This window comes from Desulfotomaculum sp. 1211_IL3151 (assembly GCF_036763075.1).
Classification (GTDB): Bacteria; Bacillota; Desulfotomaculia; order Desulfotomaculales; family Desulfotomaculaceae; genus Desulfotomaculum.
The window spans coordinates 57,672-115,342 of the sequence record NZ_JBAIYV010000058.1; the positions used below are offsets into that span (position 1 = coordinate 57,672).

60 protein-coding genes, 2 tRNA genes, 1 pseudogene and 2 riboswitches (2 of these 65 cut by a window edge) are annotated in these 57,671 nt (G+C 42.0%); of the genes and pseudogenes, 11 read left to right on the forward strand and 52 right to left on the reverse strand.

From position 1 onward, the window contains the following. The 3 genes in view from hemA to V6C11_RS16285 are tightly spaced (at most 10 nt apart) and all read right to left on the reverse strand, a layout consistent with a single transcriptional unit that may run on beyond the window. A protein-coding gene (gene hemA / locus V6C11_RS16275; protein WP_333532248.1) for a glutamyl-tRNA reductase crosses the window boundary here: on the reverse strand, nucleotides 1–761 show its 5' portion. It extends 628 nt beyond the left edge of the window; only the first 761 of its 1,389 coding nucleotides appear in the window; it begins with the start codon at nucleotides 759–761; the stop codon falls past the left edge of the window. Next, on the reverse strand, nucleotides 736–1,377 hold the full coding sequence (locus V6C11_RS16280) for a precorrin-2 dehydrogenase/sirohydrochlorin ferrochelatase family protein (RefSeq protein ID WP_333532249.1): 642 nt from the start codon (nucleotides 1,375–1,377) through the stop codon (nucleotides 736–738). The genes hemA and V6C11_RS16280 overlap by 26 nt, the downstream gene beginning before the upstream one ends. 10 nt (nucleotides 1,378–1,387) lie before the next feature. Continuing rightward, the gene (locus V6C11_RS16285; protein WP_333532250.1) at nucleotides 1,388–2,350 is read right to left on the reverse strand and encodes a polyprenyl synthetase family protein; all 963 of its coding nucleotides are present in this window, start codon (nucleotides 2,348–2,350) and stop codon (nucleotides 1,388–1,390) included. Nucleotides 2,351–2,707: 357 nt separating this feature from the next. Here V6C11_RS16285 and V6C11_RS16290 point away from each other — a divergent pair, with 357 nt between their 5' ends. Beyond that, nucleotides 2,708–3,133: a hypothetical protein gene (locus V6C11_RS16290; RefSeq protein WP_333532251.1), complete on the forward strand. Its 426-nt coding sequence runs from the start codon at nucleotides 2,708–2,710 to the stop codon at nucleotides 3,131–3,133. A 65-nt stretch (nucleotides 3,134–3,198) separates the two neighbouring features. Here the strand turns inward: V6C11_RS16290 and V6C11_RS16295 are convergent. Beyond that, nucleotides 3,199–3,296 (reverse strand) — tRNA-Sec (locus tag V6C11_RS16295). A gap of 209 nt (nucleotides 3,297–3,505) precedes the next feature. On the opposite strand from V6C11_RS16295, the gene V6C11_RS16300 reads away from it, so the two are divergent. Beyond that, nucleotides 3,506–3,973: a hypothetical protein gene (locus tag V6C11_RS16300; RefSeq protein ID WP_333532252.1), complete on the forward strand. Its 468-nt coding sequence runs from the start codon at nucleotides 3,506–3,508 to the stop codon at nucleotides 3,971–3,973. On the opposite strand, the gene V6C11_RS16305 is transcribed toward V6C11_RS16300, so the two are convergent. The 6 genes from V6C11_RS16305 to V6C11_RS16330 form a co-directional block, all read right to left on the reverse strand. Then, nucleotides 3,941–4,198, reverse strand: a complete 258-nt coding sequence (locus tag V6C11_RS16305; RefSeq protein ID WP_333532253.1) for a TfoX/Sxy family protein — start codon at nucleotides 4,196–4,198, stop codon at nucleotides 3,941–3,943. The genes V6C11_RS16300 and V6C11_RS16305 overlap by 33 nt on opposite strands. 152 nt (nucleotides 4,199–4,350) lie before the next feature. After that, entirely contained in the window at nucleotides 4,351–4,812 is a 462-nt protein-coding gene (locus V6C11_RS16310; RefSeq protein WP_333532330.1) for a GNAT family N-acetyltransferase, read from the reverse strand. 60 nt (nucleotides 4,813–4,872) lie between these two features. Next, complete coding sequence (locus V6C11_RS16315) at nucleotides 4,873–5,280, reverse strand: hypothetical protein (protein ID WP_333532254.1); 408 nt, start codon at nucleotides 5,278–5,280, stop codon at nucleotides 4,873–4,875. 164 nt (nucleotides 5,281–5,444) lie between these two features. After that, on the reverse strand, nucleotides 5,445–5,612 hold the full coding sequence (locus V6C11_RS16320; RefSeq protein WP_333532255.1) for a hypothetical protein: 168 nt from the start codon (nucleotides 5,610–5,612) through the stop codon (nucleotides 5,445–5,447). Between the two features lie 158 nt (nucleotides 5,613–5,770). Beyond that, nucleotides 5,771–6,529, reverse strand: a complete 759-nt coding sequence (locus V6C11_RS16325; RefSeq protein WP_333532256.1) for a transposase — start codon at nucleotides 6,527–6,529, stop codon at nucleotides 5,771–5,773. Nucleotides 6,530–7,108: 579 nt separating this feature from the next. Then, entirely contained in the window at nucleotides 7,109–7,546 is a 438-nt protein-coding gene (locus V6C11_RS16330) for a DUF6144 family protein (RefSeq protein ID WP_333532257.1), read from the reverse strand. Nucleotides 7,547–8,404: 858 nt separating this feature from the next. Here V6C11_RS16330 and V6C11_RS16335 point away from each other — a divergent pair. Continuing rightward, nucleotides 8,405–9,031 carry a flavodoxin family protein gene (locus V6C11_RS16335; protein WP_333532258.1) on the forward strand — a complete coding sequence of 209 codons (627 nt, stop codon included), beginning with the start codon at nucleotides 8,405–8,407 and terminating at the stop codon, nucleotides 9,029–9,031. Nucleotides 9,032–9,089: 58 nt separating this feature from the next. Here V6C11_RS16335 and V6C11_RS16340 read toward each other — a convergent pair whose 3' ends face one another. Next, nucleotides 9,090–10,346: an MFS transporter gene (locus V6C11_RS16340; RefSeq protein ID WP_333532259.1), complete on the reverse strand. Its 1,257-nt coding sequence runs from the start codon at nucleotides 10,344–10,346 to the stop codon at nucleotides 9,090–9,092. A 602-nt stretch (nucleotides 10,347–10,948) separates the two neighbouring features. Between V6C11_RS16340 and V6C11_RS16345 the strand changes: the two genes are divergently transcribed. Next, a complete protein-coding gene (locus V6C11_RS16345) occupies nucleotides 10,949–11,293 on the forward strand; it encodes a hypothetical protein (protein WP_333532260.1) in 345 nt (114 codons plus the stop codon). Nucleotides 11,294–11,877: 584 nt separating this feature from the next. On the opposite strand, the pseudogene V6C11_RS16350 reads toward V6C11_RS16345, so the two are convergent. The 4 genes and pseudogenes from V6C11_RS16350 to V6C11_RS16365 all read right to left on the reverse strand — a co-directional run. Then, nucleotides 11,878–12,637, reverse strand: a pseudogene (locus V6C11_RS16350) (methyl-accepting chemotaxis protein); the annotation flags it as partial. 458 nt (nucleotides 12,638–13,095) lie between these two features. Next, on the reverse strand, nucleotides 13,096–13,269 hold the full coding sequence (locus V6C11_RS16355) for a hypothetical protein (RefSeq protein ID WP_333532262.1): 174 nt from the start codon (nucleotides 13,267–13,269) through the stop codon (nucleotides 13,096–13,098). Nucleotides 13,270–13,276: 7 nt separating this feature from the next. Further along, a complete protein-coding gene (locus V6C11_RS16360) occupies nucleotides 13,277–13,930 on the reverse strand; it encodes a YkgJ family cysteine cluster protein (protein WP_333532263.1) in 654 nt (217 codons plus the stop codon). A 59-nt stretch (nucleotides 13,931–13,989) separates the two neighbouring features. After that, nucleotides 13,990–14,064: transfer RNA gene (locus V6C11_RS16365), tRNA-Gly, on the reverse strand. A 149-nt stretch (nucleotides 14,065–14,213) separates the two neighbouring features. Between V6C11_RS16365 and V6C11_RS16370 the strand changes: the two genes are divergently transcribed. Continuing rightward, entirely contained in the window at nucleotides 14,214–14,651 is a 438-nt protein-coding gene (locus V6C11_RS16370) for a universal stress protein (protein WP_333532264.1), read from the forward strand. A gap of 34 nt (nucleotides 14,652–14,685) precedes the next feature. On the opposite strand, the gene V6C11_RS16375 is transcribed toward V6C11_RS16370, so the two are convergent. The 6 genes from V6C11_RS16375 to V6C11_RS16400 form a co-directional block, all read right to left on the reverse strand. Further along, nucleotides 14,686–15,585 carry an S-layer homology domain-containing protein gene (locus V6C11_RS16375; protein WP_333532265.1) on the reverse strand — a complete coding sequence of 300 codons (900 nt, stop codon included), beginning with the start codon at nucleotides 15,583–15,585 and terminating at the stop codon, nucleotides 14,686–14,688. Between the two features lie 206 nt (nucleotides 15,586–15,791). Next, on the reverse strand, nucleotides 15,792–16,361 hold the full coding sequence (locus V6C11_RS16380) for a xanthine phosphoribosyltransferase (protein WP_333532266.1): 570 nt from the start codon (nucleotides 16,359–16,361) through the stop codon (nucleotides 15,792–15,794). Between the two features lie 20 nt (nucleotides 16,362–16,381). Continuing rightward, entirely contained in the window at nucleotides 16,382–17,314 is a 933-nt protein-coding gene (locus V6C11_RS16385) for an ABC transporter permease (protein ID WP_333532267.1), read from the reverse strand. 3 nt (nucleotides 17,315–17,317) lie between these two features. Then, nucleotides 17,318–18,412, reverse strand: coding sequence for an ABC transporter permease (locus tag V6C11_RS16390; protein WP_333532268.1), 1,095 nt, complete (start codon nucleotides 18,410–18,412; stop codon nucleotides 17,318–17,320). Next, a complete protein-coding gene (locus V6C11_RS16395; RefSeq protein ID WP_333532269.1) occupies nucleotides 18,409–19,938 on the reverse strand; it encodes an ABC transporter ATP-binding protein in 1,530 nt (509 codons plus the stop codon). Before V6C11_RS16395 ends, V6C11_RS16390 begins: the two co-directional genes overlap by 4 nt. Before the next feature lie 71 nt (nucleotides 19,939–20,009). Further along, on the reverse strand, nucleotides 20,010–21,113 hold the full coding sequence (locus V6C11_RS16400; protein ID WP_442886087.1) for a BMP family ABC transporter substrate-binding protein: 1,104 nt from the start codon (nucleotides 21,111–21,113) through the stop codon (nucleotides 20,010–20,012). 270 nt (nucleotides 21,114–21,383) lie between these two features. Here V6C11_RS16400 and V6C11_RS16405 point away from each other — a divergent pair, with 270 nt between their 5' ends. Next, complete coding sequence (locus V6C11_RS16405) at nucleotides 21,384–21,581, forward strand: cold shock domain-containing protein (RefSeq protein ID WP_333532271.1); 198 nt, start codon at nucleotides 21,384–21,386, stop codon at nucleotides 21,579–21,581. A gap of 140 nt (nucleotides 21,582–21,721) precedes the next feature. Beyond that, nucleotides 21,722–21,821: riboswitch (purine riboswitch) on the reverse strand. 405 nt (nucleotides 21,822–22,226) lie between these two features. Here the strand turns inward: V6C11_RS16405 and V6C11_RS16410 are convergent. From V6C11_RS16410 to metF, 10 genes are all read right to left on the reverse strand, one after another. After that, nucleotides 22,227–23,009: a metallophosphoesterase gene (locus V6C11_RS16410; RefSeq protein ID WP_333532331.1), complete on the reverse strand. Its 783-nt coding sequence runs from the start codon at nucleotides 23,007–23,009 to the stop codon at nucleotides 22,227–22,229. 56 nt (nucleotides 23,010–23,065) lie between these two features. Then, entirely contained in the window at nucleotides 23,066–23,278 is a 213-nt protein-coding gene (locus V6C11_RS16415) for a hypothetical protein (protein WP_333532272.1), read from the reverse strand. Nucleotides 23,279–23,336: 58 nt separating this feature from the next. Then, complete coding sequence (locus tag V6C11_RS16420; protein ID WP_333532273.1) at nucleotides 23,337–23,621, reverse strand: hypothetical protein; 285 nt, start codon at nucleotides 23,619–23,621, stop codon at nucleotides 23,337–23,339. A 71-nt stretch (nucleotides 23,622–23,692) separates the two neighbouring features. Next, entirely contained in the window at nucleotides 23,693–24,196 is a 504-nt protein-coding gene (locus V6C11_RS16425) for a nucleoside recognition domain-containing protein (RefSeq protein ID WP_333532274.1), read from the reverse strand. 38 nt (nucleotides 24,197–24,234) lie between these two features. Beyond that, nucleotides 24,235–24,645 carry a nucleoside recognition domain-containing protein gene (locus V6C11_RS16430; protein WP_333532275.1) on the reverse strand — a complete coding sequence of 137 codons (411 nt, stop codon included), beginning with the start codon at nucleotides 24,643–24,645 and terminating at the stop codon, nucleotides 24,235–24,237. Nucleotides 24,646–24,788: 143 nt separating this feature from the next. Then, nucleotides 24,789–26,696: a selenocysteine-specific translation elongation factor gene (gene selB, locus V6C11_RS16435; protein ID WP_333532276.1), complete on the reverse strand. Its 1,908-nt coding sequence runs from the start codon at nucleotides 26,694–26,696 to the stop codon at nucleotides 24,789–24,791. Then, nucleotides 26,693–28,120 carry an L-seryl-tRNA(Sec) selenium transferase gene (gene selA, locus V6C11_RS16440; RefSeq protein WP_333532277.1) on the reverse strand — a complete coding sequence of 476 codons (1,428 nt, stop codon included), beginning with the start codon at nucleotides 28,118–28,120 and terminating at the stop codon, nucleotides 26,693–26,695. The genes selB and selA overlap by 4 nt, the downstream gene beginning before the upstream one ends. Before the next feature lie 108 nt (nucleotides 28,121–28,228). After that, nucleotides 28,229–28,930: a FadR/GntR family transcriptional regulator gene (locus tag V6C11_RS16445; protein ID WP_333532278.1), complete on the reverse strand. Its 702-nt coding sequence runs from the start codon at nucleotides 28,928–28,930 to the stop codon at nucleotides 28,229–28,231. Between the two features lie 150 nt (nucleotides 28,931–29,080). Next, entirely contained in the window at nucleotides 29,081–29,908 is an 828-nt protein-coding gene (locus tag V6C11_RS16450) for a nitrilase family protein (RefSeq protein WP_333532279.1), read from the reverse strand. Nucleotides 29,909–29,985: 77 nt separating this feature from the next. Continuing rightward, nucleotides 29,986–30,852 (reverse strand): methylenetetrahydrofolate reductase [NAD(P)H], encoded by an 867-nt coding sequence (gene metF, locus V6C11_RS16455; protein WP_333532280.1) that lies wholly within the window; start codon nucleotides 30,850–30,852, stop codon nucleotides 29,986–29,988. Nucleotides 30,853–31,041: 189 nt separating this feature from the next. Here metF and V6C11_RS16460 point away from each other — a divergent pair, with 189 nt between their 5' ends. Beyond that, on the forward strand, nucleotides 31,042–31,533 hold the full coding sequence (locus V6C11_RS16460) for a rubrerythrin family protein (protein ID WP_333532281.1): 492 nt from the start codon (nucleotides 31,042–31,044) through the stop codon (nucleotides 31,531–31,533). Nucleotides 31,534–31,573: 40 nt separating this feature from the next. Here V6C11_RS16460 and V6C11_RS16465 read toward each other — a convergent pair whose 3' ends face one another. The 8 genes from V6C11_RS16465 to V6C11_RS16500 form a co-directional block, all read right to left on the reverse strand. After that, nucleotides 31,574–32,413: a menaquinone biosynthetic enzyme MqnA/MqnD family protein gene (locus V6C11_RS16465; RefSeq protein ID WP_333532282.1), complete on the reverse strand. Its 840-nt coding sequence runs from the start codon at nucleotides 32,411–32,413 to the stop codon at nucleotides 31,574–31,576. A gap of 185 nt (nucleotides 32,414–32,598) precedes the next feature. After that, nucleotides 32,599–33,357 (reverse strand): hypothetical protein, encoded by a 759-nt coding sequence (locus V6C11_RS16470; protein ID WP_333532283.1) that lies wholly within the window; start codon nucleotides 33,355–33,357, stop codon nucleotides 32,599–32,601. Between the two features lie 171 nt (nucleotides 33,358–33,528). Then, nucleotides 33,529–33,912: an adenosylmethionine decarboxylase gene (gene speD / locus V6C11_RS16475; protein ID WP_333532284.1), complete on the reverse strand. Its 384-nt coding sequence runs from the start codon at nucleotides 33,910–33,912 to the stop codon at nucleotides 33,529–33,531. A gap of 262 nt (nucleotides 33,913–34,174) precedes the next feature. Then, nucleotides 34,175–36,403, reverse strand: a complete 2,229-nt coding sequence (locus V6C11_RS16480; protein ID WP_333532285.1) for a hypothetical protein — start codon at nucleotides 36,401–36,403, stop codon at nucleotides 34,175–34,177. A gap of 33 nt (nucleotides 36,404–36,436) precedes the next feature. Beyond that, nucleotides 36,437–37,588 (reverse strand): glycosyltransferase family 4 protein, encoded by a 1,152-nt coding sequence (locus V6C11_RS16485; protein WP_333532286.1) that lies wholly within the window; start codon nucleotides 37,586–37,588, stop codon nucleotides 36,437–36,439. A gap of 253 nt (nucleotides 37,589–37,841) precedes the next feature. Next, nucleotides 37,842–38,030 carry a ferredoxin gene (locus V6C11_RS16490; RefSeq protein ID WP_333532287.1) on the reverse strand — a complete coding sequence of 63 codons (189 nt, stop codon included), beginning with the start codon at nucleotides 38,028–38,030 and terminating at the stop codon, nucleotides 37,842–37,844. Nucleotides 38,031–38,104: 74 nt separating this feature from the next. Further along, nucleotides 38,105–38,500: an ATP-binding protein gene (locus V6C11_RS16495; RefSeq protein ID WP_333532288.1), complete on the reverse strand. Its 396-nt coding sequence runs from the start codon at nucleotides 38,498–38,500 to the stop codon at nucleotides 38,105–38,107. A 99-nt stretch (nucleotides 38,501–38,599) separates the two neighbouring features. After that, the gene (locus V6C11_RS16500) at nucleotides 38,600–38,815 is read right to left on the reverse strand and encodes a hypothetical protein (protein WP_333532289.1); all 216 of its coding nucleotides are present in this window, start codon (nucleotides 38,813–38,815) and stop codon (nucleotides 38,600–38,602) included. 593 nt (nucleotides 38,816–39,408) lie between these two features. Here V6C11_RS16500 and V6C11_RS16505 point away from each other — a divergent pair. Next, nucleotides 39,409–41,073, forward strand: coding sequence for an L-lactate permease (locus tag V6C11_RS16505; protein ID WP_333532290.1), 1,665 nt, complete (start codon nucleotides 39,409–39,411; stop codon nucleotides 41,071–41,073). Between the two features lie 18 nt (nucleotides 41,074–41,091). Here the strand turns inward: V6C11_RS16505 and V6C11_RS16510 are convergent, their stop codons facing one another. From V6C11_RS16510 to ychF, 5 genes are all read right to left on the reverse strand, one after another. Beyond that, entirely contained in the window at nucleotides 41,092–42,738 is a 1,647-nt protein-coding gene (locus V6C11_RS16510; protein ID WP_333532291.1) for an ASKHA domain-containing protein, read from the reverse strand. Between the two features lie 19 nt (nucleotides 42,739–42,757). After that, nucleotides 42,758–45,157, reverse strand: a complete 2,400-nt coding sequence (locus V6C11_RS16515; protein WP_333532292.1) for a homocysteine S-methyltransferase family protein — start codon at nucleotides 45,155–45,157, stop codon at nucleotides 42,758–42,760. Continuing rightward, on the reverse strand, nucleotides 45,147–45,833 hold the full coding sequence (locus V6C11_RS16520) for a Vitamin B12 dependent methionine synthase activation subunit (protein ID WP_333532293.1): 687 nt from the start codon (nucleotides 45,831–45,833) through the stop codon (nucleotides 45,147–45,149). Before V6C11_RS16520 ends, V6C11_RS16515 begins: the two co-directional genes overlap by 11 nt. Before the next feature lie 74 nt (nucleotides 45,834–45,907). Next, nucleotides 45,908–46,015: riboswitch (SAM riboswitch) on the reverse strand. Nucleotides 46,016–46,076: 61 nt separating this feature from the next. Then, a complete protein-coding gene (locus tag V6C11_RS16525; protein WP_333532294.1) occupies nucleotides 46,077–47,333 on the reverse strand; it encodes an NAD(P)/FAD-dependent oxidoreductase in 1,257 nt (418 codons plus the stop codon). Nucleotides 47,334–47,509: 176 nt separating this feature from the next. Continuing rightward, nucleotides 47,510–48,610 (reverse strand): redox-regulated ATPase YchF, encoded by a 1,101-nt coding sequence (gene ychF, locus V6C11_RS16530; RefSeq protein WP_333532295.1) that lies wholly within the window; start codon nucleotides 48,608–48,610, stop codon nucleotides 47,510–47,512. 129 nt (nucleotides 48,611–48,739) lie between these two features. On the opposite strand from ychF, the gene V6C11_RS16535 reads away from it, so the two are divergent. Next, complete coding sequence (locus V6C11_RS16535; protein WP_333532296.1) at nucleotides 48,740–50,047, forward strand: sodium-dependent transporter; 1,308 nt, start codon at nucleotides 48,740–48,742, stop codon at nucleotides 50,045–50,047. A 119-nt stretch (nucleotides 50,048–50,166) separates the two neighbouring features. On the opposite strand, the gene rbr is transcribed toward V6C11_RS16535, so the two are convergent. The 8 genes from rbr to V6C11_RS16575 all read right to left on the reverse strand — a co-directional run bounded on the left by rbr (nucleotide 50,167) and on the right by V6C11_RS16575 (nucleotide 56,976). Further along, on the reverse strand, nucleotides 50,167–50,700 hold the full coding sequence (rbr, locus tag V6C11_RS16540) for a rubrerythrin (protein ID WP_333532297.1): 534 nt from the start codon (nucleotides 50,698–50,700) through the stop codon (nucleotides 50,167–50,169). Nucleotides 50,701–50,969: 269 nt separating this feature from the next. Beyond that, nucleotides 50,970–51,131 (reverse strand): hypothetical protein, encoded by a 162-nt coding sequence (locus tag V6C11_RS16545; RefSeq protein WP_333532298.1) that lies wholly within the window; start codon nucleotides 51,129–51,131, stop codon nucleotides 50,970–50,972. A 139-nt stretch (nucleotides 51,132–51,270) separates the two neighbouring features. Further along, nucleotides 51,271–51,630 (reverse strand): arsenate reductase family protein, encoded by a 360-nt coding sequence (locus tag V6C11_RS16550; protein ID WP_333532299.1) that lies wholly within the window; start codon nucleotides 51,628–51,630, stop codon nucleotides 51,271–51,273. Between the two features lie 37 nt (nucleotides 51,631–51,667). Further along, nucleotides 51,668–53,206, reverse strand: coding sequence for a glycine betaine uptake BCCT transporter (locus tag V6C11_RS16555; protein WP_333532300.1), 1,539 nt, complete (start codon nucleotides 53,204–53,206; stop codon nucleotides 51,668–51,670). Between the two features lie 130 nt (nucleotides 53,207–53,336). Beyond that, nucleotides 53,337–54,530, reverse strand: a complete 1,194-nt coding sequence (locus tag V6C11_RS16560) for a M24 family metallopeptidase (RefSeq protein ID WP_333532301.1) — start codon at nucleotides 54,528–54,530, stop codon at nucleotides 53,337–53,339. 241 nt (nucleotides 54,531–54,771) lie between these two features. Further along, the gene (locus V6C11_RS16565; protein ID WP_333532302.1) at nucleotides 54,772–55,971 is read right to left on the reverse strand and encodes a DEAD/DEAH box helicase; all 1,200 of its coding nucleotides are present in this window, start codon (nucleotides 55,969–55,971) and stop codon (nucleotides 54,772–54,774) included. 123 nt (nucleotides 55,972–56,094) lie between these two features. Further along, complete coding sequence (locus V6C11_RS16570) at nucleotides 56,095–56,556, reverse strand: chemotaxis protein CheX (protein WP_333532303.1); 462 nt, start codon at nucleotides 56,554–56,556, stop codon at nucleotides 56,095–56,097. Further along, nucleotides 56,557–56,976 (reverse strand): bacteriohemerythrin, encoded by a 420-nt coding sequence (locus V6C11_RS16575; RefSeq protein ID WP_333532304.1) that lies wholly within the window; start codon nucleotides 56,974–56,976, stop codon nucleotides 56,557–56,559. 224 nt (nucleotides 56,977–57,200) lie between these two features. Here V6C11_RS16575 and V6C11_RS16580 point away from each other — a divergent pair, with 224 nt between their 5' ends. Further along, nucleotides 57,201–57,368: a hypothetical protein gene (locus V6C11_RS16580; RefSeq protein ID WP_333532305.1), complete on the forward strand. Its 168-nt coding sequence runs from the start codon at nucleotides 57,201–57,203 to the stop codon at nucleotides 57,366–57,368. 145 nt (nucleotides 57,369–57,513) lie between these two features. Beyond that, nucleotides 57,514–57,671, forward strand: the beginning of a protein-coding gene (locus V6C11_RS16585; protein WP_333532306.1) for an MFS transporter. It continues 1,243 nt past the right edge of the window; the window shows 158 of its 1,401 coding nt (coding positions 1–158); it begins with the start codon at nucleotides 57,514–57,516; the stop codon falls past the right edge of the window.

Consider the following 57,671-nt stretch of genomic DNA (forward strand, 5'->3'; position numbering starts at 1 on the left):
TGCTGGGCAGCTGTACTGGATATAACAATATCTGCTTGATTCATATATTGAAATAAGCGGTCAAATTTTACAGCCGTGCCGTTAAACTTTTCCGCCAATTGAACGGCTCTGTCATAGGACCGATTGGAAACAATAACACTGGAAACGCCATTGGCCACCAGGTTTACCGCCGTTAATTCACTCATTTCCCCGGCACCCACCACCAACACGGAACGACCATCCAAAGCACCTAGACCTTGCTTGGCCAGTTCTACCGCAGCGTAGGGGATGGATACTGGGTTTTGGTCGATGCCTGTTTCTGTCCTGACTCTTTTTCCTGTGGTGATGGCCTGCTGAAAAAGAGTGTTCAGAACAACATTGGTGGTTTTAGCTTCCAGAGCCAGCTCGTAAGCTTTTTTCACCTGCCCCAATATTTGAGTTTCACCCAAAATCATGGAATCTAAGCCGGAGACTACTCGGAATAAGTGTCTTATGGCATCATACAGAGTATGGCAAAAGGTGAAATTTTTTATCTCAGAAATGTCCAGGCCAGATTTCTCAGATAAAAAAGACCACACAGAACTCATCCCAGCATCCAATTCCATGGGTGCTATATAGATTTCTGTTCTATTGCAGGTTGAAACAATGGCACAACCATCCATGCCTGAATAGGACATTAGCTTTTTTAAAGAATCCTTCATACCCCATTCTGGAAAGGCAAGTTTTTCTCTCACATGAAGGGGGGCCGTGCGGTGGTTAACTCCGATAACCGCAATAAGCATGCCTGATGCGCTCCTTTACCTGGTCGTACTTTTTTCCCCTTAGTAATTCCAATATATCTGAATCTACAAGTTCCTTAAAAATCTTTTGCCGCAGCTTTATATCTTCTATGTCTTGAAGTACTTGTTGTCGTACTTCAATAAGTATGTCCATGAATTCTTCGTACTCTGGTCCAAAGCTCTGTTCTAATTTTCGTTTTACCCGAGCAGCTAGCAAAGGACTGGCACCACTGGTTGAAACAGCGATGGCAAACTTACCTCTTCTCACTACGGAAGGTATAAAAAAATTGCTTTGCTGGGGATTGTCCGCCACATTAACAATCAATTGCTTTTCCCGGCAGTCCCTAATAATGTTGTTATTGACCTCGGAAAAATTGGTGGCGGCAAAAACCAGAAAAATCCCTTCAAGATCGATCGTCTGATAAACCCTTTGCCGCAGTTCCAAGCGACCTTCGAGATACCACTCCATTATTTTGGGTGTAACCTCTGGACTAACCACCCTAACCCTAGCCCCGCAAGCCAATAGCGAAGAGATTTTTCTTTCTGCCACTGAGCCGCCCCCCACAACCAGGCAGAGGCGATTCTGTAAATTTAAAAAAACTGGATATAAATCAGTCATTTATGCTTATTTAAAACCTCCGTATACCGATAAAATCAGCAATATGATAAAAGGTTTCTTTAACTGGTTTATTAGGAAGACTGGTTAAGTTTTGCTTAGCCTTCTCAATATACCTCTTTGTGGCGTTAAAGGCAAAATCTATGCCTCCGGATTCCTTAATAATACCGATGGCTTCATTTACCTGCTCATCTGTTTTCTCCGTAATTTCTATCAGTTGGCGCAAACGTTCCCTTTTAGCACCCTTTTCCAGGGCATAGATTACCGGCATGGTCAAAATGCCCTGGCGCAAATCGCCGCCAATGGGCTTGCCAAGAATCTTCTGGTCTGCCATCATATCTAGGATATCATCTGTAATTTGAAAAGCCATTCCAAGATAATGCCCATATCTTCTGAGGCTTTTATGCTCCTCCTCCGGAGCCCCCACTGCCACTGCCCCCAGTTGACAACTTGCTGCAATCAACAAGGCCGTCTTTCGCTTAATTCGATAAAAATAATCCCGCCAACTCTGATTAATACTATAGCTTGTTGAGATTTGATGGATCTCCCCTTCACACATCATAACACTGGTATCGGCAAGCACCCTCGCGATCAATGGGTTCTCGTACTGAGAAATCAGTATCAAGGACTTTGCAAACAGATAATCCCCGGTGTGCATGGAAATACGATTGCCCCAATTGGCCTTAACCGTAGGGTTACCCCGCCTTGTCATGGAATCATCCACCACATCATCGTGAACCAAACTAGCCATATGAATAAGCTCCAATGCCACGGCCAGGGGTAAAAGCTCCTTAATATCATTACTATAAAATTTTCCGGCCAAAAGTGCAAAAGCCGGACGCAAACGTTTTCCTCCGGCATTCAATAAGTGCATGGATGTTTGAGTTAAAAGCGGATCACGGGACTGAACGATGGCTTTTATTTCATGCTCAACAACCTGTAGATCTTTCCTAACTTGGCTAAAGAAATCGAGCATATATTATCTGTCACCTACTTGCAAAACTAATCTTTCCACCATAACTGGTACTTATTCGACAATAGTTAAATAATTCCTTCCATAACAAACAACGCCAATAAGGTTTAAAAAGCTTTTAAGATCATTTTACCATATATGTAACCTATTATCCAAAACATAGCATTATTCGACTCAAAATACCTGCATCGATCATAAATTAATTTTTAAATTGTACTTTCTGGTGATAAGTGCAGAAGTTAAATTAATATATTTCCTCAAAAATGCCCACAATAAGATTAATGCAAACCTAATTCAGACATACTAAATCTTTTGCCGCATTAGGTTTGTTACTATCAAAAAGTTGAAAGGTGGGATTCGATGAGAAAAATCCAACGTATCAAAGGTTTACTTTGCACCGCGATCCTAAGTGGAACCATCCTATCCTTTGGCACCGCTTCCCTTGCTAACATTGATCCAATGGTTTCAAATAAACCAACTCAAACCTATTCTGAAGTATGCCACGGTAAGCATCATTTTAATGAAATGATGACAGAACTTGTCTCGCAAAAGATTATTACCCAGGAGCAGGCAGACAAATGGGCTCAGTTTCGTCAATCGAAAATGGCTGAAAGAAAAGCAGAACGGGAAAAAATAAAGGACCTTTCCAAAGAAGAACGCCGTGAGTATTGGCAAAAGGCCAAGGTAAAAAGATTAGATGAAGTGGTACAGGCCGGCATTATCACCAAAGAACAAGCCGATCAGATAAAAGAGTTATGGCAAAACAAGTGTAAAAATAAGCAATAAAGCTCAACTCCGCTGCCAACTACAAAAAATTCAAGGCTTCCGAAATCTCGGAAGCCTTGAATTACTGGCGGGAGTATGTGGGAATCGAACCCACCATGGACAGGAACACTGCCCAACGACTGGTTTTGAAGACCAGGAGCACCACCAGGCACCATCTACCCCCGTGATTATAAGACCAGTCGCATACGTATTTTACCAAAGATTATCCTTTAACTCAAGCCTTAAAGAAAAATATTCGGGGTCAGGCTTGCAGTATTGCAGTTTTTACAGCAATACTGCAAGCCTGACCCCATTGACATCTTAACCCCTTCCCAATTAAGCTAAAATAATTAAAATGATTATTAGAAACATTGCTGAGGTGTTAATAAAAGTATGAAAGTACTAAAGCAAGTCATTTTTCTATCAATCGGCTTTCTGCCAGCTTTTTCATTAATGCTGGTTCAAGCTTGGTGGATGATCATATTGTGTGATGAACCTGTAATATCAAGTATGGATGAGTTTATTCCTTTCTTAATTTATTCTCTTATCATTCTGTTTCTACACTTATTAATTAAAAAGAAAAAGCCCGCAATCCTTGCAGGTATTATTATGAGTGGAGTCTTTTGGAGTATTTTATGGGTTGTTGGTTTGTCAGATATTTTGTCGTATCAAAGAGAATATTATTTAAACCTAACAATAATTACGGGTGCTGGATCAATATTTGTTATTACCCTACACAGCCTCTATCTTCTTTCAAAAAGGCTAAAAGAAATTGGTAAACCTTTTCTCAATAGGATGTCACTTGGTTTATATGGCTGTAATTGGAATTTACCCCTTGAAGGAGTTATAAAAATCCTTTAACTCTGCTTTGGTCCCTGCTGGAAGCTGGCTTTTCTTGATACCCTGAATAGCTCCCTCAAATGCATATAGACGATGAATACACGCGGAAGGATCAATCGCTTTTATCTTAAGCCAAGCCTGCTTACTGCCCACTTCCCTTAGTTGTTCATAGGTTGTGATCCCCACTTCATTGAGTTGCTGTTCGACAACCTCACCAATATTGGGTAACTTCGCCAAATTCCCCATATACCTTTCCTCCTCACAAATTCCTGTTCATCTGCGTGTCATATGAATAATGAGGCTTTGAATCGTAATTTTACGATGTATTATTTAATGAAAGAATATATCGTATGTCAGTTAGTTTCTTTTGCATAATTTCACAGGTAAGCTCATCATTATTAATCGAAACCCATTTTTTCATAAAATCTCCTTGCATTATAGTTTTCTTTTAACACCCATAAATAACAATTCTGAAAACCCTCTTCTTTCAAATCTTTTAAGGCCGTTTCTAGCAATTTTTGTCCATAACCTTTTCTGAAATAACCGGGAAGCACATAGACAGAAACAATCTCCCCCCATTTAGAAAGCTTATTATCTCTAGATCTTCCATAAGTGATACAACCTACAGGTCTTTCATTATCATAGATAATCTGTGCTGTTAATATGTTATTATCTATCCAGTTTTGAAAAGCCGAGACCCAAAAATCATATTCTAATTCATCTAAAAACTTTTGTGGAACTATATCCTTATATGCTATCTTCCAGCTAGAAGCGTGTATATTGCTAATTATTCTAGTGTCTCTAATAGTTGCCCGCCTTATTGTTGAATTCAGTTGTTTCCACCTACTTTTCTGAAAGATAAAAACATGCTAACAAGAAGTTAATATTTTCATTTAGAACATCCGGTATTTATAAACTTGTTACTCAATTTCAAATGAAAGCTTCATTGCGCCTTTTGTGCCTTCTTCTGATTCAGCCCAAAAAGTACAATCATAACTACCTTTTTCTACGTTGTTAATTAAAACATTATTGCTATACCGATCTCCGCTTTTAAGAATAACGTCTGCTTCATTTTTATCATGGGTATATTCTTTTTTGGTTGTTCTATTTCTTACTTCGTATTGCTCTATGTTACCATTAAGAAATGTGGCAGTTACATCCGATTTGTTTTCCACTTCCCATTCCAGTTTACAGTAATCTGCGCCTTTTTCAACGATTCTAACGCTAATCCCAATTAAAGGCAATTTCTTATCGTTATTAATATAACATCCAGCAAACACCATTGCTGAAGCTATGATAATTACAAAAAAATATTTTTTAAAATCCATCATGATAACTCCTATCCCGGTCGTATGGATTGGGGGGTTGATTTTTTTGATTTAATATCTTTTGTTAGGGTATGCAACATAAGGGGTATCCCATCTTTGCAGATACTTCCCCTCCTTATGCTTAATATATTATTCCTTAATCACTTAACTAATAAAATTCCGGTCTAAATTTCTTTGTCATTAACTTTTATCATAAAGCCGTATTTCTTTAGAATGTCAGCTAACTTCAAAGCGTCTTCATAATCCATAGCCTTTATTTCCAAATACTCTTTAAACATTACAGAAGATAGATAATTTTTTCGCCTTGTATAGAACTTTACTTTATCTTCCATTATTATCACCTCTTGTCAAGCAGGGCTTTAGAACACAAGGGGACGGTTCTTTTGTGTCGTTAAAAAATGAATAATTAGCCAGCCAAGGAGGTAAGCCGATAACCTTATCAGGCCTACCTCCTTGGCTTGTTAAATGGCCGTTAGAACAACCATTCTGTCTATATTGTTCGTATTACCCCGAAACTAATACCGGTTAAACGCTCGATTTGCCTAATGGACAGACCCTTAGCCTTGCATTTTTTAATAACTTCATTACGTTTTCCTTTTTCTAAAAGTGCTATCTCCGTTGGGCTTTGAACACCGGATATGCTCCTAATAAAATTGCTAGCCTCGGTATCATTTAGACGGACACCAGGATCATAGTCCAGACATCGATCCTGGTTCTCTGCCAAATTGAATTCCTTAAACAGTTTGACTGCCTTTACTCTGTTGGTCGAAAAAAGATTATAACCGAATTCAACATCGCAAATCCTTGGTTCTCCAACATACTCACCATAGCTGCTCCATGGGTAATCGGCTATATTTTTTACCATACCGGCCTTATATGGGTTTTGGTGAATATAGCGCAGTACCGTTAAAAAATAGCTGTCTGTTTCAACCATCTCGCTTTTATAGCGATCCTGGAATAAATGACCCCGGCGGCTGTATTTCCGATTATACCAATGCACATAACTTGCCCCAAGCCGCCTAAATACGATCCCCAGGTCTTCTGTTACTTCTTTTATTAATAAGTGAATATGATTACTCATCAAGCAATAAGCATAAATCGCATAGCCACTTTTTTCTTGGAATGTTTTTATTGTCTCCAAATATTTCTGATAGTCTTCGTTATCCTCAAATAGGATCTTATGGTTACTACCCCTTAGCATCACATGATAAATTCCGGTACTGCTTTTTTCCCTCGCTGCTCTTGGCATTTTTACACCCCTGATATATAGTTTACACCCGCACAGCAAGAAAAACAACACAAAAGAACCGTCCCCTTGTGTCCTGTGTCCTGTGTCCTAATCAAAACCACTCTTTTTTCTTATCTTCTGTAAAAAGCATCGAAAGAACTTTATTATTTGTTCGCCAATAAAATTTGCTACTATCATAAAAACCTTTATGAGAATCATCATTATAAAGAAAACAAACAGGAATTTTATAACGTAAAGTAATGTATCCATAATACCTTATCCTTTTACTCTAATTGAATGACCTTTCTGAGATCAAGATGCTTGTTCATTCAGGATAAAAAATGACACTTTAATCCCATCAGCCTATCGACATAGGAAAAGATAATATAATGCCTGTAATACGATGTTCGCTGATTGACTAGGACAATTCTTAGTTTTTTTATCATAATAAGATGTTGCTCACACCGGGCCAATGTGTTGTTGTATTATTAATTAGTGTCTCATGCCATATATCCAAGCTTCGTGATATTAGCAAATAGGTATATGGATTATGGCAAGCTGAGCACGATTCCATATTTATGATAGCACGTTTTCCTTAACTCATTTCAAACCTTCTGATTGTCCTCCTTTATAAAACACTTTAAATCGGCACTCATCATCACCAGCAAGAATTGTCTTTTCCATCAAAACATCTACATCTTTACCTAATCCAATCCTAAATTTCTTTTTGATATTGCCTTGAGTACAATAACAAAGAGTTTTCGAAGCACCTCTTATGTCTTCATTAATAAGTGGACAATAGCATTTATCAAAAACAACATAGATATTGTCCCCTTCGATTTTCACTCGCCATTCTTCTGACAATTTTTTCAAGAAATAAAATTCATTTTTAGAATTGCTTTTTATCTCTAGTAATCTATCATCGGTAAGATGAGTAAAAGGACAGTTTTCACCAGATGCCTCCATTATTTTTATTTTAGTTTGTTCATTTACATTATTATCAATATTCTTAAGCAATTCTTTGAGCCAGGAATTCATACAAATACTCCCCCTGTATTTACAATCAATTTCGCTTTCGTATCGAATCAGCCTGCGGTAAAAGCTTCATTACAAGCACCAAGTTATTGAGCCAATACGGTTCAGGAATAAAATCATGAGATTTAATATAATTACTAAGACCATCTGCAACATTATTAAAATTTTCTATAGCAATAAATTCCATGTATTAACTTTTATTCCTTCTTATTTTCTAATAACAATGTAGTATTCTGCCCCTATTGCATTGCCACCTTAACGAATTAAAGTACTACCAATAGTAAGCCAATTGAGAAGTCATTTACCCCAAGGGGCATCGGTTTACTCAGTTTTTGCCATCATGGCCTAGTTATTTTAACCAGTTTGGGTGTAACATTCATCCTCTTCTTTCCATATTATGAAGTACAACAAGGAAAGGAGGATACACCATGGGCTTTGGATGTGGATCTGGCGGCGGTTGTGGTGGCAATGTTTTCGATCCATCGTTTATCCTGTTTTTGGTTTTGATTCTTTTATTTTTCGGATATTAAATCTAGCACCTATGAAACCTAATGGTTTCTCCCTCCCTCTGTGTGGACACCAAAAAACCCCTGGTCATTTGGCCAGGGGTTTCTTAATATCCTATTTATAGGATGATAAACGGGTGGTTAACATCGCTGCCGGAATATAAATTGCCCGCTGCCACCGAATTCAGCAAAGGTCACACAAAGTGGAGGGCCGGGGCAGGTATTGATAGCTGTTGTTTCTGAAGGATTTTGATGTTGCGGTAGAATTACTGGCTTAATGGCAGGCAATAATAATGCATTATAATGGAAATATATCTATTTTCTTTATATAATCTATAATAGGGAGGGATGTTCAATGAAAGTTATCTTAGTTAACGGCAGTCCCCATGCCAATGGCTGTACGTTTACCGCTTTAACCGAAGTGGCCGATACCTTAAATATACATGGCATTGAAACAGAAATTGTGCAGGTGGGAACAAAGCCTATTTCCGGCTGCCTGGGCTGTGGAGTATGTATGAAAAAGGGTAATTGTTTTATGGATGATGAGGTGAATATCTTTTTAGGAAAAGCGAAGGATGCCGATGGCTTTGTATTTGGATCGCCGGTCCACTATGCAGCGGCGTCGGGACATCTTACCTCGTTTTTGGATCGGGTTTTCTTTGGTAAAAGTGACCAGTTTGCCAATAAGTTAGGTGCGGCGGTTGTTAGCTGCCGGCGGGGTGGTGCCTCTTCAGCCTTTGACCAAATTAATAAGTATTTTACCATTAGCAATATGCCGATTGTCTCTTCCCAGTATTGGAATCAGGTGCATGGCAATACACCGGAGGAAGTGAAGCAGGATCTGGAAGGTATGCAGACCATGCGTACCTTAGGCCATAATATGGCCTGGCTGTTAAAGTGCATCGAGGCTGGCAAAAATGCAGGCATTTCCTTACCCCAGCGGGAGCCAAAAACAGCCACTAATTTTATTAGATCGAGTTAAGCAAACTAATTTAAGAAGCAAAATCCCCTGGTCCTGTGGACGAGGGGATTTTCTTATGTTATTCGCTTTGCAGAGTTTCTTTGGAGACTGGTTTTCCTGCTTCGATTAACACTTTACTACCCAGCAGGGAAAATCCCTGTATAAATAGCAGGATGCCCGTTCCCATGAGCAGCCATTCTATTTTAATGATATCGGATATGGGTCCAAATATGATCATCCCTAAGGGCATCATGGAGGTTGCAATCATTCCTAGTACACCAAATACCCTGCCTAAAAGATTCACTTCAACCTTCTCCTGTAATAATACCGTCGAAGGGGTACTGAAGAAGGGCATTACGATGCCCACCAGACCCATGAAGACTAAATAAATCCAAAATATCGGAATCAGCCCCATGGCAAATGTACAGACCCCCATCACCAAACAAGAAAGTGTCATGGTATGAATCTTATTTTTGAAACCGCCCCAGGATGCTATGACGGCTCCGCCGATCATCATTCCTATGGAGTAAACGACTTCATTCGCCGTTAAACGCCAAACCTCTTCCCCAAAGCTACGCGCAACCAGCAGGGGTGTTAGAAAGGCAGCCGGTGAAATCAGGATAAAGAAAAAGGTGTAAAAGATAAAAAATTTCTTAACAAACTCATGATTTTTGATATAGACAAAACCTTCCCTTACGTCATCAAAGTAGCTATTTGTTTGCTTTTCTGAGGCCTTCTCATGCACTGGAATGTTTATAAATACGAGCAAAATAAAAATCGCTATGGTCGCGGTAATGACATCGATAAAGAAAATAGACTCGATGGAAGCCATCGCCAGCAGTGCGCCGCTAACCATAGGGGACACGAGAAATACCATCGCTTGAATGCTGCTGTTGATTCCGTTCACTGAGATAAGTTTATCCTCTGGCACCAGTTGGGGAAGAATGGCCCCTAACGATGGCATTTGAATGCCTGCTCCTATCGAGCGGATAGCTGACATGACAAATAGCAGCCAGAGGGCATCATGGCCTAGATAAAATAGTATGGCTAAGATTAGCGTTGCAATGGCAGTCAGTGCATCAGACAGGATGATCAACCGTTTTCGATTATAGCGGTCGGCCCAAACCCCTGCTATGGGGGATAGAATAAAGCTAGGCAGGAAACTGCAAATAATCGATATGGTCATCATGACTCCCGACTGTGTGGTTAATGTGATATACCAGGTAATGGCATAGGAAACCAGCGCTGAGCCAAAAAGCGAGATGGCCTGAGTGGCCAAAAATAGAGTGGTATTCTTTTTCCAATTCTCCAGTACTGGTTCATTTGTTGCTGCCATAGTAGGCACCGCCTTTTTTCTCGGATTGTAAGGTAAAAAAGCACAGGCAATTTGCCTGTGCTAGAGTAAAGAGACTTCGTTCTATCTATGGAAAACCTAATCTTAGGAAAAATAATCATCTTTCAGGTGCCGAACCACGTACTTGATTAAACTTACCCAAATTAACAACTTCACCAATCAGCACCTGGTTAAATAAGGACACTGAGGTGAATTTTCATGGATAAGTAATCCGTAGTTCTTCTGCCAACTACCTATGATTAAAGATAACCAAAGAACACATACAAGGATTTTCCTAAAAATAGACAGACCAATCCCGTTTACTCTGCAGACAAGCAGAGTCTTGAACTCATTAAATTAACAGTTCAAGGTTTAGAATCTTAGTCTGATCGAATGCACAAGGAAAACCTCCAGTTCTTAAAGTTAAACTAATATTAGCATAGTACATCCATTAGATCAACCAACGACTGTCGCTTACCCTATTTTTATCCTCATTGCCAGTACGTATACGCAAAGATCGTTGATACTCCATTTATAACCCATTTACAACAATTCATTTCCTTTGATAAAATTGAATGAAAGAAATTAATTAGGAGATGTATGCTATGAAACTTTATCATTTTACTAATTTACAGCTTAAGCAACTCATTCCTGAAATAGGGGAAGTTAACTATCTGCCTGAGGAGCTAAAGTCGTTAAATATTCCTGTTATTTGGTTAAGTAATTTGCCAAATATCCCAAGGGACCAAAAGACCAGGTATCGTTATAGTGTTGATGTTCCCGCTAATGATCCCGATCTTCATTTTGATAAAGCACAACAGATTGCCGCTCAGGTTTTTCAATTGATCTCGGATAATGAGGTTCCTGTATGGTATTATTTAACCCGTGAAATTGGTATATTAGAGACTTGGGAGTGGAATGGCACGGAATATGTTAAAGTGGCAACTTAGGGGATCAAAAAGGTTTGGGTTAGGAGACTTACTTACATCATCCAGTCAATTAACAAACAAAAATCCCCACCTGCATTCAGGAGGGGTGTTTAATATAAATTAACTTTCTTCAGAGTAATCAATTCTTTCTAACCCAACCTCAGCAAGGATCTTGTCAATAAGTTCTTCCGACATTACTTTTCCTCCCCATTGATTGATTTGTTTGACTATTTGGAATTTTTTAATTATATCATATATTCTGTGTCATTGCAATGCCGGCAGATCCTTTTATAATTGGTTTTTCAAATCTTATTACCTTAAATAATCGACAACAGAGAACGTTCTCTGTTGTCAAATCCTGATTGTAAATTTTTTAACCAATTAGCTAAACATAAACTCCAAGCCTTTTTTCAGTTCCTCTGTTAAGGCTAAAACAACTTTAGATTGTTCATCCAGTTGTGCCATGGATGCACTGATTTCCTCTGTGGAAGCTGCCTGTTGTTGAGCGTAAGAATTAAGCTCCTGTGCCTGAGCGCCAATTTTTTCAATCATGTTTGATATTACCATTAGTTTATCAGACATATCCTTCGCATTGTTGGCAGAATTTTGCGCCAATTTTCTCACTTCGTCTGCAACTACTGCAAAGCCTCGCCCCTGGTCCCCAGCCCTTGCTGCTTCGATGGCAGCATTTAAAGCAAGTAAATTGGTCTGATCAGCTATTCCCTTAATTAATTCAATTACTTGATTGATCGTTTTGAGGGAGTCTTGGGCTTCACTTGTGTTTTTGGTTAATACATCAACGGAAATCGAAAGTTCTGTTGCACCTTTGGCAATCTCCTCAAGTGCGATTGCATTTTGATCAGAAGCATTATGAAGTTCCTCTGCTACATTTTCCAGGTCATCTGGGTTAATGAATACAAAGGTTGTGGCAAGGCTGCCAATAACTTCCCCATCTTTTCCCCTAATCGGAATACCAATTCCTGCATAGCCAAAACCATAACTGGAATTTTCTTTTGTTACCTGTGCAGCTAAACGCCTTCCCGAAGCCAGTGCCTTGGCACAAATTGAACCCTTGGGCATTATATTCCCAGGTTTATTGGTGAAATTGAAAGTAGGAACATCCCATGTTTTTAAAATTTTATAGTCCTTATCAATTACAATTACATAGTTTTTTCCGTCAAACAGTTGATAAATAAAATCCCCCAGGGCCTCTATCAATTCAATAGAAGTATATAGACTCTCTGCCTGCAATAGATCAAGGCTCGGCGGTTCCTCGGACAAAATAGGAGTTGCCGGTTCAACGGATAGTGGTTCTTCTTTTATAAGATTGTAATTTGGCTTGTCCTTTTTAAATAAACTAAACATGACAGACCTCCTTTTTTAACTTAATCTTACATTAAATATTGGATTGAGTAAATTGAATAATTACAAGATATTTATTTGAAAATAAAAATTTAAAAATAAAAAATCGAAGGCGAGTGGGTTAATCCGCCTTCGATTTTTTATTCTTTTTCTTCACTTTTTGGTATCTCTTCCAAACCAATATCTTCCAAAATCTTATTAATGAGCTCTTTAGACATTGTTATACCTCCCTTCTTAACATACTCATGTTATTATAGCATATTGATGTTAGTTAAGCTATTGGAATATTGTGTATGTGTCCGGTGAGAAAAGTAGAAAAACATCATAAATTGTTAATACTTTCCAACTTATCCACATTATTAACAGTTTTATCCCCAACATTTCCCAATATACTATAAAAACGACACTTGATTTTACATTTATTGGTAAAAAACTCATTAACCCAGCTCTTACTCGCCGGGTTAATGAGTTTGTTTTTTAAGTTCTTTAGCCAGTTCCTTGATGGTTCTTCTTAGTTGACTCTCTTCTAATATTAATTCGCTTATTTCAGCATGAATAGCCATCAATTCTTTAATCAGACCATTAATACGAGTTATTTTTTGTTTTTGGCGGTATGAGTTAATATTCGTGATCATATCTGTATTATTTCCGATATAATTTTTGCCATACTTCGGGGCTACAGATATCTTTTAGAATAACCTCATTGTATTTTGTTTTTCCGCTAAATCCACTTTTCGGGTAATCCTCCAATTGGGGGTTTGCTTCATTTTCCTCGTGATAGAACAGATTTATACCAGCATCCTTACATTGAAACATCCATAGGCGTACTAGTTCATCCATCCCTGTGTTAACCAGTTGTGACCTAAATTCTTGAACGGTCTGGCTGCTCTCCATGCAAATGAAACTTTGGCAAACTAAGGATCTAGCCGCATAACCATTGCAGATACGTTCCCCCTGATTTAAAAAATGACAAGCCCCTTCCGGTGTAAAGCCGAGGCTGATATCCACGGCACCACCTTCGGCACAAATGTAGGTGTACTGATCCAAAAAGTCCAGCAGGGGCCATTCCCGATTTAGGTCCAGTTCATCCCCTAATTTGTTAATGTAGTTTAGTACATCAATGCATGTAAGGGGGATTCTTTCCCAACAGCATTCATCACAGCCCTTACAGGGAGGTTCTGTATTTTCTTCAACAAATCTATTTATAGCATCCAAATAATCCTGGATCGTAGCGGTTTCCTGAAGAATCTGTAGGTCATATAGATGCTTAGCCGTTTTTATAATTTTCACCTTCATGCTATACACCCCTAATTTTCCAAAATACAAAAAAGCAGGGACTCAATCCCCGCTTAAACTGGAGCGGAAGACGGGATTCGAACCCGCGACCCTCGCCTTGGCAAGGCGATGCTCTACCACTGAGCCACTTCCGCATATTACGTAATAAAGTATAACATGGTAAAAAAAGCTTGTCAATTATTTCGCATCTATTACTTTTTCTAAGACTAGCATAAAATTTACTCTGGTATTATTAGGAATAGGGGATTAAAATAGAATAAACTATAATAAGGAGGGACCGTTAATGTATAATAAAATATTGGTGCCCCTAGATGGTTCGGAACGGTCTACCAAAGCCCTCGCCCATGCAGTTACTTTGGCAGAAAAATTTTCGGCCAAAATCACCTTAATGTACGCAATTCCTATCATCCCCCCCTATACTGACACAGCAATCGATCGTGTGGGTCATGTTCAGCAATCTATTATCGATGAATTATTAAGCAATGGTAAAGTAATGCTGGATCAATATGCTGCTTCCTTTTCAGACAAAAATATAGAAGTAGATCAATTTATTATCATCGGTCACCCGGCTAACGAAATTTTAGAAAAGGCAACGCAGGAGGATTATGACTTAATCGTGATTGGCAGCCGTGGCTTAGGGGAAATAAAAGGTTACATCATGGGAAGTGTCAGTAACCGAGTATCACGCCATGCCTCCTGCCCGGTTTTAATCATTCACTAAAGGCTATAAAAAATTAACACCGACCGAGTCGGTGTTAATTTTTTATAGCCTTTACTAGCTCAATATTAATATTTGCAGGATAATTGCCTGGTATCGGCTGAGTATCCTTTGGTTCAACAATAACTGTTGAGTTATAGGAACCAGGGGTTGGTTCTTTCGTCTGATAATGTACCAGTAGCGTATTGCCTTCTAAATTCATTTTAACAATACTAATTTCATAGCCACTGGAGGGTTTTTCACCCCAGGATATTTCTATTTCCCGGCCACCTTCTTTGCCAGAAATAATCTCTGCGGCTATCTCATCTTTATTAACATTGAGGTAAGTTTCCAACTGCTTTATAATTTGCTTTAATTCCGTGGCCTTGACTCCCAGCTTCGGTTGAAAATACCCATCCTTCGTAAGATGCATAACATTTAAACTTATCATCAGCTTGATATCATCCACAGCATCTTTGTTCATTTCGCGCAAATCTTTAATTTGAGGATGTTTGGCAGGATGAAGTACTCCCTGGGCCTGCTGCTGTAACAGACCGCCACATATCTCAGCTAATTCTTCTCTGGTAATGGTATCGGAAGGTCGGAAATTTCTATTATTGGTATGAAGCACACCATTATACCCCAGTATCATAATTGCATTGGCATAATCGGTATCTAGCGACACATCATCAAAGAAATCCTTGACCTCAGGTGCTTTAAAAAAACGCAACTGGTCAAGATTTAAATCCAAGGCATCCACAAGCATCTCTGCTGCCTCTCCCCTTGATAGATCGGTGATTTCCTTTTTGACCGTTGTTCCTTTATTACTAAACACTTGTTCCTGGTTTATCCGTTCATTATTGGTATTTTCGTCAGCTAATCCGGTTGCTGCTGGTCCTAAAGAAACGGCTCCAATGAGGACTGCACTAACCAGTAAGTCGCTAATTGATTTTCTCATAAGATTCCCTCCCGTTACTTTATTGACGCTGTCAAGGACCAATAAGTTCCACGGATCGTGGAAACAGAAAGGGCTTTTATACAAGGTATGATGCAAAAGCAACAAAGGTACTAACGTTCATAATTTGTCCGAGTAATCTACAATAAAAAGGGAATGTCGCTTACTACTAAATAAAGTAGTTTTACAACACTCCCATCTTTGGTTCGCTATTCTTCTAAATAAACTTCTCCGTTGGCCAGTCTGCTAACTTTAATTAGGGATTCAATTCTTACACCCGCATCGCGCAGTGCTTTGCCGCCACCTTGAAACACCTTTTCGATAACGATGCCAATACCAACCAACTTCGCATCTGCTTGCTTCACTAAATGCGTTAAACCCTTCAAGGCTTCTCCCCTAGCCAGAAAATCATCGACAATTAACACGCGATCAGCGGGGGTTAAGTACTCCTTGGCAACACTTATTGCCACTGCTTCGTTTTTGGTAAAGGAGTAGATGTTCGACATATAATAGTCCCCTAGGGTAGAGGGTACTTTCTTTTTAGCAAAAAGAAGTGGTGTTTTTAGTGCCATGGCGGTGGTTAGTCCGATGGCTATACCCGAGGCTTCTATGGTTAAAACCTTTGTTATTTTTTCTTCCTGAAACCTAGCTGCAAATTCCTGTCCGATTTCTACCATTATATTAGGCTCAATCATATGGTTGATACAGGAATCCACCCTTAATATTTGATCTGAGACTACTTTAGCCTGGCCAAGTATTTTATCTTTTAATAATTCCATGCCAATTCCCCCATAAATTGTCAGCGTTCCTCACGGTCATAGGATAAGCCCAAGGCACCCGGCGCCCCCACACGGTTGGCCATCGCCTTGCGAGTTACTATAATTAATACAAGAATGGTGAAAAGATAGGGCAGCATCTTTAAAAAGAAGGAGGGAATCATAACACCCATTGCTTGGGCACGAAATCCAAGGGCATCAATGCCGCCAAAAATATAACTGCCAAACATCGCCCTAAGAGGATTCCAAGTGGCAAATATCACCAGGGCCACCGCAATCCAGCCCCTGCCAGCGGTCATATTTTCTAACCAAGAGGGAGCATAGGCCAGGGAAAGATACGCTCCCCCGACACCGGCCAACATTCCCCCTAATATTACATAGATATATCGTATTTTATAAACGCTAACCCCCAAAGAATCTGCGGCGGCGGGATTTTCTCCCACTGCTCTTAGATTTAAACCCGGTTTGGTTTTGTAAACAAGAAACCAGAGGATCGGTACCAACAGGTAAGTGATGTAGACCAAATAGTCATGTTGAAAGAAAATCGCCCCAATAATGGGTATGTCACTTAAAAATCCAAGTTCGACTGGTTTAAAGGGATTTTCCACGGGAATACCAATATAGGATTTCCCAAGAAAACCGGATAATCCCGTACCGAACAAGGTTAAGGCCAGACCGCTAACAATCTGATTGGCCTGTAAGGTTACTGTTAGGAAGGCATGAATGAGGGCCATTGCGCCCCCACCCAACATCGCTGCAAAAACACCCAGCCAGGGATCATTGGTCTTAATGGCAAAGACAAAACCGCATACCGCCCCTACCAACATCATTCCCTCAACCCCCAGGTTGATAATGCCAGATCTCTCGGTTAATACCTCACCCAATGCAGCATACAGGATAGGAGTACCAGCAGTAATAGCAGTGGCCAAAATTGTTATTAAAAATTCCTGTGACATCGGCTATACCCCCACCTTAACCTTGTTTTTGAAAACAATCTTATATCGGTTAAATATTTCCCCTCCTAGGATAAAGAACAGCAAGGCACCTTGAATCATGAAAACAATGGCCGCTGGTACCCCACTGGATTGCACGCTATAGCCGCCTACCTGCAAGCCGCCCAGTAAGAAAGAAACCAGAATAATAGCAAAGGGATTTAATTTACCTAACCAGGCTACAATGATGGCAGTATAACCGTACCCGGGACTAAGTCCCGGTTGCATCCTTTGGGCAATGGCTGAAACCTCTGCCATGCCGGCAAGACCACAGATGGCCCCACTAAGAAACATAACGATAAGAATGTTTTTGGTTATATTCATTCCCGCATAACTTGCTGCCCTTGGACTTTCCCCAATAACGGTTACTTCATAACCCCACCTGGATCGCCGCAGGGCAAACCAAAGTATCACAGCAATTAAAATCCCAAAGGCTAGCCCCAAATGAACCCTGCTGCTACCCAATGTGGGTAAAATAGCTGCCGGTTCAAAGGGCTTACTTAACGGGAAATTCATACCCTGGGGATCCTTCCAGGGTCCAAAAACAAAATAACTTACCCAAAGCATGGCTACATAGTTCAGCATTAATGTAGTAATGGTTTCGTTAACACCAAGATAAGCCCTTGGAATACCAGGGATTAACCCCCAGATACCACCACAAAGCATACCCGCTAAAACCATTGCCGGTATCATTAGATAAACGGGTAAGTGGGGAAAGGTTAGAGCAACCCACGCTGCACCAAAGGCCCCCATATGAAACTGTCCCTCTGCACCGATATTCCAAAGCAACATGCGAAAGGCAATGGAAACCCCCAAGCCACAAAGCATCAGGGGAATCGCTTTAACAATTGTTTCAGAAATACCATAGGTCGAGCCAACTGCTCCATCCAACATACCTGTGTAAACGGCAAAGACTTGGCCCCAGGTAATGCCATTGGGGGAACTTAAGCCATTTAGATAAAGAAATATCGCCCCAGTAATCAGTGCCAGAAATATAGCTATTAATGGAATTAAGATAGTCCCCAATAGAGAAGGCGCAGAACGTCTTTCTAATCTTATCACGATGCCAATTCCTCCCCTGGTTTAGCCCCTAACATCATTAAGCCAATTATTTCCGGTTCGGCCTTTTCCACCGGCAAGATACCCATTAAAGAACCTTTGTAAAGAACTCCTATGTTATCTGAAAGTTTTAGTAATTCTTCTAAATCCTCGGAGATTAATACGATGGCCGTTCCCTTGCTTCTTTGTTCCAACAGCATTTCGTGAATGGCTTCAGTGGCAGCAATATCCAGTCCCCGGGCTGGGTAAACCGCAACGATTACTTTAGGAGAACAGGCCAACTCCCTGGACAGCAGGAGTCTTTGCAAGTTACCACCGGAAAGCAGCTTGACCGGTGCTTCCAAGCCAGTAAGCTTTACCCCAACATCATTTACCAGTTCCGTTGCATATTCGTTGGCCTTGCGGCGGTTAATGAACGGACCACTGCCCAGCCTAGGCCGACGATATTCTTTTAAGATAAGATTATCAACCGCTCCCAGGTTGGGCACCAGTCCGGTACCCAAACGATCTTCGGGAACATAACTGACACCTTCATCAATAACCTCCAAGGTAGAAAGATTTGTGACGTCCTTTCCACCAATAAAAATTTTCCCTTCAACTATCTTCCGCAGCCCAGCGATGGTTTCTGCCAATTCCCTGCGTCCATTGCCTGCAATACCGGCAATACCCATGATCTCTCCGGCCCTTACTTGAAGGGAAATATCCTTAATGCCTACTCGCCTGGCATCACTTCCTGCACTTACACGTTCAAGTTCCAGCACCGTGGCCCCAAAATTAGCCTCTTCCTTTTTACTCGGTATCACCATCGTTTGTCCCATCATTAGTCGAGCCAATTCCCGCTCGTTGACTTCATGTTTTTCTCGGGTTGCTACGGATTTGCCACCACGCAAAATAGTAACACGATCGGCAACTTCCATAACCTCATTTAATTTATGGGTAATCAGAATGATGGATTGTCCCTTGGCAGTCATTTTCCTTAGGGTTTGAAATAATTCCCTGGCCTCCTGGGGAGTCAGTACAGCGGTGGGTTCGTCCAAAACCAGTAGTTTAGAACCCCTGTACAGCATTTTAACAATTTCCACCCTTTGTTTTTCCGCAACGGATAACTGCCAAATCTTTGCCGTGGGATCCACATGGAGTCCATAGCCCCGGGAAAGTTCTTCAATGTCTTGTTCTACCTTCTTGGCATTCAGAAAAAACTTGGTATCTTTACTACCCAGAATAACATTCTCCGCCACAGAAAAGGTATCCACCTGCTTAAAATGTTGGTGCACCATACCAATTCCGGCAAAGATGGCTTCCCGGGGTGATTTAAAACTGAATTTTTGACCTTCTATATAAATTTCTCCCTCATCGGGACGATACAGCCCAGAAAGAATGGACATTAAGGTGCTTTTACCTGATCCGTTCTCACCCAGTAATGCTAAGACTTCACCTTTTTTCACCTGAAGGTTAACACCATCATTAGCCACAACACCGGGAAATCTTTTGGTTATTTGTTTCATTTCAACTAAATAATCGGCTGTCAAGTCCTTCGCCCCTTAAATTATGCTGCTGGCGGTATAACCGCCAGCAGCAATTATTTCATTATGATACTGGTTTATTTGGGAATGGTGCCATCTACACCTTCGACAAACCAATCAATGGAAAGCATATCAGCGTCGGACATTGTTTGTCCAGCAGCAATTCTTTCCTTCCCTGTTTGATCTTTAACAGGTCCATTAAATACATCAAACTTGCCTTCTATTAGCTCTTGTTTTTTGGTTTCAACTAATTGCTTAATATCTTCGCTAACCATTGGGCCATAGGGGGCTAGTCCAACAACGTTATCAGACATGGGTCCCCAGTACTCATTACTCTTCCAGGTTCCATCCTGAATGGCCTTAATGGTATCAACATAGTAGGGACCCCAATTCCAAACTGCAGAGGTCAATACAGCCTTGGGTGCCATTTTACCCATGTCACTGTTATAGCCAATGCCAAACTTGCCCTTTTCTTCAGCAGCTTGCATAGGACCAGGGGTATCCTGGTGCTGGGCTACCACATCCGCACCTGCTTCCAGTAAGCTCTTACCTGCTTCCTTCTCAGCTGCAGGATCATACCAGGTGTTTGTCCAAACAACTTTCACCTTGGCATCGGGGTTTACTGACCGAACGCCCATGGTAAAGGCATTGATACCACGAATTACTTCGGGAATGGGGAATGCTGCAACATAACCAATTACATTGCTTTCGGTGGTTTTACCAGCCACGATACCAGTTAAGTAACGGGATTGATACATACGGCCAAAATAAGTTCCTACGTTTTCAGCGGTTTTGTAGCCAGAGCAGTGGAGAAACTTAATATCGGGATACTTTTGGGCCACTTTAATAACACTGTCCATATAGCCAAAGCTGGTAGCAAAGATAACTTTATTTCCTCTTTCAGCCAGTTCGGTTAATACTCGCTCGGAGTCTGCACCCTCGGGAACAGATTCAATAATTGTGGTTTCAAGATTAGGAATCTCTTTTTCTAAATATTGACGTCCTAAATCATGGGCATAACTATACCCGCCATCACCTACGGGACCAACATAAATAAAAGCGACTTTTAATTTTTCCTCATTGGCTGCATCCTTTTGTTGATCTTGGGCCTGGGGTTTTTCCCCGCCGCCACAACCTACTAAAGCGAAGGTAAACATTAAGGTTAATACCAGTGCAAACATTTTTTTGTAGTTCAATTTCACTTTTTTCCCTCCTAATAATTTAGTCTATAACGAATCGATAATCTTCTCGCCATCCTCCACCCCCTGAAAAAGAACTACTTTGACGTAAAAATAGCCATGGATTTGAATTTTCAAAAAGAAAAATATAAAGGTCCATTTAGGAATAAATTATATGTCTTTTGCCAATACTTGGTATATAAACAATCCAACACTTTCGCATAGCATAAAAATCTATTGATGAAAGTATAAGAAAGCTAAGGAGGAAGTAGTTTGCAAGGTAAAGTTAAGTGGTTTAACGCCAACAAAGGTTATGGATTTATTGAGTCCGAAAGTGGTACTGATGTTTTTGTACACTATTCTGCGATTCAATCCGATGGCTATCGTAGCCTAGAAGAAGGTGAACCAGTAGAGTTTGATATTGTTGACGGCACCCGTGGTCCCCAAGCCTCTAATGTGATTAAACTTTAATATCATTAAAAAGCCCAGCACGATAGGTTTCCTCTTATCAGAGTGAAACCTACCGCCTGGGCTTTTATCCCTCTAGGTGTAGCGTAAACATACGCCTGTACCGCTTGGACCAAACCAACCCATTACATGGTTGTGGAACCCTAGGTACACTTTCCCTCCGTAGTCAGGCAATTACGGTTGCCCGGTAGAAACACTTAGGCCAATTCCCAAGTATATACGGAAATATTACATTTATTTTACGTTTCAATCCTACCAAGATTTTATACACTTGTCAATTAAAAAAACACACGTATGTGGTACCTAGAAAAACAGCTTTCTATTGCCATTGTTCGGATGGTGCCGACCAGTGGCATGAGTCTTATACGTATCCTTAAAATCTAATACTTTCTGAAATAGTATAAAAAAGTCCAGGTTATCTTGGACTTTTTTGGTTTCTATGCATAACATAAAGATAAAGGAGGTCCCATTAATGGTTATCTGCCCTTATTGCCAAAAGGAAATAATAGTTAATCAGGACACCTGCCCCCACTGTGGGGTTACTCTTATTTATTTTTATTATTGTAACAGATGTAATGAGGAGTTTGCTGCCACTGGTACTTTAAAATTTTGTCCACTTTGTGATGCGGATTTATCTGATCAAATGAACTAATTTTTTGACACCAACTGTTCTTCCTTACTACCAGCCCTACTATAATACACCTTTTTGGCCCCAACCTGAACAAGCTGCCTTTCGGGATAGCGTAAGGCTGTTAGTTTTCCCCCCATGGCACAACCAGTATCAATATTAATGGTATTGCTTCTAAATATAGGCTCCTCTATGGGTGTGTGACCATAAACAATTAAAGCCTGACCACGATAATTCTTCGCCCAATCCCTGCGAATCGGTAATCCCTCAGGGGTAACTTCTCCAGTGGTATCCCCATAGAGGCAAAAGCTCATAATCCTTTTGTTAACCTGACCGATCATATTTGCCTTAATTCCGGCATGAACTGTCACCAGTTTGCCATCATCCAAAATTAAATATAAAGGGGCATTTTCATAAAAGGAGATAAATTCCCTTGAGAAAATTTCCTTTTCCGTAGCACAAAGGGCCATAAATTCCGCCACCGTTTTTTCCATGCCGTACTTGATCTGAACATTCCTGCCTAAAAGATACCGGTATAATTTGTTGCAATGGTTTCCAGGAACATATAACGCATGCTCCCGGTGGACCATTTCCATGACCAAACCAATACTGTCTAAACAACGGGGTCCCCGATCACCTAAATCACCTAAAAAAATTATTTTTCTTCCCTTGGGGTGAATAAAGCTCGGTCCTTTCCTGTGGTAGCCCAGTTCTTGCAAAAGTTCGCTTAATTCCTCCAGACACCCATGTACATCACCAATGATATCAAAGGGGCCCTTTTCATGTCTTTGATCAATTTCCAGATCAACACCCCCTTAAGCCAATCAATAATGCCACTACTGGCTAAGCGGACGTTTAATTAAAAGAAATCATCGTCATCGTCATCTTGTTCCAACCAATCGATAAGAGGGTTATATCCCAACATTCCCACTGTAGCTGTTTTGATTCCCATCACTGTCATACCCTTTCCCAACAATGATTTGCGATAATTTTCGGAACGACCCAATCCTAAAAAAGCAATACCACCCACAACACTTAACAATCGTTCGTTGGTATTCATATTACGACGCACGATTCTCACCTCCATATTTCTATTATGGGCGATGAGCTGCTATATCTATCGTCGTAAATTATGTCAAGATAGGAATATAATTGGTAATCTCTGCTTCCGAAAAACGCTTCATGGCCCGATATTCTTTAAAACTACAGTCCGTACAGGCTAGCAAGTGAACACAGCATTCCCCAGTGTACCCTTTATAACCATCTTCATATATTTCCTGATCCAAATACGCACTGTAGGGATCATAAAAATCCTGTACGAGACCTAAATCCAGTAAGTGTTCACCGCACTTCGGACAAATAATGGTTAAAGTAAAAAGCCCATTGCATAAAACACACAATTTATCCAAAAACATCACCCCATCTTTATTTACGTCTAGCTTTCCCTTGAAAATAATTTTCATAAAGAAGGGGAGAGTAAAATATTTTAACTTTTTTCGCAATGCGAACAATGAGGAACAATCAATTTCCCTGCCAAAAGCGGTTCAAGTTTTGCCAAACCACCCCAGCGGGAGAGAAAGAAGGTTACAACCAGGGCTAATAAAACTCGGCATCCCAGTATAATTGAACCATCGGCACCGATGGCAATAAAAAGGGCGGTATCTTCCACCACCGAGTGACAAAGAACTAAAAAAATATTAATTAAGAACAGATCCCGCCAGGATAAGTGTCCTTCCTTTACACTATCAATAATAACTCCTGCTCCATAGGCTAGACCAAAGGTTAAACCAATTAGAATGGGAAAAGCTCCTTCTTTGGGTAGTCTAAAAAAACGCATCGCCGGGGCCATCCATTTTGCTATTCTATCTAACAACTTCATATCCCGTGCGATTTCTAGAATAATCATCATCGGGAAAATAATCAAGGCCATTTGCAACACGTTTTTTAAACTTCCGGTCAAAGAGATTTTGATTATTTCTAACCAATCCATTTTCTTCTTCCTTCCTTCGTTATGGACCATCGCCATTTCTATAAAGTAATATTCAAAATGATGCCAGCAAATATCGCTACCGTAATGCGACCTAGGCCGATAATCCAGGGATTGATGCCTGATTTACCAGCCACTGCACACTCCACAGGCAAGGTATGGGAAAAAAGCAGCATCATGGCAATAATCGTAATCTCCCTGGGTTCTAAATGCAAAGAAGTAATGACCCCAATGGCCGCATACATGTTTAATACATTACCAATCACCAGTGCCAGTGAAGCCTCTCCTGGCAAACCTACATATTTCATAAAGGGGGCACAGAAATCTGCAATTTTACCTAACAGAGGGGTGAAACTTAAAACTGTTACAACCATATAAATCGGAACCACCACCTTGGAAAGCATCCAGGTGGTGGATAAGCCCTTATGAAAACCCCTTTTTAATGTATCCATTGTAACCATTCCGCCAATAACCTCACTGTCTTATTTCTTTAATGACTATTAAAATTCTCCAAATTAATTTCATTCCCTCCTCCGGGCATGAAGGTATCCATGGTATAAATTGTATAAAGGACAGCCTTTGCCGCCCTTATATTTTATACCAGTATCCGACTATCCCCTACCCGACGAGTGATTCTTTCACGATCCAGGAATTCTAATAATGGCAAAATATACTTCCGGGAAGTACCTAATAAATCACGGGTCTGGGCTACGGTAATTTCTTGATGATCCTTGATAAACTTAATAATTTTCTCCTTGGCCTCACGATATTTTTCAACCGGGAAGTAAAGTTCTTCGTCGCCTAATTTAAGCAATTTACCAGTACGCAGCAAATACTGTAAATATTCCTGGGCCTCTGCATCTTTGATGCGATATTTTTTTACCGCTTCAGCCCAGGACGGTGGTTGAAAATTACCCTCTTCAATGGTTGCCATGATGTTGTTTATCATTTTCTGATGACCATCCGCTAATTTGTCGCCAAATTCGGGGCTGGCCAAGGTCTTATCAAAGAGCTTAATGATACCATCTGCTGCCATTTCAGTAAGCAGGTATTGAAAATTTTTATTATTGATAGAGGAAAACTTTCTGGAGCGTAGTTCTTCCTTGGGATAACCTTCCCTTAAGGGAAATTCCCGATGATAGTTTATGATCATACTTTTAACTTCCTGACACCATTTCCGATAAACCGCTTGGGTTAGCAAAAGGTTCTTTTTATCTGTGGCTATAATTTTAATCCTTTGTTCTGCCACAAGTTTGGACAGATTTTCTTCAACTACCTGCTCGCTAAGCCCAGTTCCAGTCATTATCTCCTCCTGGTTCAGCAGAGCTTGCTTGGCCGCCACATATTGGTCGATTAACTCCTCCGGGGTTCCCTTTTCCTTGGTGGTAAGTTCCTCAATTACCTCCGGCCGATAACGTTTATGCTTTGGTGCATTGGGGTCAATGACTACTCCACCGGCAATGGTCCGCATCGGGGAATAGGAACGAATGACAAATCGGTCACCCTTGCCGGCAATGCCTTCCTGTTCTAGTTCCAGTTGAACATAGGCCTCTTGATTCGGTTCCAGTTCCTCCCGATCAAGTAGCCGAACCCTACCCAAAATCTCATCTGTTCCTAAATATAAACGAACTCTGGCACGATTTTTAAGGGGTTTTGCCGCACTCTCCAAGAGCAATAATTTGACATCCATGCGATGGGATGGTTCTACACTGTTGGGTGTTACCAGTACACTGCCCCGCTTTACATCATCCACTTCGATGTTGGTTAGATTTACCGCCGTGCGCTGCCCCGCCCGGGCCTGATCTACTTTTTTACCATGTACCTGAATGGAACGAACCCTTGAGACGAACCCCTGGGGCATAATTCCCACTGTATCACCGATCATTACCCGACCGGATTGCAAGGTGCCGGTAACCACTGTGCCAAAACCAGTCACCGAAAAAACCCGGTCGATGGGCAATCTTAATTTGCCACTGCTGATCCTTTCTTCCGTATCTTCTACAAACTTATCAATCACTTGAAGCAATTCAGGAATTCCTTGCTTTGTTAATGAAGATACGGGTATAATTGGTGCCTGGCTAAGAACGGTATTCATTAGATATTCCCTTATCTCCTCACTCACCAGGGCAAGCCATTCTTCATCCACCAAGTCCGTTTTCGTTAAGACCACAATACCTTTTTTTACCTGTAGCAGTTGAATAATATCCACATGTTCCTTGGTTTGGGGCATCACACCTTCATCTGCGGCAATCACCAGCATTACCAGATCAATGCCGCCAACCCCTGCCAGCATGTTTTTTATGAAGCGTTCATGCCCGGGAACATCCACTATGCCTGCCTGCTTACCACTGGGCAGCTTTAACTGGGCAAATCCCAACTCAATGGATATGCCCCTTTCCTGCTCTTCCTTTAAACGGTCTGTTTCAGTTCCCGTTAATGTTTTGATGAGCCGGGTTTTTCCGTGATCCACATGTCCTGCGGTACCAATAATAATGTGTTTCAAGACCGGATCACCTCCCCATAATTTATTACATAAGCCAATATTTCAGCCAGCATATCAATTTCTTCCGGTTGAACCGTACGCAAATCGATCTGATATTTGCCATCCCTTACCCTGGCAACCACCGCTGGTTCTGCCAGACGTAACTTTACCGCAAGCTCATCTACCGTCATTAATTCCGGCAAAAGGGCCAATAAATAAGTCGGCATTTCAGCCGTGGGCATGGAACCACCGCCAACCTGGGAGTACCCTTTGATAACCTCTAGAGATACCTTTGCTTGCACGAGGGAACGAACTTTGAACTCCAATTCCTTTGCCCGGACCCGTATTTTTTCCTGGGATTCGGTAAGCATGCGAAGGGTAGGAATATTTGTTAATACATTTTCCTCATCCAAATACTCCCTCAGGGTGGCTTCCAGTGCCGCAACCGTAAACTTATTGATGCGTACTGCCCGGGTCAAAGGATTTTTCTTCATTTTTTCAACCCAATGTCTTTTGCCCACAATGATTCCGGCCTGGGGTCCCCCCAGAAGTTTATCCCCGGAGAAGGTAACAATATCGGCCCCAGCCGCAACTGTTTCTTGAACACTGGGCTCCTTAGGTAAGCCATACTTCGCTAAATCTACTAAAAAACCACTGCCCAGATCAGACATAACCGGAATGTTCGTTGCTTGTCCAATTTGCACCAATTCCTCCACGGTGGTTTCTCTGGTAAAACCAACAATGCGGTAATTACTTGTATGAACATGCAGCAGCAAAGCAGTATTTTCCGATACACCGTTTTGATAATCCCCGGGGTGAGTTTTATTGGTGGCACCTACCTCCACCAAGGTTGCCCCACTTTGTTCCATAACCTCAGGAATGCGAAAGGAGCCGCCAATTTCCACCAACTGTCCCCTGGAGACGATAACTTCTTTTCCTTTGGCCATGGTGCCCAGAGCCAGTAAGACTGCCGCCGCATTGTTATTTACCACCAGTGCTGCCTCCGCTCCGGTAAGTCGGGTCAATAGTTCCTCCACAGGCTCATAGCGGGAGCCTCTTTTGCCGGATTCTAGATTGATTTCTAAATTACAAAAGGAAGAGGAAACAGCAGTTACAGTATCTCTGGCACTTTCTGACATGAGCGCCCGGCCTAGATTAGTATGTAGTACCACTCCACTGGCGTTAATAACCCGCCTTAGGTTGGGCCTGGTTTTTTCTTTTATCAAAGCAACGGCTTTTTGCAGAACCCTATCATGGACTGTCCCAGGTTCAAAAATCTGACCCTCTAAGATAGCTTTTCTAATTAAAGCCGTGGAATTGCGGATAGATTCGACCACCACTGACCTTGGGGTGGTCTGCAAAAGTCTTGTCATATCCCTATGTAATAATATTTGGTCAACTTTAGGCAATTCTCTTAGTAAAGACTTATCGCTATGCGGTTCCATACAATTCCTCCGTTACTATTTCTTTGTTCATTATAGGGCACCCCTCATATAAAATGCAAGAAACCCAGCATTAGCTGGGTTTCACATTTTCTCACTTATTAATAATCCCTATCCCTTCATAAATCCTTTTTCAGCATTATCTAAATTTATGAACATTGTTGCTCTAGCCTTGTGCGGATCACCTTTTTTTATGGCCTCAAATATATTTTTATGCTCCTCAAATAACCTAGCAGGTGTACCAGGGGTTTTGTATAGTTTTTCGCGAACCGTAAACATCTCTTTTTTCATTGTCTCTGAAATGGAACTCATCAGCTTGATCAATAAGGAATTGTGTGCCGCCGCGCAGATAGCATAGTGAAACCTAATATCGGAAGCATCTCCCAAATTACCCTTTTTTATATCATTTTCCATCTCATCCAAGGCCAATTGAATCATTTGCATATCTTCTTCGGTTCTTCTCTGGGCAGCTAAAGCAGCGGCCTCTACCTCAACGATTTTCCTCAGTTCTAATAACTCGGCGATGCTGTTTTTGCCGGTTAAGACGGCTAAGGAAATGATATCCGTCATGGATTTTGAGCCCATTTCACGCACAAAGGTACCCTCACCTGGTTTTATTTCAATAACCCCAATTGCTTCTAAGGAACGATAGGCTTCTCTAACCGCCGAACGGCCCACCTGAAGCTTTTCAGCCAATTCACGTTCCGGCAGCAATTTATCCCCAGGACTAAGGTCGCCATGAACAATCATTTGTTTAACTTGTTCTACGATTTCTTCATATATTTTCTTAGTTTTGATGGGCTTAAAATCCATTGTCGACACTCCAATATTCTATTTAATTAGTTAAAATATTGTTACAATACAATTATAGCATAAAACCTCCCCTGGACGTGAAGCTTCTTGTCCTGGTATTAAGGTTTTTTAATGTTTTATTTTAAGTCTGCTGCAAAGGGTAAGTAAAAGCTAATCCATTAAACCTTTATAAATTTCCGGTCTTCTGCTGGCAAGGAAAAAGCTATTGGCCATCGATGAGGATTTCCTTTCCCGAATGGCATTTATCTTTGAACAATCTAAAACTTTTACCAGCATGGATTGTTTACCCCCGAAATCCTCTGCTAAAACATTGCCCTTTGGGTCAATGATCATTGACCCACCGCAAAATTGACGACCATTACCGTCATCCCCCACTAAATTACAGGTGGCCACGAAAACAGAATTATCATAGGCTCTGGCAGCCAGATATTTTAGCCAGATAGCTTTGCGATCTCCCACAATGGTTGGAGAAGCATGGGGTGTAAAAATAATTTCTGCTCCTTGTAAAGAGAGCATCGTTGTTACTTCCGGAAAGTGAGTATCCCAACAAATTTGTATCCCAAGGATGGCCTTATCCGTGACAAAATGTTCAATGCTATTGCCAGCTTGATAGTAAGGCTGTTCACTGGTTCCCAGGTGGGTTTTGCGGTAGTAATCAACATTTTGACCCGGTTTAATCACCACTTGGGTAATAAAGGGCTTATTCCCTTGGTTTCTTTCTGCCATCCCGGCCAGAATCGTGATGTTATTTTTATAAGCTAACTCTTTTAGATAACAAACGGCCTCCCCTTCAAGTGTTTCCAGCAAATGGTCTGGCATCTGCCGACCATATCCTTGAATGCACATTTCAGGGAAACATATAATATCCACCTCATTTATTGCTGCTTCCTTAATAAAACTTTCCATTGTGGTTAAATTTTTTCGAATATCGCCAAAGGTTGCCTGCATTTGAACCAAGGCAATTTTGGTATCTTCCAAATATAGTCCTCCCTTTCGCATCGGCCATGGGCCATGGCCTAAATATACCAATACCGCGTCATCAGACGCGGTATTCATTAGGCTCGCCCTACATTTTTTAGTATTTCAGTAATCTGCTGGGGTTTATTCATGGTGTATAGGTGCACACCATCTACTCCGCTGTCCAATAGATCCCGAACCTGTTCACTGGCGTATTCAAGACCAGCCTTCTCCATATCCTCAGGATTTTCACCATATTTATCAACTATTATTAAAAGCTTCGCTGGCATCGACGCCCCACATAAAGAAATAATTCTTTTAACCTGTTTGGCATTCAGCACAGGCATGACCCCGGCTACCACCGGGCAATTAATATTCATCCTGCGGGCATTTTCTATAAAATTATAGAAAACCCGATTATCAAAATAAAGCTGAGTTATTAGAAAATCAACGCCTTGATCTACTTTAAACTTAAGCCAGTTCAGGTCGTCATTGAGACGACGACAATGTGCATGTCCCTCCGGGTAAGCTGCTGCTGCCACACAGGTATTGCCTTTATTTTTTATATGCCTCACAAGATCCGAGGCATACTTAAAGTCAGAATCTGAGAAGTCATAATTTTGGACATCCGCCGGTGGGTCACCCCTTAGGGCTAGGATATTTTCGATGTTTTCCTGTTGTAACCCTTCTAAAATTTGATCAATCTCATTCACTGTCTGCCCCACACAAGTTAGGTGGGCCAGGGTTTCCACGTTATAGCGGTTTTTAATCGTTGAGGCAATTTCCTTTGTTCGATCGCGGTTACTGCCACCAGCACCATATGTCACACTAATAAAATCAGGATTAAGCTTGATTAACCCCTCTAGGGTTTGATAAATGGTTTCCACAGGTGCAGTGATTTTTGGTGGAAATATTTCAAAGGAGATAACAGGTTTTTTTTGTTGGAACAGATTCGAGATTTTCATGTATACCACCTTGTCTATTTCAAAATACTACAGTCTATTATAACTTCTTCTGCCAAAAGGGGAAAGATGATTTCCTAAATCTTACATCCTTCTTAACTATTTGCCAATAACCTTGTTAATATTCGTCTGATTTATTATACTACGATGTGTAAATGATAAAACTATCCATATAAATAAGGGGGAAATAATATGAGTACAGAAAACAACCTAAAGGCTGCCTTTGCCGGCGAGTCCCAGGCAAATCGTAAATACTCAGCTTTTGCTGCAAAGGCTGAGCAGGAAGGCTATCCCGGGGTGGCCAAACTTTTTAGAGCAGCATCCGAAGCGGAAGCCATTCACGCCCTCAGCGAATTAAAGGCTCTGGGAGGAGTAAAAACCACTGCGGAGAATCTGAAAGAAGCCATCGAGGGTGAAACCTATGAGTTTACTGAAATGTACCCGGATTTCATTAAAACTGCTGAAACAGAAGAAAATAACCTTGCCAAGCGATCCTTCCACTTGGCTAATGAAGCCGAAAAGGTACACGCTGATTTGTACAAGGAAGCCTTGGCATTGCTAGAGAGCAAAGAAAATGTTGATTACTACCTCTGTCCTGTATGTGGCTATATACATAAACACAATGCACCAGAAAAATGCCCCATCTGTGGTGCAAAAGACAGTGCTTTTAAGAACATTGGGTAAAATTAATTAAAGCGAGATGTCAATCATTCATCTCGCTTTGTTACTCACCCCATATAGCCAACCTTACCCTTTCCTCAATAAGACCACTTTTATAGCAATAATCATAAAAAGTTAACAATGCTTTTTTATGATTCTCTGTAAACCCATTTTCAATGACCTGGTAATATTCCTCCAAAATATCCGTAGGCAGACCACTTCTACGACGACTTTTCTCCAGTACGGATATTAAACTAGCGTTCACATACTGTTTGGACTCTACTAATTGATTATGGAGGATACCGACTACCTCTTGATTTTCCCTGGCAAAGTCCCTGCGAATGACCCAAAGGGTATACACCATCGGTTCACCGGTAAACTGCTTCCAAATTTCCCCCAAGTCTGTAACATGATAGGGTAAGTTCTCTTGCCTTACTCTTAAATATGCCCTTAAGGCATCATCACCAATTAATAAAACACCATCTCCATTAGTCATCATCCTATCTAAATCGGGCTGCATGGTAATAAAATTGGCTTCTAAATGGTAATAGTGATCAAAAAGCACCTTCAGTAAAGCCGTTGAAGTAGCCGAAGAGTCTGTTAGGCAGACCTTCTTGCCTTCCAATTCCATAACGGGTATTTTACTAAACAAAAGGGCGTTTTTTACCGGCCCATCTCCACTAACGGATAGATCGGGCAGTATCATGCATTGATCCATATTTCTGGCATATTCTATGGATGAAATAGAAGCAATATCCAATTGTCCTGCCAAAAACATTTTATTCAGAACAGCTGGTGATCCTTTAATCAATTTGCCATCAAAGGCCAGAAGGCCCTCTTCCAAGGCATGAAAGACCGGTAGAGCATTTAGATATTCCACCTGTCCAAACCTTATTTTGGCCACTAAAAACCCTCCCCAAGAACTGTACACATAATTCAACTGGTCAAATTTAAAATATTATTTGTGCTATCGACTTAACAATTTCAGTTCAATATTTATCTATATTCAAAAACTATCATTCAATGACACTTAGAACATCAAGAAAGGACCCGCACAGAATTAACGAGGGAGTTTTACAGAAAAACTATTTAGACTACTTTACGAGCCATTCCATCATTTAGCTGTATCCTTTGCAGGAGATGTTCAAAAATAATTTTTTCGGACTGATTTGGAAGTTTATCCAATCGTAATTTGGCCTGGTTATAATGGGTTAATATATCATACGATTTTCCCTGACTTAAACCGTACACCATCCCTAAATTAAGTCCGAATTCATATAGCAACATCTGGTCTTCCCTCGGTGCACCTACCACATCCCCAGCAATACTTGCAGCCCCTGCCAGCAATTCTGCCACTTCCAGACGTGTAACTTCACTAACTATCTGATTATTTAAACGATTTTGGTTAACTTTTTTTAATATGCCGCCCTCATGAATATAGCCAATAATCTCGGCTAAGGGTTGAAGATATTTTAGCAACCCAGCATCACATAGGGTAGTGAAAAATTTTCCGTATAAATAATCCCCTACTAATACAGGAAACTGGGTCCCATCCTTAGGATCAATCGTATGGGACTGGACAACCGTTTCTGGAATTTGCTTATGAATTTGTGAGGCCATAAAAATAAACTGCACGATTGCCCCTAGGGAAAGCAGTTTAGGTGATCTGCAGTTGTATAACCTTCCAACAGTAAGTACCACCGCCGGATGAATGAAATTGTCCATGGGGGAAAATTCCAAATGGGCATAGTCGCCCACGTGCCCGGCTTTTATTAATAATTGACCTTTAATTTTATGATGAATCGTTTGGATATCTTCCTGGAGACATACTAAAACGTCGCCTGACATGAACAAAACCCCCTCTTTGGCGGATACAAATAAGTTATTCGTTAATAAATCTGAATTTCCTCTTTTAAGTATTTGGAAAAAGCGTATAAAAAACTGACGAGCCTCGCTTCATCAAAAGGATGAGCTAGACTCGTCAGGTCGTGCTACTCTTGGTACTAATAAATATCCCTCCTATGAGTTTACGGCCACCAAATGCGGCGCCATACCAGGCAGGATTCCTCTCTTAGTCTCCTGAGCAGCCATATCCTTTGCACCAAATTCTCTGGTCAAGAAATTGCATGCATCCCAGGGATTCACTGAATCACCACAGGTAAAGACATCAACTGCGGCATAGCCTAATTCAGGCCAGGTATGAATAGCCAGGTGGCTTTCACTAATTACTACTACTCCACTAACTCCCTGAGGGCTAAATTTATGGAAAACATACTCGCGGACCTCAGCCCCCGATTCCAGTGCTGCGTTAACCATTATTTCCTCAACCCTTTTAACATTATTGAGGACTTCAAAATCACAGCCATAGATTTCAGCCAAGACATGGCGGCCCAATGGTTTCATTATAGTTATCCTCCTCCATTTCCTTAATTAAAATGTTGGAATTAACCAGCCCAAATCATAATAATGTAGGGCTGGTCAATTCCAACCAAAATCAATTTTAGCATAAACAATTTCCTTGTCAATAAAATCTTGCAGAAAAACCGCCTTTAATTGTCAAATATATTAGTTTGCTACAAAATTCACGTATTTACCTTATTTACCATCCGTTCTTATTTCGTGTATTGGTTTTGCTCTGTCTAATTACCTTTTACATTATATTAGGTCATTTAACAATATGTTTATGTTTATTCTTTTGTTCCGATAACACTAAGTAAACCAGGGGCGGTGCACCAAAAATCATGGTAGTTGCTGCAGCCACCACACCTGAGTCATTAAAGGCAAAGGCAACCAGGGCACCCGTAATTACCCCGATAAAGCCCTTAAATAAATAAGGATACTCAACCCTTAAATTTTTAACCACACCTTGGGGACGATAGAATAGCAAAGCCAGTATGCCCAAGCTGGCAAGCAGAACCCTACTCCAGACCGTGTAGCGTAGGAGTTTCATATTCATGGACCATTTTCGCTGGATGACTTGCAGTGCATGGTTAGGATCTTGCAGCAGTAAAGCCGCTGTGGTTCCCATATGGGAGCGCAAATCCACCGGGCGACTGAGATCAAAGGCAATAAAACCTGTTACAGACAATACTACTAGACAGCCAACCAGCACAACCGTAGTAAAACGAAAGCGCACCCCTATCAATAGGAGAAAGGTTACTAACAATCCCGCAGTAGCAGCAATGGTACCTCCCACGTTCGTACCTAGGTTCGGTGCCGCCATTGCATAAATGGTAAAAAGATAAAAAAAACCACTTAATATGATTAGGGTTCTTCTGTATTTTTCCAAATATTGTATTGCTGCAGTCGTACCAATAATTAAGGAACCGATTAAAACACCCATATATTCATTGCCAATGCCATAGAATCTTGCCCCAACAATGGGGTCGTAGCCAAGTACAGATTGTTTTAATAAAAAAGAAGCATTTAGCAAATCTGCTAATATCGTTCCGGCCGTAGCAAGACAAATAAATATGAAGGGGTCTATGCCAATCTTTCGTTGCAATAAAATAGCTATCCCAGAAAAGGCCAAAGTTAGTATAACCAGTTGCACTGCCATAACCGTAACTGAAATTTTTGGTAACAAGGGCATCATAAGCTCCACTAAGGGTACAGACATAACCAAAAGCAAGAAAGGCTTAATCACTTCGGCCATATGTTTTTTAAGAAAAATTCCATATAAGCCCATAAGTAGTACGATAAGCTGGAGAAAAACATAGGCAGACTGCAAGGGTGGCCTGGCCTGGTAGGTGGTAACCAAGCCCTTGTTTAAATCTAACAAATAATCCAAGCTATTCCCAGTAAAGTGTGCCTGGGAAGACATAAAGGGACGTCCAGACATTTCTGGTACCGGTTGAACACCTAAGGACCGGAGGATCGTTGGTGCAATATCCGTGTTCATGATGATACCATCCCGCTTCGTGGTGCCAGATGTTAATAATGTGCCAGGTTCCCATTTAGGTCCCAGAGCAATGATCGGTGTCAAGCTTATATTTCCTTTAACAGCCTCAGTGGTTGGGGTAGGCGTCACAACGATTAGGGCTTCCTTGCTGAAATCCATACTGCTGGCCAATTTTCCCACAAACTGATCTATTCTTTCCTTTGCCTCCTGGCGCTGTCTTTGGTATGCTTGCTCTGTTGCCTTATCTCGTTCCTCATATAACCGGGTCAGGTCACCGGTTTCAACCACAATAAGAGCTGCCTTTTCCCGATATTCTTTTATTTTAGCCAGAACCTTGACAAAATCAGTTCGATAAGAACCGATATTTTCTTGATGCTGTAATAAGATTGATCGATCCACTGTCCCCATATCCGTAACCCCTAATTCATTCATGGATATGGTGGTTATTAGCCTACGCTCCGTTCCGATTGTATCACTGTTACCTACAACTGCGGTTTTTTTGCCGGCATCATTAATTGCCTGACCCAGTGCCCCCGGAATTGCCGGATGTCTTAACTCCCCATTAGTCCTTATTAATTTGCCGATGGCAAGTTGAACTACTGAATCTTCTGGGGCATGTAAACCCGTACGCAGAAAATATTCATCCCCTGCGCTTAGATCAGAAAATTTTTCTTCTATATTAAAACCATTAATAACTTCCCCGTTTCCAACTAGGTGAGCGCCCCCACCGATGGTTGAATAGGTATGTTCGGAATAAATACCTGCTCCGGTATTGTTATTTAATAAACCTAAGGCACCCTGATTAGCCAAAGCCTTGAGATTGGCTAGCCCTTCCGCTTCGTAGTCCTGTATAGTAAGTTTGTCAATAACCACTAACACAACTCTTTCCACCGTTTCCTCGTTTGCATCGGCTGAGGCAAAATTTACAGGTCCCAGTGTACATAAACAGAATAAGATACTGGCAATAACTTTATGCCAGAAAGAGTAAACCAATTAAATCCCCCCAACAAAATCTCTACCCATCATTTAACGATCAACGGAAATATTTTTATCCAATAAAAGTTGGCTGTATAAATCCAAGGTTTTCTGTACCATTAAGGTAATGGTAAATTTATCATTTACATGCTTTAGACCATTTTTGCCCATGCGCGACAAGAGTTCTCTTTCTCCCAACAAGCCTGCCAAGGCCACGGCCAGGGCCTCGGGATCCTTTGGTGATACCACTAGACCCGTTTTACCTTCTAAAATTGCTTCAGGAACACCGCCCACTCGGGTGGCAACAACTGGTTTGGCAGCGGCCATTGCTTCCAATATGGCTAAAGGCAATCCTTCTGTGACAGAGGGCAACACAAAAATATCCAATACAGCATAAATCTCTTCAATATTTTCTCTCATTCCAGCAAAAATCGCCCGGTTGCCTAGCCCAAGCTCCAAGGCCTCCTCTTCCAGTTGTTGGCGCAGCGGACCATCTCCTACTATTAATAAAGTAATATTATATTCTTTAAGGAGAGAGGCAGCCTTTAGCAAATAAGCAACACCCTTTTGAGGGGCCAGGCGGGCAATGGTTCCAATCACTACACCGGAAGGGGGTAGCTTTAATTCTTTTTTGATTTCTTCCTTATCGAATTCTTGGTTGAATTTTTCTATTTCTATTCCATTATAAATGGTGGTTAATCGACTTAGCGATATTTCCTCTTTTTCCACCAGCTCTTGTTTTAAAGCATCCGAAACCGTGATAATTCGATCCGTAAAACGGGCCAAGATCTTTTCTACCGTTGCATAAATTTTTTTCTTCCAACCAGGCCATTCCTCATAAAATATACTATTATGAGCAGTAAAAACAATCACTGGGGTTCTGGCAATTATGCCTGCTATACGACCAACAAGTGCAGCCTTTGAGCTATGGGCATGCATTATTGTGGTACGGGACTGGTGCAAATATTTAACTAATGTACGAATGACAGCATAGTCCTTTGACAGTGATATTTCCCCGGCCAAGGGAATCGGAATAAGATTAACCCCCATTTGGTATAGTTCATCCCACAATGCTGTACTAGGTGGACAAGCCACTGTTATTGAAAACTTATTTTTATCGGTATGGCGAATCAAATTTATCAGGTGATTTTTCATGCCACCTGCTGCGGGCCTTATAATATGGAGAATCTTTATTTTATTCAACGGTTTCCACCCCTGCAATTGTATATCTTTTCCAAATAAAACCCTCTATATGCATCCAACCAGTATTCGCCACCTCTAATTAAAACACCTGCAAGCGTGAGCCTTAGATTTTCTACTCGGATAATAGCTTTCTATTATCCTTGTTCGGCTGGTGCCGACCAGCGGCATGAGAGTCTTATACTGAAAAATGGTCATGACCAAAAAAAGAAGTGCCGCTTACTACTTAAGTAGTTTTGCGACACTCCCTGGGTGGTTAGTCTACTCTTATGGCATCGGTGGGGCAACTTTCAGCAGCTTCCTTCGCCGAGTCTTCTTGACCATCTGGAATTTCATCGACAATTGCATAGGCCTTTTCTTCGTCATTCCAATCAAATACCTCAGGACAAGTGTCGATACATGCACCACAGCTAATGCATAGATCTTGATCAACAGATGCCTTCATAGTAACACCTCCATTATTTTGACAATAATATTTTGACTGCCAATATCGGTAATTATTCCCGATAGATAGAAAAATTAACCATGAATTAATGCCGGCAGACAACGTGTACAGGTCCAGACACTTTCACCCTTCATCCTAGTGGGTAGTAAAGCCCGATCGTGATCTTCACTGCCGCAGCGGTGGCACTTAATTTCTACCCCTGGTGGTAACCCTGAACCTTGTTTATTTCTGCTCTTTAGATGTTCTTCAACAGCGTGATGGTCAAAATCCACAGCATCCCGCTCTTCTAAGGATAATGCCCCGGTGGGACAAGTCCCCAAACAAAAGCCCGCACCATCACATAGTTCTTCCTTTAAAACCTTGGCCTTGCCAGCAACCAGTTCAATGGCTCCCTCTGCACAGGGAGAAACACATTGACCGCAACCATTGCATAATTCTTCATCGATTTTAACAATTTTTCGGATAGCCATATTTCTTCTCCTCATTTTTTTATAGATTTTGCCCCAATAAAATTAAATTAATCCTATTGTATCCGTAATTAACCAAAAAGGGTGTAATTTTCATCACACTTAATAATGATCCCGCTCCGTATCCAACCTTTTTTCCTCATTTAGACCAATGGTTGAAAATAACTCTTTAAATTTCAGAAAATCTTCCAATCGCATTACTTCTGTATTCGAATAAAAGACTCTCCCCAAATTATTTACCGCACCCCAGGTAACCTTAACAATGTCACGATCAAACCCCTTGGTTGTTTTGGTCTTGATAAACAGTTTAACAGACATTTATTCACCCACTTATTCGTTAACTGATTATATTCATTATAAAATTAAACAAGCATATAGGAAAGTATGTAACTTTCCTATATGCAAATCTGTGTTACTTCTGGCATTCAGAGCACATTTGATCGGAGTTATCAGAAACAGAGCTGCTAGAGCTAGAACACTCACTTGAATTTGAACAACTGGATGTCAATTGTTCTATTTCTTCTAGAGCCTTTGATGTACGTTTCTCTTTAGCCATTAATGTAACACCTCCTGTTCATAGATTGTCCAAATTAGACATTTTCACTCCTGTAAGGATTTACTATTTATGTCGGCCACATTGCCAACTAATGGAATGTTTTAATTTTTAAAAATATTTTTTATATAACAGAGGATTTTGACAAAACATGTTTAATATTAATATTAACGGTCTGACCATCAGATATCATGCCATACTATTATCAGATTTGCGTTGCATTTTAGGAAGTACGGCTCCCATTACCACAAGGTTCAAAGTTTGAGTATGCCAAGAGGAGGTGATTTTCAAGTTTTAAGGCATTATTTATAACTAAAGAGGCAATCATAAATAACTAAAACTTGCAAGGAGGTCCTCTATGTTAGCTTTCATGGCCTTTGTGCCGATTTTACTAACGATTATACTAATGGCTGCTTTTAACTGGCCCGCCAAAAGAGCGTTACCCCTATCCTGGGCCCTCAGTGCCGGCATAGCTTTAACAGTTTGGCAAATGGATTTTCAACATGTTTTTGGCTATTCCTTATTTGGATTTTTAAAAGCCATTGACGTTCTTATTATTATCTTTGGAGCCATTTTAATTCTCAATACCATGAAAACTTCCGGTGCCATGACCACCATTAACAATGGTTTTAACGGCATCACCAAGGACCGTCGTATTCAGGCTGTCATTATTGGCTGGATGTTCGGTGCCTTCATCGAAGGTGCCGCTGGTTTTGGTACACCCGCTGCTATTTGTGGTCCCCTGCTAGTGGGTCTTGGTTTTCCTCCCCTGGCTGCGGCCATGGTAGCACTTATCTTTAACAGTACCCCTGTATCCTTTGGTGCAGTTGGTACCCCTGTATTTGGTGCCATGAGTACTTTGGCCGGAAACTTGAGCCAGGTAGGCGCTGATCAAGAAGTCTTTAAGTTACTAATGACTAAGTGGGTAGCAATTCCCCATGGTGTGGTTGGTGTATTTATTCCCTTACTGGGTCTCTGCCTCATGACCAAGTTCTTCAGTGAAGAAAGATCCATTAAACCTGGTTTGGCAGCAGCACCCTTTGCAATTTTTGCCGGTTTAGCCTTTGTCATACCTTATATTTTGACCGCTGCGTTCTTAGGACCTGAGTTTCCCTCTCTGGTCGGTGCTTTCATTGGACTGCCTATCGTTCTATTGGCTGCCAAAGCCGGTTTCTTAGTACCCAAGGATACCTGGGATTTCCCCCACAAATCCAAGTGGGAGGCTGATTGGAAATCTGTTATGGAAGAGAACACGGGTGATATTGGTGAGGCCAAAATGTCCCTGGCCAAGGCTTGGGCTCCCTATGCCTTAATTGCTATTATCCTTGTTGCAACCCGTATTCCCTCCCTGGGTTTAAAGGCCATGTTGGCCGCCCAAACCATTACTATCCCTAACATCATGGGCATTGAAAATCTAAATTATGCCTTACAATGGGCATATCTACCTGGAACCGTTCCCTTTATCCTGGTGGCCTTAATCACCCACTTTATTCACGGTATGAATGGCCAACAAATCAAGACTGCTTGGACCAACACCTTTAAGCAAATTACCGGTGCTGCCATTGCCCTATTCGCCGGTGTAGCCTTGGTTCAATTGATGCTTAACTCAGGTACCAACGCTGGCAACCTGCCCAGCATGATGACAGCGATGGCCCAAGCTGCAGCTGCTCTATCCGGGGATGCCTTCCCCTTCTTTGCACCCTTTATCGGTGTGTTAGGTGCCTTTATTTCCGGGTCCAACACAGTATCCAACATTCTATTTGCTTCCTTCCAGTTTGAGACCGCCAGAATTCTGGCCATGCCCGAGATACTGATTGTAAGCCTACAGATTATTGGTGGTGCTGTGGGTAACATGATCTGTGTTAACAACGTCGTTGCGGTTTGTGCCACAGTGGGTACCATCGGCGTAGAAGGTAAGATAATCAGAAGAAATGCCATCCCCTGCTTCATTTACGGCATCATCGTGGCTGCCATTGTAGCTGCCATGATTTACAGTGGATTCAACCCATTCCCAATTAAATAACCAAAACCCCCTGGATTTTTAAAGATCCGGGGGGTTTTTTAGCCTTTCGTATTCCTTATTCGGGAAATTGATTTGATCCAGGAACAACCCTTGATACCTTTCATCCATTGCCAGTTCCAAATGTTTAAAGGCTTTTTGCATATTCTCCGCCCTTAGTCTTTCACCGTAGGAAAGCAGCATCCTAATTGACCCTATTCCGGCGGCATTGCCAACCTGTTGTACCTTTGCTAAGGAGATGCCATTTAACAGACCGATTCTTTGGGCATTGGCCGGGTCTAAATAGTTCCCAAAACCCCCGGCCAGCTTTAACTCTGTTATATCTTCCGGTGCTATGCTTGCTTCTGTTAGGATCACCTTTATGGCTGCCGCCACTGCTGCTTTAGCAAGCTGCACTTCCCGAATATCCTGTTGGGTAATAAAAATGTCTTTCGTCAGATTTACGGCTCTTTCCGGGTGCGTTTTTAGTCTTTGTTTAATCTTAAAGGATATTACCGGGGAAAGTTCCTCTACCCCTTGGATACGGCCACTGCTGTCAACGATACCCAACCGCAGCATTTCAGCCAGGGCATCTACCAGACCGGAACCACAGATTCCTTCTGCCCGGCCCCCGCCGATAACGCTTGCATGCACATCAAAATCCATCGTAACCTTATCAATGGCACCGGACCTAGCTACCATGCCGTGCTTAATATTACCACCCTCCAGGGCAGGTCCCGCCGGGGCAGAGGCAGCCAGAAACTTTGCCCCTTTTTGCAGTAGGATTTCACCGTTGGTGCCAATATCCACCAGTAACTTGGTTTCATCGGACCAAGAAAAACCTTGGGCCAGACAGGCAGCCAGGGCATCGGAACCCACAAAACCACCGATCAAAGGTGGTAAATAACAAACTGCTTTGGGCACAGCGGTAAGTCCCAATTCCTCTGCCGTTTTATAGAAAGGTCCCTTGGCGTAAGGCTGAAAGGGGGCATTGGCCAGTCCATGTAAGGGAAGTTGCAACAATATGTGAATCATGGGAGTATTTCCTACCATGACAATTTCCCGGATCTGCTCAGGGTTAACCTGAGCCTCCTGGGCACAGGACAAGGCAAGTGAATTTAAACCTGCCACCAATGCTGAGCGAAGGTTTTGATAGTTTGCCTCTCCCGTTAAAGCATGGGACAGACGCGATATAACATCCGCCCCGTAGAGATATTGGCCGTTCCTTAGAGAGGCCACAGCCAGTCTTTTACCACTAAAGAGATCATATAAATAGCTAACCATCGTAGTGGTTCCTATATCCACGGCCAGTCCCAGCGGCGGATCGTCCCATTCAAACTTTTCTACAAAAACCCCTGCACGGTGCTTTAGCTCACCGTTTTTTTCTACCACAAAGGCAGGATCGGTAGGTATCCCCTGGGCGTGGCCTTCTGCCAAAATCACCAGTTCCCCAGAGGCTGGCACTTCCACTGTGCCAGCCTGATCAATAGGAGTTTGACAGGCTAAAACCCACTGCCCCTCCGTGTCAGAGGGCAATACCTTGACCAGGCATTTACCACAGCGGCCCGTACCCCCACAGGGGGCAGCCAGATCAATGCCGAGCAGTCTGGCTGCATCAAATACGGTTGTGCCCGGTGATACCTCAATTGATTTCCCCATTGGCTGAAAAACAATTTCTATTTTATCCAAGGCAAACCCTCTTTTGAAGTTAACATACCAATTTTTTAACCATATTTACTGCTTCCACCGCATCAACGGCATAACCATCGGCCCCGATTTCCTGGGCATATTGTTCCGTAACCGCAGCTCCACCCACCATTACTTTGCACCTTAGCCCCTGTTCTTTCACTTGCTTAATTATTTCAGGCATATTCACCATGGTGGTGGTCATTAAGGCACTTAAACCAATAATCTCAGCATTTTTTTCTGCTGCCACCCGGACAATCTCCTCATTGGGTACATTTTTGCCCAGGTCTATGACATCAAAACCATGGTTAGACAGCATTACCGAGACAATATTTTTGCCGATGTCGTGGATATCTCCCTTAACCGTTGCCATCACCACTGTGCCTGCTTTTTTAGAGGGCCCCTTGGCCAATTCCGGACGTAAATGTTCAAAGCTTTTGGTCATGGTCTCACCGGCCATCATTAACTGCGGCAAAAAGTAAATACCTAGCCCATATCTTCGTCCCACTTCCTCGATCCCAGGCACTAAGGCTTTATCCAACAATTCCATTGGCGATAGCCCTGTGGCCAAGGCTTCATCAATGTATGCCACAACATTATCTTTGTCCCCGGAAAGCACTGCCTGGTATAAAACTTCCAAGGGAGTAGTGGCCAACTTCTCTTGGGGCTTTGCCACTTGAGGACCGTTCGCTGCCTGTTGCTCCCTGGCAATGTACTTCTCAGCCCTGACATCTCGGGCCAGCAGCACGGCAGAGGCCCTCAGGGTTTCCATCATACGTTCATCCTGGGGATTTAGGATGGCTGCATCCAAGCCGGCATATAAGGCCATGGCAAAGAATGCCGTATTGATCAAGCCGCGGTTGGGCAGGCCAAAAGAAACATTGCTGACCCCCAAACTAGTGGTTACTCCCAGTTCCTTCTTTACCCGTCTAATGGCTTCGAGGGTTTGCGGTACTCCTTCCGGTTGGGCACTGACAGTTAACACCAGACAATCCAGCATCAAATCCTGTCTGGGAATACCCCACTCTTCGGTCTTTTGCACCAGCTTTCGCGCCACCTCCAGCCTACCCTGGACTGTGGCTGGAATACCTTGCTCATCCAGAGTTAAACCAATCAGGGCCGCCCCATAGCGTTTGGCCAGGGGTAGGATTGTTTCGATGCTACTTTCTTCACCATTGACAGAATTGATAATCGCCTTGCCGTGGTACAGTTTTAAAGCCTGTTCGATTACCTGAGGGTCTGTACTATCGATACATAGGGGGGCTTCTACCAAAACCTGAATGGCCTGAATGGCTCGCTCCATGGCCGAAATCTGGTCTACCCCGCCCACTCCAACGTTAACGTCTAAAATTTCCGCCCCGGCTTGTACCTGAGCCAAAGCATCCCGTCTGGTAATTTCCGTTTTCCCTGCACGAATTTCTTCTTGCAAAGCCTTTTTGCCGGTGGGGTTGAGACGCTCCCCGATGGCTACGGGTATACCCTGGGGATCAATGGTCACGGTTTTAACCCGGCTGGCTACCCTTAAACCAAAGGTTTTACTCCGGGGTTTTCTTTTAAGTTTCTTTACCCGGCCATAAATTGCCTGGATATGCTCGGGGGTGGTGCCACAGCAACCGCCCAGAATAGAGGCCCCATAGGTGACAAAACGCTCGGCATACTGGGCCATGGTCTCTGGTGTCTCCCGAAAAACGGTTTTACCATCCATAATTTCCGGCATACCGGCATTTGGTGAAACCAAGATCGGCAGGTTCGTACTTTCTGTAAGGGCCTGAACCACCTTTTCCAATTGACGGGGTCCCACTGAACAATTGACCCCAATGGCAGCAACACCAAGTCTTTCAGCCACCACTGCGGCGGTTTCCGGGTCGGTACCGGTAAAGGTGCGACCCGTTTCATCAAAGGTAAAGCTAGCCACCACTGGTACATTGCCGGCATCTGCAGCAGCAATGAGGGCTGCACGCATTTCTCCGATGTCGCCAAAGGTTTCAAAGAGGATTAAATCAACACCTGCCTCCACCATTGCCAGGCATTGTTCATAAAATTGCTCATAGGCTTGATCAAAGGTCATGGTACCCAGTGGTTGCAAAAACTTACCCAGGGGTCCCACTGAACCGGCTACCATTGCTCCGTATGGCCTGGCCGCCTCTTTCGCGATGATAACGGCCTGCCGGTTAATTTCTTTGACCTGATCAGCCAGGTTATAGTCCGCCAATTTTAATCCGATGGCCCCAAAGGTGTTGGTCGTTATGATGTCTGCCCCTGCTTCTAGATACAGTTTATGAATTTCCTTAATAATCTCGGGCTGGCTGAGGTTCCATTCCTCTGGACACCAACCCCCGGGAAGTCCCCTCTGTTGCAACAATGTACCCATGGCACCATCAATGATTAAAACTTCTTTTTGAACTCTTTCTCTAAAGGACAAATTCTTCTCTCCTTCCATTCCAGCAACGATATAGACAATCAGCCTTCTGACACAGGTCACATTTCTCACGTATTTTAGGCGGCTCTGGTACCCAACCAATAAAAAAACATAGGGATTTTGAGGGTTTCATCTGGCAAAACTCATTGCAAGTTATATTTATCTGCCACGCTTCAGCCAATTGAAGCACTGCCGGCAAATACTCCAGCGGCATGTCTTGATAACCGGGGCCTAGCTTGGCCGTGGCATATAATCCCCTTACTCCCATCTGGCGGGCTGCCAGGCCAATTACTTGCTCTGACAGTTCTTCCACCGCCACAGTTCCCACTGCATCCATAATAACTCCCTTGGTTGTTTCGCCCTTATTAAATAACCGTGTCACTTCTTGTTCGATAGCTTCCCCAACTGTTACTGCCACCACGCTTACAGCACTAATTTTTCTTAATGCAGCATCTCCAAGCACAAGGTCAGGCATCGAGCCAATGACAACCCCCTGCTGCTCTAGACAAAAGGGTACTTGAGTAATTGCCGCCGTAGGTGTGGCTAAAACTTTCCCGGCTTGAATAACCGCTTCAATCTGCCTAAGCAATTCCGGCCAATGGTCCGTTGAATTTTTTATGCCCAGGTAACGAAGTACCTTGGCTGGTGGAATCTTTAAAGCTATTTGGGGCAGCAGCATATAATCCTCCAATAATTACCATAATAAAAAAACACCCAATAAGGGCGTTATGGGTGATCGAAATCCCGTCGCACACCTTATCTTTCAAGAAACAAAAGTCCCTGCAGGAGTTGGCACCGCCGCCATAAATGGCCGGTTGCCGGGTTTCATAGGGCCAGTCCCTCCACCACTCTTGATAAGTGCAAAATTTTTATTTTATTATTGTAATGTACAATAGGTTTAGCTTTTTCGTCAAGATATTAATTAGATAAAATTTGCCGCAGACTCCCCTGCCACATAGCCAGTGCTAAAGGCCACCTGCATATTAAAACCACCCGTTTGTGCATCCACATCCAGAACTTCTCCGGCAAAAAACAGACCTTTCATCAGCTTGGATTCCATTGTCCGGGGATTTATTTCATTTACTTTAATTCCTCCGGCAGTTATTGTGGCCTCTTGAATGGGTCTGGTACCGGTTATATGAATTGGCAAACCCTTCAATAAAGCAGTCAGATTGCTTATCTCGTGGTGGCTTACCCTATTTGAAGGACGCTCTAAGGGAATATCAACCAACCGTAGGATCACTTTGGTCAACCTCTCTGGTATGCTTTCGGCTAAAATATTTTTTATGGAACGCTTGCCGGCTTGGCCAAGGTTTTTTGTTAGTTTTTGTTCTAGGTCACCCAAGGGGTAGCCGGGGAACAAATCTATTTTTCCTTGGATTAAAGCCTGGCTATCCTTCTGACAGGCCAGTGCCACTGGTCTGCTTACCCGCAGAGCACCGGGACCCGAAAGACCCCAGTGGGTTACAATAACATCGCCAACCTCCGCTGCCATTGTTTTTCCTTTTTGATTGTAAAGGGTGATGGTTACATCCTTTAAAGAAAGTCCCTGCACCTCCCGGTTGAGTATCCAGGGGTCGTTACAGGTAATGGAAACAGCCGCAGGCAACAATGGGGTCACCGCATGCCCCACCTGCCGGGCCAGCTTGTAACCATCCCCGGTGCTGCCAGTGGCAGGATAAGAAAGCCCGCCGGTGGCTACCACCACTGCTTTAGCAGTTACGACCTGGTCATTTATTTTGACACCCTGACAGGTTTGATCAGCCACCAAAAGAGAACTTACCTTAACGGCATAACTTATTTTCACACCAATTTGCTTTAGGTACCCAGTAAGTGCCTGAACCACATCAGCGGCCCGGTCACTAACCGGAAAAACCCGCCCTCTTTCTTCTACTTTCGTCTTAATCCCTAGGGTGCGTAAAAAACTTCTTAAATCTTCGCCTGAAAATCGGTGTAAGGCACCATAGACAAATTTACCATTGCCCGGAATATTGATAATCATTTCATTAATATCAGCACAATTGGTTAGGTTGCAACGTCCCCCGCCAGTAATGAGCATTTTTCTGCCCAGGGATTCATTTTTCTCCAGCAGCAGCACCCGTGCCCCCAGCATAGCTGCCCGGGCTGCCGCCATCATGCCAGCGGGGCCTCCCCCAACCACTAAAACATCCCATTTCAAATAAATCGACTCCCGTGTTTGGTAATTATGCCTTACTTGTTATATTTTAACTCAAGTAGGGGCTAAAGCATACTCATACCGGAAATATCCTTCGCTAGCTCAGGATGACAAAACGGCTGGCGGAAGGCTGAAAAAGCAGCCCCTTGGCAGGGCTGCCATTTACCATATATGCAAAATTAAACATTAAATCTAAAGTTTATAATATCTCCATCCTGTACGGTATATTCTTTACCTTCCAAGCGGAGGACGCCCTTTTCTTTGGCTTTGGCCATGGAACCAGTGGCCGACAGGTCTGCAAAGGCAATAACCTCAGCGCGGATAAAGCCGCGTTCGATATCGGAGTGAATCTTTCCTGCCGCTCTTTTGGCATCTGTGCTGCGCCTGATTGTCCAGGCCCGCACCTCATCCTCCCCAGCAGTTAGGAAGGAAATTAAACCTAAATATTCATAGGCTGCCTGGGCCAAACGATCGATACCCAATTCCTTGATACCCAGGTCTTCCATAAATAGTTCCCGGTCCTCGTCTGGCAATTGGCTGATTTCCATTTCTATACGGCCACATATCTCTATGACAGCAATGCCCTTTTCTGCAGCGTATTTTTCCACATTGGCCTTACCCAGGTAGCTTCCTTCCCTAAACTGGTCTTCATCAATGTTGATTACCAGCATCATGGGTTTCTCAGTCAAAAAGGCATAGTTTTTCAGAGTTGCTTTTTCTTCATCGGTTAAACCCAATTGGCTAATGGGACTTTCATCCTCCAAAGCCTGCAAACATTTCTTTAAGACTTCTAATTCAAAGGCATTTTCCTTGGTAATCTTTTTACCCGACTGAATTCTTTCAATTCTCTTTTCCACCAGATCCATATCAGCCAAAAGAATCTCTACGGCAATGGTTTCTATATCCCGCATCGGATTAATCTCATCTTCCACATGGGGTACGTCTGAGTTCTCAAAGGCTCTTACCACATGAACCAATAAGTCAGCATTACGAACGGCACTGAGGAATTGGTTGCCAACACCCTTCCCTTCACTGGAACCCCGTACCAAGCCTGGTACTTCACTAAATTGAATCTGGGCAAAGGTAGTTTTACGCGGCTTGTACATGTTCACTAAAAAATCAATTCTTTTATCTGGTATTTTGGCAGATGCAGTAATGGTTTCGGTTTTACCACTGAGGAAATTTGATGTTTCCTGATTCGAGTTGGTCAATAAATTAAATATTGTTGTTTTTCCCACCATCGGCAGTCCAATAATACCACTGGTTAAATTGGTTGACACATTTATCACCTCTGTTGATGAGAATTTTACCATATAATTATTAAGTTTGCTATCAATATGGGCATAATTAACTTGGTTGGAGGAAGTTTATCCTTGGTAATACTTCATATATAATGGGTGGTGCATGAAATGGCTGCAGAACGTGAGACTTGGTCAGGAAAAACCGGTTTTATTTTAGCCTGTATCGGAGCAGCAATGGGGCTTGGCTCCATATGGATGTTCCCCTGGCGGATCGGTGCCCACGGCGGTGGAGCATTCATGATTCCTTATCTGCTCTTTACCTTTGGTTTAGGTGTTTTTGGTTTAATGGGTGAATTTGCCTTTGGCCGCAGCCAACGAAAGGGGGCCATCGGCTCCTTTGCCAAGGTATTTAAGGCAAAGGGCAAAAATTACGGTGCTGCACTGGGTATTATACCCGTTCTCGGTGTTACTGGGGTCTTTGTCTTTTATTTGGTTGTTTGTGGTTGGATTTTGAAATATCTTTGTCTTGCCGTCAGCGGAGCCTTTGGTAAAATTGATCCCGGTCCTTACTTTGCCGGCTTTGCCGGGCACCCTGAGAGTATTTTCTGGCATTTCTTAGCATTGGCCATAACCTTAACCATTATTGCCAAGGGTGTTTTAGGCGGTATTGAAAGAGCCAATAAATATATGATGCCCGGTCTGTTCATCATTCTAATTATTCTGTTGTTCCGTTCTTTGACCTTACCTGGTTCCATGGAGGGTGTTCGATTTCTGCTGGCACCAGACTGGAGCAAACTGGCAGATGGCACCACCTGGGTGATGGCTTTAGGACAAGCCTTCTTTACAGTGTCCCTGGGTGGTGCTGCCATGCTGGTTTATGGCAGTTACCTTAAGGAAACAGAGGATGTTACTTCCTCTGCCATTCATACTGCACTTTGGACTACCATTGCTTCTCTGTTGGCTGCCTTTGTTACCATTCCATCAACCTTTGCCTTCAATTTAGACATTCAGGCGGGGCCCCCTTTGTTATTTATTACCCTTCCAATGGTATTTAAGACGATGGCTGGCGGCACTATCTTTGCTATTCTTTTTTTCTTAGCTGTAATTTTTGCTGCCATCTCCTCCGCCATCAATCTAATGGAGGTACCCGTTGAGGCGATCATGGATCGCTTTAATCTGAGCCGGCTGAAAGCTTCCCTTATCGTAGCCCTAACGGGCTTTATAATTGGTATCCCCCTGGATCTAAATATGGATCTATTTGGCAAATTTGCTGACCTTGTGACCATTTATTTTGTACCCTTTGGTGCTGTTATGGCATCCTTTGTCTTCTTCTGGATATATGGTGCAACCAAAGCCAGAGAACAAATCAATAAAAGTGCCGCAAAACCATTGGGTAAATGGTTGGAGTTTCACACCAAATATGTCTTTACCACTATAGCCATTGTGGTGTTAATTATCGGTATAATTCAAAGTTGACAGACCTAATCGTGTTACACAATGAGCGGTGCGAAACGACCCAGGGGCTGTTGCCTACATTTTGAATGAAAAAAGTGTCGCCTGCCTACTAAAAAGTAGTTTGCGACACTTCCTTTTGACTAATAGTTTTCAACCAGTAATTCGTAGTGGGCCTGAGGGTGAGCACAGGCGGGGCACAACTCGGGTGCTTCTTTTCCTTCGTGGACATAACCACAATTGCGGCACTTCCACTTGACTTGCTCTTCCCGCTTAAATACTCTGCCTTCTTCAATATTTTTCAACAAGGCCAGAAAACGTTTTTCATGTTCTTCTTCTACCTCGCCAATTTCTTTAAACACATCAGCAATCTCGTTAAAACCTTCTTCCCGGGCAATTCTCTCAAATTCCACGTACATATTGGTGTATTCGTAGTTTTCACCCTCTGCCGCTTCTTTGAGGTGCGTTTTGGTATCTGTAATGCCATTGAGAAATTTAAAAAGTCTTTTTGCGTGTTCCTTCTCATTGTCTGCAGTCTCAATAAAGATACCTGCAATTTGCTCATAGCCTTCTTTTTTTGCAGTGCTAGCCCAGTAGGTATATTTATTTCGTGCCTGACTTTCACCTGCAAAGGCAGCTAATAGGTTTGCTTCTGTTTTCGTTCCCTTTAAATTCATTTTCAAATCCCCCTTGTTCTTTCTTCTCTTTATGATGATAAAATTACTATTCGTTAAATTCCAATGATTTCCCTCTAATATGATAGGTCGTTCAGGCTTTGTTCATTTTTTTGTCATAATTATTAGAAAAGCTCAGGCCCGCGCCAGCCTATCGCGCGAGTCAGAGCTTTTCTAATCCTATCATCCTTAAAATTTTATACTTCTATTTTATACTTCTAATAGTAAGAAAAACAAAGCCGACCCTTGTAGGCCGACTCTTTGATCTTATATTACATTGGCTTTTCTTTGCTGGAGGTAACACGCATCTTTTCCTTGGGCTTTTCATTTCCCTGAAAAAGATCGTCAGCAAATTGATCTAACCTGGCAGGGTGGCTGGCAGGGCGTTCTGGATTCCTGGTGTTCGGGCTGTTGCTGGTACCACGATCTGACATTTTTTCACCTCCGTTAATTTAGAACCTTTTCGATGCGGGTCCAGACTCTCTTTGGGCCTATATAGCCGTTTCAAGGATTGACTGGCTTTCTGACAAAGGCCCTTCGACCTCAGCTGTAGTATTCCCGATCCGTTCCACGTTATGATGCAAATGTCCCTTGCCATTCCTGTTCTTTAAAACCAACCAAAACCTTCTCACCATTTGTCAATATGGGACGTTTCACCAACATGCCATCGGAGGCCAGGATATCATAAAGCTCTTCCGCAGTGGCAGTTTTAATTCTGTCCTTTAACCCCAGTTCCCTGTATTTGACACCGCTGGTGTTAAAGAATTTTTTAATCTCCAAACCACTTCTTTGATGAAGTTCACGTATTTCATCTTTAGTTGGATTGTCACGAACAATGTGACGGGTAGAAAATTCTATGCCCTTTGCTGTAAGCCAATCCTTGGCTTTTCGAACAGTACTTCATCTAGGATAATCAAACAAAACCCATGTCATTTATCTGTCCTCCGGTATCCTCATATTTTTTTGTAATTTACTTTTCCTTTTTGGGTAAAGGTTTAAAAGCAATCTTGTTGCCCGTCCTCTTACGGTATTCCCTTAGCATACCATCATAGTCATCATCAAGGGCCTTCATAATAGAAAAACACATGAGTACCATGATAATGGCAAAGGGCAGGGCCGTCACAATAGATGCTGTCTGCAGTCCCTGTAACCCCCCGCTTATTAATAAAACAATGGCAATGGAAGACTGCAATATTCCCCAAATAAGTTTCACCTTTTTGGAAGGGTTGTTATCACCCTTAGAGGAAAACATCCCTAAGACAAAGGTAGCAGAATCTGCGGATGTAATAAAAAAGGTTATGATTAATAATGTAGCTGTGGCAGCTAATAAGGTTCCCAGGGGTAATTGTCCCAGGGTAATAAACAATGCAACTGTAATATCTTCTTGGACGGCAGCAGCAATTCCCTTTTGCCCAAATAACTCAAGATTTAACGCTGCTCCCCCAAAGGTTGCAAACCAAAAGAAACTAAACAAACTAGGAACCAATAAAACTCCCAAAATAAATTCCTTGATGGTACGCCCCTTAGAAATTCGGGCAATGAACATTCCCACAAAGGGGGCCCAGGCAATCCACCAGGCCCAGTAAAACAAGGTCCAATTACCAACCCATTTATTCTGGGTAAAGGGAGTAAGACGAAGACTCATTTGAATAATATTTTGCAGGTAATCACCAAGCGTAGTTGTTAGCGTATCAAAAATAAAAGAAGTTGGCCCTAGAAATAAAACAAAAAACAATAGGGCTATTGCCACTGAGATATTGGCATTGCTCAGAATTTTGATTCCCCTATCCAGTCCCGTGGTGGCTGATATCATGTATAGCACTGAAACAACCAGAATAATTAAAAACTGAACAAAGGTGTTATTCGGAATGTTCAAAAGGTGCGCCAAGCCACCATTAATTTGAAGTGTTCCTAATCCCAGAGAGGTAGCAACGCCAAATGCCGTGGCCACAATGGCCAGTATATCAATTGTTTTGCCTATGGGCCCGTTTATACGGTCTCCTAGCAATGGGTAAAAGGTGGAACTGATTAATCCCCTATATCCCTTACGGAAATTAAAGTAGGCCAAGGACAGGCCTATAATTGTATAAATGGCCCAAGGATGAAAACCCCAATGAAAAAAGGCATATCTCATACCGATCCTGGCCGCATCCGCCGTACCTTCTTGATAGCCCTGGGGCGGGTTTAAATAATGGCTAACCGGTTCTGCAACACCCCAAAACACCAGTCCAATGCCCATCCCTGCACTGAACAGCATACTAAACCAGGTGATATTGGAATATTCCGGTTTGCTGTCATCATCACCCAAACGTATCTTTCCATATTTACTGAAAGCAAGGTAAATGGCAAATATAAGAAAACCAAAGGTTGCCAGAAGGTAAAACCAACCAAACTTCTCTGTCATAAAGGCTAGTAAACTATTGGCTTGCTGACCTAGGCTATGTGGAAAAAGTGCTCCCCAAAATACAAATGCCAGGATGATAGATACAGCTATATAAAAGATAATCAACGACCCCCTGTGCTACAGTTAAATCATTGTTATTTTTATTTCTTTTCAGCATATCTATACTACCTGGAAAATTTAAATAAGTGCACATATTTTACCTCATGCCAGTTATCTTGGGATTTTTCGCCCAATGCTAATATACCGGAAGCAACCCAGGGTGATCCCCGGTAATACTCCGCCCGCCTTGGGGAGTAACCACAAAGGTGTTCTCAATTCCCACTACACCAATGTCTTCAATCCCTTTTTTAGGTTCAATCGCAAAAACCATTCCTTCCTTTAGGGGTTCCGAAAAACCCTTGGCAATGATCGGTAATTCATCTGTCCACAGGCCAATTGCATGACCTAGAAATGGTATAGCCCGTTTACCAAAGCCCATAAAATTTTCACGGAACGCATGGCTCAGGCTATTCATGATCGTGTCATATATAGTAGCTGGAACAGCCCCCGGTTTTAGCATATCTGCAATTTGATACTGTATTTCCACACATTGATTATGGATAGAGATTGCTTTTTCTGGAAGGGATTCCCCAAACATGTAGGTCATCGTTTTATCTGTATGATAACCCCCGACGCCACACCCTAAATCCATATAGACTAAATCCCCTTTTTTAAGTTTACGTTCCCGACTACCCATCGTAGGCACTGCCCAACTTATGCCATAACTCCCTGCCGGCCCATAAAAACAGGTCGGGTAAAGCGAACTTTCGCCGAAGGCAGTATAACCTAGTGCCATCTCGGTGTCAAACCCTCTTAATCTGGTTACTCCATGATGACCTTCTTCAACCAATAGGCTAAACACCTCCGTGGCAAGTCTTGCTTCACTGATACCTTCTTTAAGTAGTTTTGGTACATCGTCCTCCATCACCCTTTGATGAATTTTACCCGATTGTTCCATTAGTGATAGTTCGTAGGGACTTTTTATAGCCCTTATGGCAGCTATTTGTGCATCTACAGCATGTCCTACGGTAAAAGAGAAATACTTCTGAAGTCGCTGATACAATGCCAGCGGCACGCTTTCGGTTTCCATATAAAGCACTTTAGGAAATTCCTTAAAGGATGCAGCCACATCGCTATAGGTGTTCATCGGCTTTATGTTCGGAAAAAATGATTCCTCCAAGGCCCGCTCATAACTACGACGAACCCAAAAAATTGCTTCATCCCCCCGGGGAATCATTAGCAAGCCATCTTGCATGGTCCCAGTAAAGTAGTAAAGGTTAATTTTATTGATAACTACAGCTATTTCCCAGTCTGGATTTGACACTTTCATTTTGTCCCTAAACCGTTTCATTCTTGCCTGAAGCTCAGTAAAAGGTACCTTAGACTTCAATGGACAGCACCCCTAAATATTATTTTATAATTAATTGAATAATATCACAATTCAATTAATTTAAACAGATTCCGTGCTTCCAAAAATATAGCCTTATATCTTAGGCGTTAAGCCATCCGCTATGTCATCCTGAGCGGTAGCGAAGGTTCTTTTTCTATCCTTAGAAAGGCTATCCTCAAGATCCTTCGCTCTAGCCAGGCTGACAAAAATTTTCCATGGTGACGTTTTGCTGCATGAGCAGCTATCTGGATTTAACAACGCCTTTTGTTGTGCCTTTTTTCTTAGCAGGCGGCCTGTTCTTCTTTTGATCAACAATGAAACCTTTGAATACGTCTTTTTTACTAATTTTTATCTTAAGCTCTTTTTCGTATCTTTTAATTATAGGTAATTCTCTTTCCGTAATGATGGTCACAGACGTACCTAGTCGGCCGCTTCTGCCCGTTCTGCCCGCTCTATGCAAATATTCCATAGCCTGTTCGGTTAAATCCATACTAAAGATGTGCGTTACACCCTGCACGTCTAGGCCTCTGGCAGCGATATCCGAAGCCACTAAAATTTGAATCTCTTCATTTCTAAACCCTTCTAAAGCCCTTTGACGGTCTTCCTTCGATACTCCACCCAGTATTTTGTGGGCTTTGTAGTGGTGATATTGCAATTTCTCAGTAATTCTCTGAATCTCTTCACTATTATTGACAAAGACAATTGCTTTTTGGGGTTTATATGCTGCTATTAGTTTTCTTAAAACCTCAAGTTTATCCCTTTGACTCTCGGCCATAAAATAAAAATGGGAGATATTTGAATTGACTAGTGCGCTAGCTGTAATCTTTACTACCTCTGCATCCCGCATTAACTCCTTGGCAATTGCTAAGGTTTTTGCATTGATATTTGCCGCAAAAACCATTAATTGCCGATCCTTCATGGTGGTTTTAATCACTGCCTTAACCCGGTTGACATCATTTTGATCCAACAGCCTGTCACCCTCGTCTATGACAATGGTTTTTATGGTATGGGCACTAATCTTTTTCTTCCCTATCAGTTCCTGAATTCTGCCCACTGAGCCTACTATTATATGGGGTTTCTCCCGCAAAGCCTCTATTTGTCTTAGAATGTTAACTTCCCCAATAATGGGGCTGGAGGTTACCGGCAGGCCAGAGTTTTCGGCTAGTTTTTTTATCTCTTGATTAATCTGCATAGCCAGCTCATGGGTTGGTGCCAAAATAATAGCCTGCATTTCCCTTTTATCACGATCGATCTTTTGAAAAATGGGCAATAAATAGGCCAATGTTTTGCCGCTTCCTGTTTGTGACTGTCCGATAAGGTCTTTATTTTGCAATAGTAAAGGTATTGTTTTGGCCTGAATTTCCGTAGGTTCTGCTATTCCTCCCTTATTTAACCCCTCTATCAGTTTTTCATTTAACCCGATTTCAGCAAATGTTGTCATTTTATCTCCCATATTAATTTTATATCGTAATATATCTTCTATTATCTTAACCTTGATTGTTTATTTCTAAGCCTAAAAACACCCTTCTAGGTTAGATGCCGGTCATGGAATAAGACCCTTTTTCTATTTTTCCTTAAGAAATAGAGCAATACTAAATTCTCCAATGGGAGTTTTTAATGGTAATAACAGGGCCTTTTCGTTGCCTAAAGATAAGGATTTGTATTCCCCAACAATTACCTGTGGTGTGGCAATGTCGCAATGATAATTATTAGCTGACAGCATGGTTATTGCATTACCACCTATAATGTTAGCCACTTCACCAATAGCGGATGAAACAAAGCTATCTATTTCATCCATTTCCATACCACTCATAATTTTAACCATTTCCAACGTCATATCTTTAGGGAAGCTAAATAATACCGTTCCCTTGACGTCACCGATAATGCCAAGAATCACACTGGCATCTTTACTGGACACCATGTCCTCAAGCAACCTCGGCATTCCTCTTTCCGTGGTTATATCAAGCATTAAAGCTAAAACATCATTCGTTGCTTGGTAAAAGGAGTTTACATATTCCGCTTTCATTTATTTTTCTCCCCCTTGACCTTCTACATATTCCCCAATTTTCTGATCCATGGCAGCCACGTGCATAATTAACCAAGCCATTAGTTTTCCACCAAACTCCTGCACAAGTTCTTCACTGTAACCCTCTTGCTCTAACCTTTGTACATAACGATTTACATCTGCTTTAAATTTAGCGTGGATCTTCTGATGATTTTCTAAATCAGGATAGTTAATTTTCTTTTGATAAGCTTCCTCCGCATTAAAATGAACCACAACATATTCTTGCATAAAAGCCATATTTTCTTTAACTTTATCAAGCTTGGCCTGCCAGTTACCCTCTCCCCGAACAGTCTGAATAAATTCTGATACCCTTTTAAAGAGTTCCTCATGCTGGTTATCAATGAGAGGTACGCCAATTTTATACTTCTCTTTCCACATCATTTTACTATCCCGCCTTTCAAAATAAACTGTAACCCCTTTAATTGGTGCAGTTTTATGTTAATTTTACCATGGGTTGGTACTAAATTGACCACTGATTTGTTGAGCCGAAATATATAAACATTATTTAGATAAATTTTAAAATTAGAACTTTTAATGGTTAGACAACTTTTTATGTTAAAATATTCTTTGTTGCAAAAATATTGGAATTGGAGGTAAATAGCAACATGAAAAACAACGGTTCAATTAATAACAAACTTATGCTAATTGGTATTGTGCCGATTATTTTATTTGGTCTTTTAATTATTCAGCCCGTATTCGGCAGTGGTACCCGTGATGAGAGTCACCAAATCGAATCCCCCTCACCAGTATTATTAAAATTAACCAGAGGATAGCAACAAACCCGAAGTTTATCTAACTTCGGGTTTGTCGTTGGCCCAGAAAGTGACTTGTAAAACAAAAGGTGGTAATATGATTATAAGAAACCATCAGGGGTATTATAATAATTTAAATGAATTTTGAGCAAAGGATTTGATGAAAGTGAATGCAAATGAATCGCTAAAGAGGTACACTCTATTGGTGGCCTGCGGGGCATCCTTTTTGACTCCTTTTATGGGCAGCGCCATTAACCTTGCCATTCCTAGTATTGGTAAAGAATTTAATAGTAATGCTCTTTTGCTTAGTTGGGTTGCCACTAG

Bases quoted from the DNA above. Each gene is read 5' to 3' on its own strand.
- V6C11_RS16280 (WP_333532249.1), bottom strand. From the start codon at position 1,377: ATGACTGATTTATATCCAGTTTTTTTAAATTTACAGAATCGCCTCTGC.
- V6C11_RS16285 (WP_333532250.1), bottom strand. From the start codon at position 2,350: ATGCTCGATTTCTTTAGCCAAGTTAGGAAAGATCTACAGGTTGTTGAG.
- V6C11_RS16290 (WP_333532251.1), top strand. From the start codon at position 2,708: ATGAGAAAAATCCAACGTATCAAAGGTTTACTTTGCACCGCGATCCTA.
- V6C11_RS16300 (WP_333532252.1), top strand. From the start codon at position 3,506: ATGAAAGTACTAAAGCAAGTCATTTTTCTATCAATCGGCTTTCTGCCA.
- V6C11_RS16305 (WP_333532253.1), bottom strand. From the start codon at position 4,198: ATGGGGAATTTGGCGAAGTTACCCAATATTGGTGAGGTTGTCGAACAG.
- V6C11_RS16315 (WP_333532254.1), bottom strand. From the start codon at position 5,280: ATGGATTTTAAAAAATATTTTTTTGTAATTATCATAGCTTCAGCAATG.
- V6C11_RS16320 (WP_333532255.1), bottom strand. From the start codon at position 5,612: ATGGAAGATAAAGTAAAGTTCTATACAAGGCGAAAAAATTATCTATCT.
- V6C11_RS16325 (WP_333532256.1), bottom strand. From the start codon at position 6,529: ATGCCAAGAGCAGCGAGGGAAAAAAGCAGTACCGGAATTTATCATGTG.
- V6C11_RS16330 (WP_333532257.1), bottom strand. From the start codon at position 7,546: ATGAATTCCTGGCTCAAAGAATTGCTTAAGAATATTGATAATAATGTA.
- V6C11_RS16335 (WP_333532258.1), top strand. From the start codon at position 8,405: ATGAAAGTTATCTTAGTTAACGGCAGTCCCCATGCCAATGGCTGTACG.
- V6C11_RS16340 (WP_333532259.1), bottom strand. From the start codon at position 10,346: ATGGCAGCAACAAATGAACCAGTACTGGAGAATTGGAAAAAGAATACC.
- V6C11_RS16345 (WP_333532260.1), top strand. From the start codon at position 10,949: ATGAAACTTTATCATTTTACTAATTTACAGCTTAAGCAACTCATTCCT.
- V6C11_RS16355 (WP_333532262.1), bottom strand. From the start codon at position 13,269: ATGATCACGAATATTAACTCATACCGCCAAAAACAAAAAATAACTCGT.
- V6C11_RS16360 (WP_333532263.1), bottom strand. From the start codon at position 13,930: ATGAAGGTGAAAATTATAAAAACGGCTAAGCATCTATATGACCTACAG.
- V6C11_RS16370 (WP_333532264.1), top strand. From the start codon at position 14,214: ATGTATAATAAAATATTGGTGCCCCTAGATGGTTCGGAACGGTCTACC.
- V6C11_RS16375 (WP_333532265.1), bottom strand. From the start codon at position 15,585: ATGAGAAAATCAATTAGCGACTTACTGGTTAGTGCAGTCCTCATTGGA.
- V6C11_RS16380 (WP_333532266.1), bottom strand. From the start codon at position 16,361: ATGGAATTATTAAAAGATAAAATACTTGGCCAGGCTAAAGTAGTCTCA.
- V6C11_RS16385 (WP_333532267.1), bottom strand. From the start codon at position 17,314: ATGTCACAGGAATTTTTAATAACAATTTTGGCCACTGCTATTACTGCT.
- V6C11_RS16400 (WP_442886087.1), bottom strand. From the start codon at position 21,113: ATGTTTGCACTGGTATTAACCTTAATGTTTACCTTCGCTTTAGTAGGT.
- V6C11_RS16420 (WP_333532273.1), bottom strand. From the start codon at position 23,621: ATGTTTTTGGATAAATTGTGTGTTTTATGCAATGGGCTTTTTACTTTA.
- V6C11_RS16425 (WP_333532274.1), bottom strand. From the start codon at position 24,196: ATGGATTGGTTAGAAATAATCAAAATCTCTTTGACCGGAAGTTTAAAA.
- V6C11_RS16430 (WP_333532275.1), bottom strand. From the start codon at position 24,645: ATGGATACATTAAAAAGGGGTTTTCATAAGGGCTTATCCACCACCTGG.
- selA (WP_333532277.1), bottom strand. From the start codon at position 28,120: ATGGAACCGCATAGCGATAAGTCTTTACTAAGAGAATTGCCTAAAGTT.
- V6C11_RS16445 (WP_333532278.1), bottom strand. From the start codon at position 28,930: ATGGATTTTAAGCCCATCAAAACTAAGAAAATATATGAAGAAATCGTA.
- metF (WP_333532280.1), bottom strand. From the start codon at position 30,852: ATGAAAATCTCGAATCTGTTCCAACAAAAAAAACCTGTTATCTCCTTT.
- V6C11_RS16460 (WP_333532281.1), top strand. From the start codon at position 31,042: ATGAGTACAGAAAACAACCTAAAGGCTGCCTTTGCCGGCGAGTCCCAG.
- V6C11_RS16470 (WP_333532283.1), bottom strand. From the start codon at position 33,357: ATGTCAGGCGACGTTTTAGTATGTCTCCAGGAAGATATCCAAACGATT.
- speD (WP_333532284.1), bottom strand. From the start codon at position 33,912: ATGAAACCATTGGGCCGCCATGTCTTGGCTGAAATCTATGGCTGTGAT.
- V6C11_RS16490 (WP_333532287.1), bottom strand. From the start codon at position 38,030: ATGAAGGCATCTGTTGATCAAGATCTATGCATTAGCTGTGGTGCATGT.
- V6C11_RS16495 (WP_333532288.1), bottom strand. From the start codon at position 38,500: ATGGCTATCCGAAAAATTGTTAAAATCGATGAAGAATTATGCAATGGT.
- V6C11_RS16500 (WP_333532289.1), bottom strand. From the start codon at position 38,815: ATGTCTGTTAAACTGTTTATCAAGACCAAAACAACCAAGGGGTTTGAT.
- V6C11_RS16505 (WP_333532290.1), top strand. From the start codon at position 39,409: ATGTTAGCTTTCATGGCCTTTGTGCCGATTTTACTAACGATTATACTA.
- V6C11_RS16520 (WP_333532293.1), bottom strand. From the start codon at position 45,833: ATGCTGCTGCCCCAAATAGCTTTAAAGATTCCACCAGCCAAGGTACTT.
- V6C11_RS16535 (WP_333532296.1), top strand. From the start codon at position 48,740: ATGGCTGCAGAACGTGAGACTTGGTCAGGAAAAACCGGTTTTATTTTA.
- rbr (WP_333532297.1), bottom strand. From the start codon at position 50,700: ATGAATTTAAAGGGAACGAAAACAGAAGCAAACCTATTAGCTGCCTTT.
- V6C11_RS16545 (WP_333532298.1), bottom strand. From the start codon at position 51,131: ATGTCAGATCGTGGTACCAGCAACAGCCCGAACACCAGGAATCCAGAA.
- V6C11_RS16565 (WP_333532302.1), bottom strand. From the start codon at position 55,971: ATGACAACATTTGCTGAAATCGGGTTAAATGAAAAACTGATAGAGGGG.
- V6C11_RS16570 (WP_333532303.1), bottom strand. From the start codon at position 56,556: ATGAAAGCGGAATATGTAAACTCCTTTTACCAAGCAACGAATGATGTT.
- V6C11_RS16575 (WP_333532304.1), bottom strand. From the start codon at position 56,976: ATGATGTGGAAAGAGAAGTATAAAATTGGCGTACCTCTCATTGATAAC.
- V6C11_RS16580 (WP_333532305.1), top strand. From the start codon at position 57,201: ATGAAAAACAACGGTTCAATTAATAACAAACTTATGCTAATTGGTATT.